This is a genomic window from Parapedobacter indicus (assembly GCF_900113765.1).
In the GTDB taxonomy this organism is placed as follows: domain Bacteria; phylum Bacteroidota; class Bacteroidia; order Sphingobacteriales; family Sphingobacteriaceae; genus Parapedobacter; species Parapedobacter indicus.
In genome coordinates this window covers 115,343-173,013 of sequence record NZ_FOQO01000004.1, presented here as the reverse complement: position 1 = coordinate 173,013, position 57,671 = coordinate 115,343, and the positions used below count along the sequence as shown (strand labels likewise).

The window sequence follows — 57,671 nt, the reverse complement described above, 5'->3', positions numbered from 1 at the left end:
TGTCATTATGCTCGACCGATGGGGCAGGCGTAAACTTTTTCTGATCGGTATCAGCGGCATGATACCGTCATTGGCGGTACTGGGTGTAAGCTTCCATTTCGGTGAGCAGCTGGGTGATATGCTGCCTTATTATGCTGCAGGAAGCATCATTGCGTTTATCATCTTCATCGCCATCAGCCTAGCGCCACTCGGCTGGTTATTAATTTCCGAAATCTTCCCACTCCGCACCAGAAGCTTGGGCATGAGCGTGGGCTCGCTGGCCCATTGGGGATTTAACGCCATTGTTGCCTTTACATTCTTAAAACTGGTTAATACGCTCGGTGTGGCTTATACCTTTTGGAGCTACGCGCTTATTTGTGTCCTTGGCCTATTGTGGGGCTACTTTTACATCCCGGAAACCAAAGGAAAGTCGTTAGAAGAAATAGAGGACCATTGGCGGCAAGGCAAATCGGCGCGGTCGTTGTAATAGGTGAAAATGCCCTTGTTCCGTTACAATCTACACTTGGCATATAGACTCCATTTGGTTTTACTCAATATATTGAGTAATTTTACTCATTGTATTGAGTAAAATTTTAATCATGTTTGAAAGGCCTTATTTACAAGTTCTTAAGTCTCGGATTAGCGAGCCTAGAAATTTTATCCAGGTGGTAATGGGGCCTCGACAAGTGGGAAAAACTACACTTGTGACCCAATTGACGGCCGGCTATCAGCATGCTTTCCATTTCGTTACGGCCGACGCGATATCGGCAGCGGGGACCGTTTGGTTGGAGCAACAATGGGAAACAGCAAGGCTGATAATGAAGCAACAGCAAGCTTCCGAATTTTTGCTCGTAATCGACGAAATCCAAAAGATTGCAAATTGGAGCGAAACGGTCAAATTGTTGTGGGATACCGATACCCGTGAGGGGCGCACGTTGAAAGTTATCCTATTAGGTTCTTCCCGGCTTTTGTTGCAGCAAGGGCTTACGGAATCGTTGGCCGGTAGATTTGAGACATCCTATTTGGGGCATTGGTCTTTTAGCGAAATGCGCGACGCGTTTGGGTGGGATGTGGCAACATATGTATGGTTTGGGGGATATCCGGGAGCTGCAACGCTTAAAGGCGATGAAGACCGTTGGAAAAGGTATGTACACGATTCGTTGATTGAGACGAGTATTTCGCGCGATATCCTAATGCTGACGCGTGTAGACAAACCGGCATTGATGAGGCGGTTATTTGAGATGGGGTGTGTCTATTCGGGAAAGATAATGGCCTATTCCAAAATGCTGGGCCAGCTCGTAGATGCCGGTAATACGACGACGTTAGCGCATTACCTGGATTTGCTGAACACGGCAGGTTTACTCGGCGGTTTGGAAAAGTATGACCCCAAATTAATCCGTAAACGCTCATCCAGTCCGAAATTCCAGGTACACAATACGGCGTTGATCAGCGCGCAGCGGGATGAGCAGTTTTCAGAAATCCGCCAAAAGCCGGATGAATGGGGACATATGGTGGAATCTGCCGTTGGCGCGCATTTAATCAATAGCGCTTATACCGGAGGATATCACATTCACTATTGGCGGGAAGGGGGACATGAAGTCGACTTTGTATTGGAACGGCGGGGCAAGGTGGTGGGACTGGAAGTGAAGAGCGGAAAAACGCACACCGGTGTTGGCATGCCTGCATTCCGCAAAGCTGTGGAGCCGGATAAAGTGTTGTTGATCGGGGCATCGGGGATTCCTTGGGAAACGTTTCTGGCGATGGATCCACTTGAGCTGTTTTGACGGAATATTAGGGCAGAAAAAACGAACGCGTGATCGATGAATGCCGTAAGTGAATTGTACAATCGGATTGAAAACCTCCATTTGTGGGAAAAGTCCATCGTCGTAGAGCGAAATCAATACCTCGCTGAATACGGTATGGTTGAGAAGAAGCTCTACTACGTGGTGTCGGGCAGCTTGAAAGTCTGTATGCTTGATGGGGAGGAAGAGCACATTGTGAGGTTTGGATACCAAGGTGACTTTATCACGTCGTTGGACAGTTTTATTAGCGGAAAACCGTCCGACTTTTACATTCAGGCCATCAAACGGACCGAGGTGAAAGTTATTTCCAAAGCGGCTTATCTGTCGTTCGTTGAGCTGAATCCGGCTAACAGACAATTGTGGCAGGATATGCTGGAACAATTGGTGCTTCAGCAACTGGAACGCGAGAAGGACATGCTCACCAGTTCACCGAAAGACCGGTACCAGCGTGTATTGAAACGAAGCCCGCAATTGTTTCAGCAAATTCCGCATAAACACATCGCATCGTATTTGCGGATGGCCCCCGAAACGTTGTCCCGCCTCAAAAAATCTTGACTTGAATCAATGATTATCTGTCGAAAATAGGACAGCTTTGCTTCTAAAATCGTGTATGATAAATGTGGAAGAGTTATTGACCGAATTGACCGGCCTCACACGGCAGCACATCCAGACGGTACAATCATTTAAGCAATTGCCGCAGGAGATACTGAACCGGAAGCCCGTCGCTGGTGGCTGGAGTATATTGGAATGTATGGAACATCTAAATCGGTATGGGGATTTTTACATTCCGGAAATTGAATTTCGCATCCAGAATTCAAAACATCGGCCATCGGCTGTTTTCAAGCCCGGGCTTTTGGGAGATTATTTTGCGAAAAGCATGTTGCCCAAAGAGCGGCTAAACAAAATGAAGACCTTTAAATCGATGGATCCAGCGGATAGCACACTGGACCCATCGGTGTTGGATAAATTCATCCATCAGCAGGAACAGATACTCCAACTCCTCGAAGCTTCCAGACAAACCAACTTGACCCGGGTCAAAACATCGATCTCGATATCAAAATGGATAAAATTGCGCCTTGGGGATACACTCAGGGTAGTGATTTACCATAACCTGCGGCATGTCGTGCAAGGACAAAAGTTGGTTCCGCAAAACATATGACGCTGGATGGCGTTTGTGACTACAGCGTAATACGGGTTAAAGCTATCCGCAGGCTAAGATAATTTACAGTTTGGCTAATTAGGCTGAACGATTAGGCCTGGCATATCGCGATATTAGTAAGCTGTAACCAATAGGAACGACAACCCGTGGTAAACCAAAATGTGCATGCATCCGGAAAAATCGGCTGTCCCAAAATCCAAATTGGTAATACCACAGTGGGAATGGCTCCTAGGGGCATCCCTTTATAAACCATACAAATGAAAGCGAATCAGAACGGACCTGTACATAACAGAAGAACCTTTTTAAAAACAACCGGAGTATTGTCTGCTTCGCTGATGGCATTGAAATTTCCCGCATGGGGAAAAAGTGTGTTTGCTGCGTTCTACCCGAAGCACAATATCCCCGAAACCAAAAACCTTGATCCCGATTGGATCAAGTCGATCATGGCCCCCGGTAACCCGGTGCGCTATACCAAAAGCCGGAATGAGCTGCGCTTTATCGGTATGCCAGTTGGTGGCTTTCATGCCGGCACACTCTACCTGAGTGGCGACGGACGGCTTTGGCTTTGGCAGCTGTATAACGAGACGATAGAAGGAACCCACGAGGGCATCGATCCAAAAACCGTGCAATGGAACGATGGAGTGACGTTGAGAAGCATCCGCCCGCGGGATGGATCGGCCTATGTCGATCCGGCTATCGCTGAGAACCGCCGTGTGCTGGAACAGGGATTTGCGGTGCGCATCCGATATGGTAATAAGACCGTAGTAAGAACGTTGGATGCTGACAGTTGGGATGAAGTGATCTTTGAATCGGCCTACCCGACTGCGAAGGTTCATTATCACAGTGCCGATGTGCCGGTCGATGTCGTTCTCACTGCCTATGCACCGTTTATTCCGTTGGATGCCGATGCGTCTTCCTTGCCCACTACCATTCTTCGCCTCCAGATCGATAACCGTACAGGGCAGGAGATTCAAGTAGCTGTATTGGGCTGGCTGGAAAATGGTGTCAACAAGTTGTCGAGCAATGTACGGCCTGGCAACCACGGTACGTATGAACGCCAGGAGGCGCTGGGAAAAGGTAATTTACGGAACGAGGCGGTGACACTGGCCGGAAACTGCGCGCTGAACTATACCTGCACTCCAGCAGATGAAACCTTGCGGCTGGCAACGGACGCGGGCAGCATGTACCTGATGTCGCATACATCCGGTGCGCGCCCCCTGGCTAGCATCCGGCCATGGCCGATCAGTGCAGCGCTTTTTGACAATCGGGTAAACGAACTGGCGGAGCAGGAGACGCCTTCGGTGTTGGTGGGTGGCATCGTCACGGAGGGGGTAGCCTCAGCGGAGGGGCAATTCAAAGCGGATTTTTCGATTGGTTGGCATTTCAATAATCCGCATCCGAAACTGAAGAAAATGGTTCCCGATGCGAATGACGGATATTACTATGCGAATCGCTTCTCGGACGCGCGTGCCGTGGGGCTGTACGTAGCCGAAAACTTCGAACGGCTGACCGGGTTGACCGAACGCTGGCGGGATACGTGGATCGACTCGACATTGCCACGATGGTTTTTGGATCGTGCCGTATTGAACATCGGTACGCTGGCAACGGCCAATACCTACCGGTTTGCGTCGGGCCGTTTCTGGGGCTGGGAAGGGGTAGGGGCGTGTGCCGGTACTTGTACCCATGTGTGGCAATATGCACAGGCTGTTGCACGGTTGTTTCCGGTACTTGAGCGCGACTTGCGTGAGCGGGTCGACCTGGGAGTTGCTTTCCGCGCGGATGGCGCGGTCATCTTCCGTGCAGAAAATGAGACGAGGCCGGCCATTGACGGACAGGCGGCTATCATCCTACGATGCTACCGCGAACATCAGACCAGTGCCAACGAGGCCTTTCTGCGGCGCAACTGGCCGAATATCCGGAAGGCAATGGAGTTTATTTTTGCGCAGGACCGAAACGGCGACGGCATGACCGATACGCCCATGGAAAATACACTGGATGCCGTTTGGGAAGGCGAGATCGCCTGGATTGTCGGCCTGTGCATCGCTGCCGCCCGCGCGGGTCAGGCCATGGCCGAAGAGGTGGGCGATACGGGGTTTGCTGCCCGTTGTGCAACGTATGTGACGGATGGACGAAAGAACATGGAAATGCAGCTTTTCAATGGCGAGTACTTTATCCACCGGCCGGATGCGGTGAGTGGCCGCACGAAGCTGGGTTCGTACAATACCTGCCATATCGACCAAGTATACGGGCAGGCGTGGACATTTCAGGTGGGGCTACCGCGGGTGCTGGACAGGGAACAGACGTTATCTGCGCTGCGTGCACTATGGAAATATAACTTCACTACCGACGTGGGTCCGTACATCAAGACGCACGTGGGGGGCAGGCCTTACGCCATCGCAGGCGATGGGGGAATGGTGATGAATACCAATCCGCACAACGAGGAGCAGCCGTATGGGGATAACGTAACCTGGCAGATGGGATACTTCCACGAGTGCATGAGCGGCTTTGAACACCAAGTGGCCGCGCACATGATGGGAGAGGGGATGGTCGAAGAGAGCATGGTGTTGACACGGATGATCCATGACCGCTATCATGCGGCGCAACGCAACCCCTTCAACGAAATCGAATGCAGCGATCACTATGCACGGGCCATGGCGAGCTATGGAACGTTTATCAATGCCTGTGGCTTTGTATACCATGGACCAAAAGGATATCTGGCATTTGCACCTAAAATACAACAGCGGGAATTTAAGGCGGCGTTTACAGCAGCCGAAGGTTGGGGCAGTTATCACCGGCAACCTTCAACTGGCGGTGAACAGCATATGCTGGCGCTACGGTACGGCCGTCTTAGGCTTTCCCAGCTCAGGTTGGCATCGGCCCAGGAATCGTTTACGCGACATGTCATCGTTACCTGTAATGATCGTGTGGTCGACGCCCGGACCACTGTTGTGGAAAACGACCTATTGGTGACATTTGAGCCGGAACTTTTACTGGAAGAGCATGATACATTAACAATTAAAAGGAGTTAACCATGGTACGTTTTTTTATAAGAATGCTCCTGATTGGGGCGCTCGGTGCGGGTGCTTGTCGCCAACACTCGCACACTTCACACGTGGCGGAAGTTCATGGCGGCCACGTAAGCTGGGAAAAGGAGCTCTCCGATCAGTTGCCGCTATTCGGGCACCGCAACTGGATTTTAGTGGTCGACAAGGCTTTTCCATTGCAAGCAGCAGCAGGTATGACCTATGTAAACAGTAAAGGGAATCTGCCGGAAGTGCTCTCGCTGGTGCTGGATTCCATTAATGCGACTACTCATGTAAGACCCGTCCTGTACCGGGATGCAGAAATGACCATGATTGACGAAACGCTGGTGCCAGGCATCGGATCCTTCAAACAGCATATCAATGCGATACTACAGGGCCAGGCAGTACAGGAATTGGCACATGAAGACATATTCGGAAAGATGGATGAGGCGGCGGCGCTGTTTCAGGTGTTGGTAATTAAAACGGAAACAAAAATTCCCTATTCATCGATCTTCATCGAACTGGATTGTGCATACTGGGATGCGGAACGCGAACAGCAATTGCGTAAAACCGAGCTACGGCATGCCGAATAATTGGCCGATCTGTTCAATGATTTCGGGCTTGTATCCCACCATCCGGAGAATTTCATCCTCTCCTTTGAAAACCAAAACAGTAGGCACGGATCGTACGCGATACTGTGCCGCCATATCGGGATGATCAAATGGATTGACGTCTCTGTAAGGGATATTATAGCGGTCTAAAGCATCGGCTACGGCTGCGCAGGTGGGGCAGCTGTCGGTACGGAATTTCAGGATGCGCAGGTTAGTTTCCATGGTTTCGGGTTCATTATTGATATAATCGACGAAGGTTTGTATTTCCGTGGGAGTGCCAGACAGTTCGAATTTGAGATTGATGGGTATGCCGTATTGCTGGTGTATGTGGTCTACGGCAGCCGCGAAATCACGCCCCCAATTCCGGTTGCCGCTTCCCGAGATCGATAGTATTTTGCGGTGATGGTGTATAAGGAAATTTTCAACCATAGGGGGAACAGCTCCCATGGGATCGGTATAGGTAACTAAGTGGGCGTGCTGAAAGGGGATGATCTCGGGGATTTCGCAGGTACTAAGGCGCAGCACAGAAAGCTCGACAGCCTTTTTTACAAAGCGTCTGACATTTCCGGTCCTGCTGGCAAATACGATGAGCATAATATGTCTTGTAGTAACCCCCGTTTTGCCGATTTGTTTAGAGGCAGTACGCTATCTTAATTGCTTGAAAACGATTTACTCCTGAGCATGATATGGATTGCCCCGTTGGTGCTTTGAGAAATGAGTTGTTTAGTTGCCTACTAAACGTCCATTTTTTGTCGTTTATGGCATGTCCAGTGTTCCTCATTGGTACGGTGTAGCTGAGGCAACTGTGATGCCGATTATTAGATGCTGTGAATGCCGGTCATTTTGATTATTTTTGCAAGGTAAGCAACATATGAAGTATTTACTAGCCATATTGGGTTTCGTGACGATCGCTTCCTGTCAGAACAGACAAGGGGAGCAGGCATTAACGAAACTTGACAAAAAATTGGCCCGCGAAGTGACCTTAAAAACGGTGACACAGGGCGATTCCGTACTGCACATCACCACCCAACATATTTGGTACCAGGGCGAGCAGATTGCGTCAGAGAGTGATACCATCAAGACCGCCGTGCAACCCAACACGTGGGACCGTGCCGATTCATCGGCCACCTTGAGCCAGGTGCCGATTTATGTAACCATACAGTAATGAGAAAAACAACCGCAAAAAGCATCCAATTGGTATTGATTACATCGGTATTGGCTTCCTGTGCACAGCACGATGGGCAACAAGAAGCCAAAAGCGGGCAGCGTGTATTTATGCGCGCGGATTCCACGGCAGCCTATACCGAGGTCACCAATAACTACGCCCAGGGGCAGTCCGGAATGGGAATGGGCAACGCGTTCCTTTGGTATATGGCGTTTAGACACTTGGGTGGTGGCTTTGGGTATGCTAATAACAGTTTGCACCCGCAGTCTGTGGCGGGAACGAATGCCGCCAAAGCCGCTGCCTTCCAAGCACAGCGCGGCGGATTCGGCCGCACAGCAGCTTCGGCACCTCGGTCGTCTTACGGTTCCTGATGCAGATCAAAAAGGTACGTATCGATCCGCAGTGGCAATCTCGTTTGGAATCCATCGGGTATGGATATCATACCACAGATGGTATCCCATACTGGATCGACGATTATTACTATGAAATAAACAATCGGGAAGCAGACCTGATTTACAAGGCCACCAATGAGCTGTGGCAGCGGTGTCTGGATGCCGTGGAATACATCATCAAAAACAGGCTGTACGCCCATTTTCACATCCCTCCCTTCGTGATTCCGCACATCGAGCGTAGCTGGGAGCAAGACGACCCCGCAATATATGGGCGATTCGATTTTGCATACGATGCAGACCGTGGCGAGTTGAAGATGCTAGAGTTCAATGCCGATACACCGACTTCTCTCTTTGAAACCGGAATCGTGCAATGGTATTGGAAAAATCATTATTTCCCGGAACTCACCGACCAATTCAACAGCGTCCACGAGCAGTTGATCCAAAGCTGGACTGCTCTCAAACCCTATTTAAAAGGAAGCACATTGCATTTTTCGTGCGCTAAAGAATCCCTCGAAGACCTCACCAATGTCGAATACCTCCGGGATACCGCGCTTCAGGCTGGCATCCAGACCAAGCTCATCTACATCGACGATATCGGTTGGACCGGCAACGGCTTTGTCGACCTGGAAGATAGGCCCATCCGGTCAATTTTCAAGTTGTATCCCTGGGAATGGCTGGTACGTGAAGCGTTTGGCATGCATATCACAAATGATCCCAACCGGGCCCAGTGGATCGAGCCGTCGTGGAAAATGTTGCTGTCCAATAAAGCGATACTGCCTGTACTTTGGGAATTATTTCCGAATCACCCTTACCTGCTGGCTTCTTATTTTAATAGACCGGCGCATTTGAAGCATTTTGTAAAGAAGCCCATCCTGGCGCGCGAAGGGGCCAATGTCGCCATGTATTATGATGGCCAGATGATTTACCATACCGAAGGCGAATACGGGGAAGAAGGCTACATCTATCAAGAGCTGGCCAAGCTACATCGGGAAGAGACCGGCTTTTCCATTATCGGTAGCTGGATTATCGGCCAGGAATCCTGCGGGATATCCTTCCGCGAGTCGGATATGCCGATCACGACCGACAAAAGCCGTTTCATACCGCATATTATTCGGCATTGACGTATACTACATAGTGAGATGGGGTAAAAACATAAACGCTTGCCGATTGTTTATATCGAAAACCCCAAGGCTATGGCTTACGTAAAAAACATTTCGCTGGCAGTCGTATTTCTGCTTTGCATGTCGTTTACCTATTTCCACCACGGATGGGCCAATTACGACCAGAAGAAAGTATTGGATTTCAAAACCACCATTGAGCAATCCGTCTATGAAAATCCGCATGCGCTTGCTGAGGTAAAATATAAGGGGGAAACATGGACAGTCTACCTGGCACCGGCCAGCCGCATGACAGCCAGAGGATTATCCGCGGATATGATTAAAGCAGGAACGGCCGTACGGATTGTTGCCTATCCGCATAAAACGAAGAAGACCGAGATGCGTGCGGAACGCATATTCGTAGACGGTGAGAAATACGAATTGCGGTAATTGCCGTATACCAAGCCGATGACCGACTTCCTCGACTGGCTGGAAAACACACCATGGGCTGATGAGATCCGCCAGTCGCTATGGTTATATCCCGCATTGGAGATTGTACACATCGTGGGGATAGTGGTTCTCGTTGGCGCGGCGTTCATGTTCGATTTGCGGCTATTGGGTGTTTCCAAAAGCATGTCACTATCAGGGTTGTCCAGCTATTTGCTGCCGTGGTCGGCAAGGGGATTGTTGCTGATCATCCCTTCTGGTATTCTACTATTCATCACCAATGCCCAAGCGCTGGGTAACGATCCGACCTTTTTGTTAAAGTTGGGGCTATTGGGCATTGCGGCATTGAACGTGCTGGTATTCCACCGGTTTATGGGCAAGCGGCACGTTACCCGTGCAGGCCATGCGGCAGTCCCTGCTGCGGCAAAGGTATCCGCTATGGTTTCCATTGGGGTCTGGATTGCTGTCATTGCCTGTGGCCGATTGCTGGCTTATTGATCGCTTTGGTAGTATGTACAGATGGATTGATACACCTTCTGCGGGTTCTGCTAATTCATATTCCGGAATTCGTTCGGTGTATACGTTTTCTGTCAAATTCCAGTAAAGGCTCGTAAATACTCCCTGGTTTTCCTCCATGGTGCCGGGCAGTCGAAAAAGACGTGGGAAACAACACCGGATGGAAGGGAGGGTTTTCAGAAATTTGATTGAAGCGGATAGCCTTAATCAGAATGCGGTAGGCTTAAATCGCTTCTGCCAAACGTTTGATATCCCCATCAAGTGCGTCAGGTTGACTGGCTGATGGATAAAATTTCGATATAATCTTCTGAACCAAGGAAAAACTTTGGGGAGACTGGATTTCAGGAGAGACCAGTTCATCAATCAACTGCCCCATTAACTTCGTTTTTCTCGCTTCGTATTGGTCAATCAGCAATGAGTCCTGTGCGGTTCCCTTATGTAGCAGAATCATTGCATCCACCTTCCTGATGTCCTCAATAAGATCCATTAATCTGTATAGCTGCCCACCTTTCATCGCTATCCGTATTAAAATAAAACCTCCAGAAAACCTTTTGGATATTTTATCCCATTCCTATTTCTTCTTGTTTTATCGAAAACATCCATCCAATAAGCCCTGTCGCCAATATACAGTGGATAATTGGCATGATCCGTGGATATTCCAAGACGATATACCCATCAATGCCAAAAATACTCAAAGAATTTGGATATTTAAAATCCTTTAGGTCCTTGTTATGACGCTTAGCCGTGTCATAGTCAATAAATGTTACAAGATCAAAATCACGGGGTTCCGGCTTTTTTGTCGCGAATGATCCATCAATCCATTGCAGCAACCTAACGTTTCCTAACCCCGATTTTAGTTGTTCAGAATAGGAGATATACTTTTGGAAAAGCTCCTCTCGATTGCCAGATTTTAGGTTTTGTACAAACGCTTGTTCTATTGTTTCCAGATCGACCTGCATGTTTAAATTTGGAACGAGATGCCCTTTGGAATTGAAGATAATCATTTTTTGGTATAGCTGTCAAGGTTAATTGCTAACAAATATAGCGAAATATATTGAAGATTCCAGTATTTAAATTCGAAATGTTGAAATTTAGCCTCCTATATGGGGTGGCTAGGTCGATTGCTGATGCCATCTTATGAGCCGCTCAGCAACGTAAAATGAGCCGCACAACAATGGTAACGTTTGATCGAATGACTACCTTTGTGAGGCGTTAATTTAGCTGACAGAACGTTATCATGGAACAAACGGATAAATTACGAACCACAAACTATTCAGGTATATTTCTTTCGTGCTTTTCCGATTATAGTGAAAAATGTGTTCACGCAACTCCTGAACATGTACTGCTCTATCTATATTCCGGCGAACAGGTCATTGAGGACAGGAATAGGAAAATAACCATACGCGCGGGCGAATGTGCATTCATTCGGCGGAATCACCGGCTGATGATGTATAAGAACAGCAAGGGTGAGGAATTATATAAAGGGATATCATTGACGTTCAACCGGAATGTCCTACGGGAATTTTATAAGAAGCTGGACAAGGTTGATTTGCCTGAAAGAGCGGCGCTTTCAGATAGGAATGTTTTTAAGATCGAGCCACGTGCGGACATCACTAGCTTGTTCCAATCGCTGACGCCCTATTTTGATGAAAACGTGAAACCAACTGACGGGGTGGCGCACCTGAAACTGCAGGAAGGGATCTATGCCTTGCTGAACTATTCAGCTATTTTCTTTCCCATCCTGTTTGATTTTACAGAACCATGGAAGATCGACATGTTGGGGTTCCTGAACGACAACTACATGGATGACCTGACCATGGAACAGATTGCCGCGTATACCGGGCGTAGCCTGGCGACGTTCAAACGGGACTTTAAGAAGATCAGCGGTCTAAGTCCGCAAAAATGGCTGATAAAAAGGCGCTTGGAAGCGGCCTATGTTAAGCTGAAAGAGGAACGCAAAAAGGTGCAGGAGGTCTATGTAGAGGTGGGGTTTAAAAACCCTTCGCATTTCTCCACGGCATTTAAAAAACAATACGGAATACCGCCTACGGAAGTATAAAATTGAGCTTTTCAGCAAAGCAATCTGAGCCGCACAGCAACGTCGCTGTGCGGCTTTCCTTTTAATTTTGTGCCATGAATAATAACCGAATGGAGAATGCTACGCTAGGTGTTTTTGAACGGCTGAGAAATGGCGAAACGATTCAGCCTAACGACCCGGAAGCCTATAAAATGCGGGAGGCCTCCTATGCTACGAAGGAATTGCTTATACGGATGAATAACACCTCTGATCCTGCGGAAATCAGAGACCTATTGGGCCGGATTACCGAATCGGAAATCGATGAGCGCACCACGGTCTTTACCCCCTTATATATCAACTACGGTAAAAACACCCGGATCGGCAGGAACGTATTTATCAACTTCGACTGCACCTTCCTTGATCTGGGAGGCATTACCATCGAAGACAACGTGCTGATCGCGCCGAAAGTGAGTTTGCTGTCTGAAGGGCATCCCGTATCGCCGGAAAACCGACAATCACTTGTTCCGGGACCTATTTACATCAAGAGGAACGCCTGGATTGGAGCCCATGCAACGATTCTTCCGGGAGTAACTGTCGGTGAAAACGCGGTGGTAGCCGCAGGGGCGGTTGTTTCCAGAGACGTTCCCGATAACACCGTTGTGGGCGGTATTCCGGCAAAAATTATCAAAACAATTTAATACAGAAACAATGAAAGAACGATCCATTTTAGCAGGTATGTCACTGCTGTTTTTAGGACCATCCTATGCACAACATACGGAAAATCAAGATGCAGAAAACATGAATAATACAGCGAAAACAGCACATTACACATTTGAATTAAGTGATCAGGTTACCCGTAAAAAAGTAACCTTCAAAAACCGCTACGGCATTACGCTGACGGGCGATTTGTATGGCCCGAAAAATTACCACAACCAACCGCTGCCCGCGCTGGCAATCAGCGGACCCTTTGGAGCGGTAAAAGAACAATCATCGGGACTGTATGCGAATCAAATGGCAGCGCGGGGCTTTATGGCACTGGCATTCGACCCATCGTATACAGGCGAGAGTGGGGGCGAGCCACGTAACGTGGCATCACCTGATATCAACACCGAGGATTTCAGTGCTGCTGTTGATTTCCTTGGCCTACAAGAAAATGTGAACAGAAACCGGATCGGTATCATTGGAATTTGTGGCTTCGGGGGATTTGCCCTGAACGCTACGGCGATCGACAAACGGGTGAAAGCCGTGGCAACGACGAGTATGTATGATATGTCGAGGGTAATGGCGAACGGGTATAATGACGCTACGACATTGGAGCAACGCACGCAACTATTAACACAATTGGGCGAGCAACGCTGGAAAGATGCAGAAGCGGGAACATTCCAACCCGGACCGCGGTTAAATGCGGAGAAACTGGAAGGTACCGAGCCGCAATTTGTAAAGGATTATTTTGACTATTACCGGACACCAAGGGGCTTTCATGACCGTTCGTTGAATTCTACAGGTTCTTGGAATGCCACCAATGCGTTGTCCTTTATGAATATGCCGTTGCTGACTTATATCAAAGAGATTGCTCCAAGACCGGTCTTAATCATCGCGGGAGAAAACGCGCACTCCCGCTATTTCAGCGAAGACGCATTTGAAAGGGCTTCCGAGCCGAAGGAGTTATTCATCATTCCCGATGCCGTCCACGTGGATTTGTACGACAAGGTGGACGTCATTCCGTTTGATAAACTGGAATCATTTTTTCAGGAACAGTTGAAATAGAAGCAAAGTTAAACAGTAAGTAGGCCATAAATTGTAGCGAAGAAAAGCAGGAATTCGTCTCCTGATGAAACGAATGTTATGAAAAGTATCGCATACATACTGTTGACCTTTATAGCGGCGGCGCTATCGTGCGACAAAACCGAATCAACGCGGGATTGTGGATCGGTGGCTTGTACGGAGGTATTTATGTCGGTCGGCGTAAAGGTGACCGACACGGAAGGGAATCCGGTCGCATTGGATCGCATCCAGATCACCCGTTTGCCAGACAATGAAGATTTTACCCGGGAATATGACGACGAAACGTGGGACATATTCACCCAACAAGGATCGTACCCCATTGCTGATGATTCGGATGGCAATCGGTTGCCACTCCATACCGATATCAAGCTGAATTTCCGGGGATATATCGGAAGCCGTGAAGTGGTCAATGCCGATTACGTCGTTGCCTTTGACTGTTGCCACATCAGTCTGGTATCCGGGAATACCGAACTCGTGGTCGAATAGAGAAAGCATTTCGGGAAGGGAACCGTTATTGTCAACGATACAACTCGTGTAGCAATCTCGATTCCTATCACGTTAGTTAAATAAAGACTAAGTTATGAATGGGAAATTTACCTTATTATTCCTCCTGATCGCAACGGCTTTTCCGGCCTGCGAAAAAGCGGATTTAGCGTATGAAGACGAGTTTAACCGGAGCTATGAAACGTGGCTCGACTTCAAGGCATCCAGCGACGACAGTTATCGATACGTCGTAACGGGTGCATCCTGGGCAGGGTCGGCTTGGGAAACCACGATTACCGTCGAAAAGGGCATGGTGACCAAACGCGATTTCCTATATACCCGCTTCAACGACGTATGGATGCCAGAAAGCGGATGGACGTTAACAGAGGTAGATGAAATACTCGTAGCGTTTGAAAAGATGGCTCATGAACTCAGCGAGCAGGAGAAAATATCCATTCTTGACGACTTGCAATGGTCCGAAACGGAAGAAGAGCTGGATGCGGAGGCGCATGCGAGTTCGCCCGCGGGCGCCCCGATCACGTTGGACGACATTTATGACACAGCCCGCAATGTATGGTTGAAAAGCCGTTCAGACGCTAGTGTATCGTTCAAGGCAGACAACAACGGTATACTATCTTCCGCAGGATTTGTTCCGAAAAACTGCATGGATGATTGTTTTTCAGGTATTTATATCCGATCAATTGAAGCACTTTAACCGCAATACCTCAACGATGAAAAATATAATAGTTTCGGTTGTTTTTATGTTTGTTGTCTTGGCTGCTAATGCCCAGCAACGCAAGGAGAAAATCGGTTTTGGTATACAGGCCGGGTGGAGTATGTCCAGAATATCAGGCGATACGTTTGACGGTAAGGCAGGTTTCGTCGGAGGCGTGCACGCCAATTTTCCGGTGGTTGGCAACTTTTATGTGCAACCGGAGGCCAATTTTCAGCAATTAGGGGGCAAATATAAAAGTGACGCATTTGCAATTGGAGACATCCGTTACCGGGACGCCGAACTGAACATGAATTACCTGAGTGTGCCGGTACTGATAAAATACCGCCTCCAACCCATCGATTTGGACATCTTTGTCGGTCCGCAGGTGGCATTTAAACTAAGTGCGAAAAACAAAGTGGGCGAAGGGGAGACCTATGATGCGTACAATGTAAAGAACACCGACATAGCGGGGGTATATGGGCTGGAATATTGCCTACGGTTACCAGAAAGCCGAGTGGACCCGGTACTGAACGCCCGTTACCTAACTGGGTTTACGAATTTTGCCAATGGCGAAGATCCCAATATGCCCAATGAAAGCTACCGGAATAATGCGCTTGTTTTTATGCTGGGTATCCGATTTTAGATGAAAATTGGCGTCCGTTTCAGTCTAAGTCTAAATCGCCTTCACGGCCGATGTCCATCTGCTTGCCGGACACGGCGCTTACGGCTACTTTCAGAAAGGTGACCAATTTATTGGATTTATTGTCCCAATAATGAGCGTCCTTCGGCGTTACTTTCAGCACGCGGATATGCGGATCTTCCCGGCCTTGTTCGAACCAGGCAGCCACGATGTTGCTCCAGTATTTTTCAATGCGGGCGCTGTCTTGTGAGATTTCGCCTGTTCCATTAATGCTCAGGAAATTATAGTTGCTCACATCCGCATACAACAGACTTAATTTAGTGTTCCGTTGAAGGTTTTGATGCGTGTCACTTTCTGAAGAAAGCAAAAACCAAATATTGCCATGTTCGTCAACCTCCTGTCGGCTCATTGGGATGGCATGTGGGTAATCGCTTTCCGGAATGAAGGTGCACAGCATGCCGATATCGATTTTGTCGACTAGTTCCCTTAATTTTTCGATGGCCTCCTGGCGCTGTAAGTGTTCTGTGCTCATGATGTTGTTTTGATAGGACGATATTTACGTTTTAAACCCCGAGCAGTGCGTTTTGTTTGTCACTCCGAATGTTGGCTTTCTTCCCAATATTTTTCGTTGATGGCATCCCACGCCGCTATCATGATTACGTCGTCATGCTCGCCGGCTATCACCTGGCCGATCCACACACCCCCTAGATCGTCATAAAGCAATACGCTGTCTGGGTCCAAGCCTTCCGGCTCGGTGTCCGTCGGCGTAAACCTGAATCTGATCCCGGTAGGGAGATGAGTAACGATTCTTTCCAGTTCGTCTGTGTCGATTTTGAAATCTTTCATACGTCTTGTTTATTAATACGCTTATTAATAAACCTATGCCGCAACAGATTGTTTTAGGACGGGGCAGGATTCGGCCTTATGCCTTTGAGGGGAACGAAATCTACTAGCTCAAACAGCATGCTATCCGCACTGTGGACACGATTAAGAAGAGTTAACCTTACCGCACGACACGTACTTTATACGCCCGCATATCGGGTATTTCAATGCGAAAATCGGGATTTACCCCATACACATGGTGTGTCCACCAACTTTCCTCGGCAACGGTATATACGAGCGCCCCGGTTGTGGCGTCGTAGTTGGCCGACTTGATGTTTTCGTGGTCTTTCAGTGGTTCGAATAGCGTGAAAGTGCCGGTTTTCATATCTGCCAGCCATACGTGGTGATGAGTACTGACGAGCAGCTGTCCCGATGAGGTGGGCGACAATTCATGGCCGCCTCCGTCGGGCAAGGGGTAGGCGTGTACCTTTTCCAATCGTGGGTTGTTGGTGTGCCAGTCCTCCTGCCGGTATACGAGCAAACTGTCGAAACCCAGCGCAAAAAGTTCTTGTCGTTCGGCTACCCATACGGCTCCGTGTCCGGAATACAGTGTGTCTTTGTAAAGTACCTTTTCAGATTCACGCTCGTCGTAAAGCTCCAGACTGTTGCCTGCTGCATGCGTAGAATTGGCTACGGCGATGCGCCCCTTTGGAAGTAGATCGGCCGAATGGGCCATTGGTGTTTGGGCATAGAACAGTACCCGCTTAGTGGCTACATCCAGCAGCAATGTGGCGCCGGATGATGAAGTGATGAGCAGTTGGGTGTTATTCTGCACAGGCTTGCAATCATCCAGCGAACGGAGCATGCCGAAATATTCCTCGGGCAACTGGCCCTTGGCCTCGCTGGCCTGCCATGACCATACGAGCGTTGCGTCTCCGCTCCGTGCCGCTTCACCGTCGTAAATACGGATTTTGTCGTCGCCACAAACCACAAGGTCACCGGAACGAAAAGGGGACGCTTCGTTCGCAGCAATCAACAGCGGTGCTAGCGCGAGCAGCAAGAAACCAGTTATGATCGTGAATCGTATTTTCATTTTAGATAAACTATTGTATAGCAAACTTAGATAAATTCGCTTTTATATTCAATATAATCGCGTTGAATATAAAAGCGAATTATCGATCTCTCCGGCTGCCACTGAAAGACAACTTTTATAAGAGGAAATATAACGTTACAAAGTTAAATCGTAACTATCACCAGCATGTTAACGTAATGCTAAGTTAAGTAACCCGGGGTTTAGCTGCCCATAAGTTTGAGGTTAAATTTAACGACGTTTTCTATCTTTGGCGACGATGTTAATCCAACGAATAACGTTAACCGTATTAAATAGCTTGCTATGGTGCGTGGCAATGTGTGGAGTGGCCGTTGCTCAATACAGCATCGCAGAAATACCGAACCCGAAGCAGCAGGGACAGGATTTTTTCATTAGCAATCCCGATGGCATATTGAGTGGCTACGCAGTGGATTCGCTGAATGCATTGGCGCGCGAAATCGAAGGACACTCGACAGCGGAGGTAGCCATTGTGGCGGTAACAGATTTTGCCGGAGACGATGATTTTGAATTTGCGCTCAAACTTTTCCAAACTTGGGGAATCGGTAAAAAGGAAAATGACAATGGGTTGCTTTTATTTATTGCGACGGAACGCAGGGCATATCGGTTCATTACCGGCTACGGTATGGAAGCCGTGTTGCCTGACGCCTTGTTGAAGCGTGTGGGCGAGCAATATTTAGTGCCCGAATTCAGGCAGGGCAACTACGACGGGGGGATGCTGGCAACAGCATCGGCCCTCCGCGATATACTTTTAAACCCTGAAAGGGCGGAAGAATTGAAGGCGGAAATGCGCCAACAGTCGTTTTTTTACCGTTATCAGGATGTGGGAATCTATTCATTGGTAATCATCGTATTAACATTTGCGGTGATGAAATGGATCGGATATGTTGCAGAAAAAAAGATTGTAACGGATAAACGGCGCAAATCTGTCGGGCAGAATGGGCTAGCTGCAGTCGGTGGTTGCGGATGCATGGTGATGATCTTGTTTATCGGGGTATTTGCGCTATGGTTTACGGGGATGGATCCGAAGGCTATTTTTCAGGTGAAGTTAATCCCCTGGTACCTCGCCTTGGGTGGCAGCTTGGCGATCTCGATCAAATATTCCAAGGGGGAGGAATATATCCGAAAAGCCTACCGGGATGAGAAAAACCGCCTTTCCGCATTGACAAGCTACCACCGCTGGATGGTCGTTCCGCTTGTACTTTCGCCTTTGTCATTGATTGGCCTTTTTATATTTCTAGGACGTAGAAACGCGATGCGGATACGGTTTGTGCCGCCAGATGATTCGGGTAACTGGAAACGATTGGACCGCGACCAATTGAAGGCGAAAACCGACTTGTTGGACGAAGGGCAACTAAGCGAAGAAAAAAACCTGTCGCGTAGCTACCAGATATGGGAACATGCACTAACCGGCGAAATTAAGACAGTGGGGTGGGACGGATTACGAAAGAAAAACTTCTCCGAATGCCCCTCCTGCCACTATCGTACCTTGAAAAAGCCAGTTGTCAAAACCATCAAAGCGGCAACCTACAGCGCATCGGGTGAAGGCGAGCGCACAGCGGAATGTGCATTTTGTGACTACCGCGTTTCGCTGGGCACGGTCGTGATCCCAAAGAAAGTACGCAGTTCATCGTCATCTTCGGGTGGCGGTTCGTCCTCCGGTGGAAGCAGCAGTAGCGGCAGCTTCGGTGGCGGAAGCAGCGGCGGAGGTGGGGCCGGAGGCCGATGGTGAGGAAGCCAGGGTTGGCTATGGCTCCCGGTCAAGGCTGGGCACGTTTTTCGGGTATTTATCCCGATGAGCCCTGAAATCGCGGTAGCTTTCCTGGATATACAGGAGTAGATCGTATTCGTTAAAATCCATTAATTGATCGTAAGTGGGTCTGAAATACCAGTGGAAAACGTCAAGTTCGTCATCCCGAATTTCCGTTTGGGTCTGGATGGTGGCTTTGGTAAACCGGCGATCTACGTAATCTTCCCGCTCGTCGCGGATTAACGCGCTTTTCAATCGTTTGGCTTGCTTCTGCTCGCGTGAAAACGAAGCAAAAAGCACATTGAGATTCACGCCGATCCCTACCGGGCTGAGGGTTAGCGACTCCCATGGTTTCACGGGTTTGAAATTGAACTGGTCGTTAAATTCCCGACGCATCCACAGTGAATCCTGTACGGAGTTACGTTTGCCAAGTACCGTGACTTCATCAAGGTCGAATGTCTTTCCCGATAGGAAGATGCGCAGCAACGTATCGGGCAATGCATACAGCTTGATAGTCACCGAATCATAACCGATGTGTGAAGCGGTAAGCATTACAGGAAAACGGGTGGAATTAGGTAGCCTGAACCGGCCTGCTATATCGGAGACGGTACGCATCGTACCCCATGTGATGCTCACTCCCCGAACAGCCTCTCCGGTATGTTGGTCGTAGACTATGCCTTCCAGATTTTGTGACCATCCTTTTTGAAAGGGGAATGCACAACAAAGTAGTAGAGGCAGATAGCGGAATATGGGGAAACATCGGTGATACATGCCGTAAAAGTAGTCGGGAGCGGATTTACGGTCAAGGAGTTTAACATTTGTTAACGATGGTACAAATAGATTGATGGCTCTGGTTTGCGATCTTCATATAAAATGCCAAACTTAGCACCGGAATCTGATATGTCTGTAAGCCATAATGATATCGATGAACAGGAAATGTTAGCCCGGTTGCAGCTGGGTGAGGAAATGGCGTTCCGGTGGGTTTATGATCGATACAGCCGAGCCATTTACGGCAACATACTTCGGCTGGTACACGACGAAACAGTGGCAGATGACCTGCTTCAGGATGTGTTTGTAAAGATATGGGAACACCGGGAACACATCGATCCCAATCAATCTTTCAGAGCCTATTTATTTACCTGTTCACGCCACTTTGCATTCAATTTCAGGCGTCGGCTACAACTGGAAATCGAAGCAGCAATTCAAATGGCGCGCGGGTATGTAGATAGCGATGACACAGTGGTCGACTCCCTGAATGCGAAAGAAACGGAAGCGCTGCTGCACGGGGCGATCAGTGAATTACCGACGCAGCGACAGCGGATTTTCCGCATGTGCAAAGTCGATGGACTGAGTTATCGACAAGTGGCCGAACAATTGGGGATATCGGAGGCTACCGTGCGCGATCATATCGTCAAAGCCAATAAGTTTATCAAAGACCGGTTAATACAGGGAGGGGGGTATTCTGCACTTTTGCTGACCCTGTGGCTGTTAACCACTTCCTAAAAAAGTTGTGCGCAGAGCAGACCTTGTGATCTTTTCAGGTGTATTCCTATTATAAACACATGCCGTGGCATCAGAAAAGACCAATATTGTATACCTATTGCAGCGCTATAAAAAGGGCAAATGTACAGAAGCTGAACTCAGGCAATTACAACGTTATGTCTCCACAGAACGTTATGCAAACGAGCTTGACGATGCGCTAGGCATGTCCCTGCTTGATTCGGGGTACGATGTGGGACTAGCGGAAGAAAAGTTGGAACGCCTCTACCAGTCGATTGCCGCCAAAACAACTCGGGTAAAAGTCCAGAACGGGAGGCGATTCACGTGGGCGTATGCCGCAGCGGCATCGGTGTTGTTGGTTGCAGCAATATCGCTTTATTTCTACAACGGTTATTCAGGTCGCATTGAGCCGTCATTGGAGCGGGTTGCCAACGTAGATGTAGCCCCCGGCGGCAACCGGGCCACATTGACACTAGCGGATGGCCGCGTGGTGAAGCTTAGTGAACAACAGAAAGGCATCGTTATGGACGGTCAAATCCGGTACGACGATGGCGCCATGTTGCTAGACAATCAGCGAGAGGGCGATATACCTGCCGATCCGTCGAAAACTGTTTTTTATACGCTTGCCACACCACGAGGAGGCACCTATCAAATCACGTTACCCGACAGCACCAAAGTCTGGCTAAATGCCGAGTCGTCGTTGACGTATCCCGCACAATTCACCGGAGATGAGCGAGTCGTAACACTTGACGGAGAAGGATACTTTGCCGTTGCGCACGATGAGCGCAAGGTATTTAAGGTGATCAGCAATGGCCAGGAAGTGGACGTATTGGGCACAGAATTCAACGTTTCCGCCTACCCGGATGCTGCCGAGACCCAAACGACATTGGTACAAGGACGGATTAAGGTGGCACTCACAGGCAACGATGCTACGAATCTGACGTCGGTGGTGCTTGATCCCGGCCAACAAGCAGCAAACTCCAGAGGGACGCAGATCGATGTCCGCAATGTTAAGGTAGCGAGTTACGTTGGCTGGAAAAAAGGAGTCTTTTATTTTGATGAAACCCGGCTAGCGGTTGCGATAGACCAATTGAGCCGGTGGTATGATTTGGAAGTGCATTATCAGGGCCAGATACCCGACACCCATTTTTACGGCGAAATCAACCGGGATAAATCATTACAAGAGGTGCTGGAGATCCTGCAAGAGGGAGGAGTCCGATTCAGCATAGAAAAAGAAGGTGGACAAAATAAGCTCATCGTGCTGGCTCGTTAATAAACGATTTAGTACAAACAAGATACTTGTGTATAAACCAGATTATTAACCATTAATTAAGGAGTGAATGACAAATGAATAGACAACCAACGTAACCAATTCTTCTTTTTGAACGGCATGAAAAAAGCCGGATAGTGCCGCCAGCACTACCCGGAAGTATTTTGCATGCTGTAATGAATGCTCCCTTTGGAGCATGTATTAACCTTTTTTATAAACATACAAAACAGTACAAACATATGATTTTTAACGCATGTGTTAAAGGCCTTTGTAGGCCTCTGACTTATAGATTGCTATTGACGATGAAGTTGATAATCGTGATTTCGTTGGCGGCTGTCTTCCAGGTGACGGCTGGAGGCTATGCGCAAACCATTACATTAAAAGCAAAAAATGTAACGCTTGCCGAAGCGATGCGTAGCATACAGAAACAAAGTGGCTATCCATTTTTCCTGAACGGTAAAGCGGTGGCTACGTCACGGGTGGATGCAGAAATAAAAAATGCAACACTTGAGGAGGCGATGGCTGAGTTGTTGGCGCCTTTGGGACTGGAGTGGGTGCTCAAAGACGAAACCATCGTGGTGAAGCCGCGTAATACAATACATCCGCGTAAACCGACGGAACCTACGAGTCCGCAGCACACTGTCTCGGGACGGGTGAACAATGCGAAAGGGCAACCATTGGTGGGGGCCACGGTAGCAGTGAGGGGCACGGCTGCCATGGTGAGTACCAACGAGCAGGGCAATTATCGGCTGACGATTCCGGACGGCGACGCCGTATTGGTGTTTTCCATGATCGGATATGCCACACAGGAGCGGGCGGTTGGTTCGCTTGCGGTGATCGATATTGTTTTAGAGGAAACGGTGAGTGACTTAGAAGAGGTGGTGGTAGTGGGTTATGGTACCCAGAAAAAAGTAAATGTCATTGGTTCCGTTGCAACTATCGGTTCTACAGCGATCGAAAATCGCTCGGTTTCAACCTTATCAACTTCGCTAGCTGGCTTGGCTGCCGGAGTAAATGTGCAGACGACCACCGGAAAACCGGGTGCAGATGGTGCCAACATACTTATACGGGGTACCGGTACATTGAATAGCACATCACCGTTAGTTGTCATTGATGGGATCGTAGGCTCAATGGATGCTGTAAATCCCAATGATGTCGAGAGCATCTCCGTACTGAAAGACGCGGCCACTGCGGCAATCTACGGTTCGCTGGCTTCAAACGGAGTTATCCTCATTACTACAAAAAAGGGAAACAGCGGCAAAACCAACGTAAGCTATACCGGAATGACTTCCTTGCTTCGTCCCAATAATGTGCCCGAATTCGTGACCGACTACGCACGCCATATGCGCCTGGTAAACGAAGGGTTTACTAACCTCGGGCAGGCCGCCATTTATACCAATGCGACCATCGAAAAGTGGGAGTCAGCTAAAATAGATCCGAATGGTCTGACAGCGCATGGGTATCCGAACCACGTAGCCTATCCAAATACCGATTGGGGAAACGTGTTGTTCGGTGAACGAAAACTATTACAAAACCATAATTTGACACTCAATGGTGGCATAGAAAACACCCATTACTTATTTTCGGTAGGGTATTTTGATAACCCCGGAACAATGCCCGAAACGGGGGCCGACAAAATTCGGATGCGGATAAACCTGCAATCAAAAGTAGCCAAATTCCTCACCGTAGGTACACAGACTTTCGGCGATCTTCAGCATACCAGTGTTGCTGATGTGGCGACAGCCTATTCTTATCTCACTCAAACGGTACCGGGGGTTTACCCCGTTTATAACGGTATGTTCGGGTTTCCGGCTGCGGCGGAAGAATCGGCAACGGCTAATAATGCAATCGCCTGGTTATACGGGCAGGGCGGGCGTAATCAAGTGAGCCGGATCAATACGACGTTGTTTGCGAAACTTGACCTGTATAAGGGGCTGGAATTTGAATCGAAGGTACACTACAATCAATCCCATACCGAGAATAACACGCACCCCATTCCCTACGAAAAATGGAACTTTGCAACCCATACGTTGAGCACAGCAGCACAGCCGGCCGCTCAATTGTCAACCCGATATTCGCTGTACAAAAGCTATAACGTGATCCTGGATAACGTGTTGCGGTACAACGGTTCGTTTGCTGACCATGATCTGGGTGCCATCGTGGGATATAACCAGCAGTATTTTAATCAGTACTACTTCGATGCCTCGAAACAGGGGCTTACTCATCCTGACCTGACCACATTGAATTCAGCTACGACGATGACCGGGATTAACGGCGACGAAATAGATAACGGATTGAAGTCCGTGTTCGGACGGATTAACTATGCCTATAAAGAGCGGTACCTGGCTGAGGCTGTCTTCCGGAATGACGGATCATCTCGTTTCGGAGAAGCTACCCGATGGGGGTTCTTTCCCGCATTCTCCGCTGGGTGGCGTATTTCGGAAGAGCCTTTTATGCAACCTGTTAAAACCATATTTGACGATTTACGGATCCGTGCATCCTGGGGGCGTACCGGTAGCATCCCAAGTGGAAATTACGATCACCTGCCAGCCTACGGTACCGTCAATTACTCCTTCAACAATACAGCGGTGAAGGGCCTCGCTCAAACGAAGACCGGCAACCGCAACCTAAGATGGGAAACTACCACAACTACGAATATAGGTTTAAGTGGTTTGGCACTCAATGGTAAACTGAATTTCGATATAGATGCGTATCAAGGATTTACCGATGGTATCCTGTTTGTTCCCAATATTCCGCTTATCGTTGGAACGGCTAGCCCGGCAACAATGAATATCGCCGAGGTGACCAAGCGGGGGATTGAATTGAGCCTTGGGTATCAAAACCATATCAACGATTTTCGTTATTCCGTCGCCGGGAATTTTGCCTACAACACCAACCGGGTGGATCTCTATAAAGGCAGATTGAATGAAGGTTACATAGCGGATGCCGACGGAAACCAAGTATATCAATCCAATATCGGTACGGTATCTTCGGGTGGCACGGAGCGCATTCTGGAAGGTCATGCGATTAAAGAACTATACCTGTATCCGACGTATCAAGGATCTGGCAATTATGTTCTCCCGGATGGTTCACTGGATGTCAACGGCGGCCCACAGGATGGGATGATCCGGACACCGGACGATATGGAATGGTTGCGGCAGATGGTGGCTGCCGGATACCGGTTCCAGCCGGCAGATGGGATTGACCCCACCAAAATTTGGTACGGTGATTTAATCTATGCAGATAGGAACGGGGATGGGATTTATGGCAACGTATACGACCAGCAGTTTACCGGAAAGCGGGCTACACCCGCAATAAACTATGGGTTGACAATCAATCTGTCGTACCGTGGGGTTGATGCTTCCATGGTATGGTCGGGCGCGGCTGGTATGTATTATTACTGGAACACCCTGTACCTGAACCAGTCGATTGTTGCGCAGGGAAAATCGGTACCCATATTGGTGGCCGACAATCATTTTTATTACAATGAAGCGAATCCGGGCGATCCCACGAATAGCGTGACAGGGCATTATCCACGGCTGAAGGGGGTAGCTGATGCACAAAATGGTCGAACCAGCGATTACTTTCTCTACAATGCTTCCTTTGCAAAACTTCGTAACCTGCAGCTGGGATACACGATTCCTGAACGGTTAACGAGCAGACTGTCAATAAGCAGATTGCGGGTTTATTTAGCGGGTGAAAATTTACTGACGTTGACAAAATTTCCAGGTTTAGATCCCGAGATCGGCCCCAATCCGAATTATCCCACCATGCGCCAATTTTCACTGGGATTGAATGTCACATTTTAAAGGAGAACAATCATGAAGAAAATCATTGCCATCATCATAACATTAAGTGTTTGCGCTTGCAAAGACAACTTACTGGACACCGCCCCTCATTCGTCGGTTTCCACCACAACCATGTGGACCACAGATAATCTGACGGACCTGGGGGTAGCAGGGGTATATAACGCACTTCGGCTTGATTTGGGCCATAGTGGAATGACCACCGTTCATGAGCTTTACCAAACGGATCGTTTTGGCTTTACCGGACAAGGGCGGTGGGATGAACCCCTGCTACGCGGTACCATCACCGCTGGCGATGGGATGTTTGCGAAGGTATGGCAACACATGTATGAGGGCATTCAGCGAGCGAATGACGCTTTATTGAATATCCCAGGCAAATCGCCTTCAAACGAAGAAAAGAAAGCACGCTACCTGGCAGAATGTAAGTTTCTTCGCGCGTATTTTTACTTCCGGTTAAACCAATTGTATAAAGGAGTGCCTATTTACCTCGAACCCTTCACGCCTGCGGAAGCCATCAAGTCGAGGGCTTCTGAAACCGAAGTGTGGGATCAGGTGATCGCTGATCTAACCGACTGCATCAATGAACCGAACCTGCCCGATCGATATGCCACCGGGGATGGCAACTATGGCCATGCCACCAAAAGCGCAGCGTATGCCTTACGCGGAAAAGTGTACATCTATCGGGAAGATTGGGAAAAAGCAATAGCAGATTTCCAACAGGTGAAAGATGCCGGCCATACATTGTTTGCGGATTATAAAACCTTGTTTACAGAAGCGAATGAACAGTGTCCAGAAATGATTTTTTCGCTCCAACACCGGGGCGAGCAGGGATATGGCAACAACTTCCAACTGTTTATTGGATGGCCTTCGGCATTCCGACGCGGCTGGAATTACTACATGCCTTCACCGAACCTGGTAGATCTCCATGAAAATATCGACGGAACCAAGTTCAACTGGGACGACGTCATTCCGGGCTATTCCTCGCTTACCGAATCAGCGCGCGAAGTGTATTTTCTGAGAGACAACCTCACCGCAGAAGAATATGCTGCGGCAGAGGAGCGGGGAGCCAAAATGAGCCTGTATTTGCCAGAGGGCAACGAAGCGCGGATAAAAAAGGCTTATGAAAACCGGGATCCTCGTCTACAGGCCAATGTACTAACGCCGTATGCTACCTTCCGCGGGGCATTCAATTTTACCGATGTTGAAAGCGTACAGACCATGAGGTGGCCTTTCCGCGGACAAGCAGCCGTGGGCGGCGACATCCAAAGTGACACGCAGATCAACTTTTACTATTTTTATCGAAAGTTTGTGATTGAGGGAGTTTCGGGTCTGATCGATCGCAACTATGGCCCTACAGACTTTCCGATATTACGGTATGCAGATGTGCTCCTGATGTGGGCCGAGGCATTGAATGAATTGGGGCTTGAGGCGGAGGCGGTAGAGAAAGTCAATGAAGTACGAGGCAGAGCAGGGGTAGCTTTATTGAATTCAAATGCGGCAACGGCGGTGACCGGACAAGACAATTTACGCGAACGGATCCGGAATGAACGGAGGGTTGAATTCCCCGGCGAGGGCATCAATTATTTTGATGAACTACGGTGGAAGACCTGGAAGGAAAAAGTCTTTTATCCCGGAAATGGCAAAAAGCAAATCTGGGGAGGTAATGTAAGCGATTATTCTTACAAAGGAGATTTCTTGTATACCTGGCCCATTCCCACCGGAGAAATACAAATGAACCCCAACCTTGTTCAAAATCCCGGATGGATTGATTGAGTGGATACAAGCCCGTGTTAGCAACGCTTAATGCGGGCTTTCTTTATTTATTTTTTGCAAATTAAGATCGGATCCTTACTTTTGTAGTGTACTATTTAACTAATACACTTAAGTATGGTCCGATTGTCTGATTTGACCTTTGGTTACAAGAACCAACCCACACTGTTCAACGGCCTTGATTTACAGTTGGAGGCGGGGCATATCTATGGACTGCTCGGCAAAAATGGCGTGGGGAAGACCACGTTGTTAAAAAATATGATCGGATTGTGCTATCCAACCTCCGGACAGGCAACCCTAGGTGGCGTGGATGTGACCAAACGGCGTCCGGATTTGTTAAGTCAAGTGTTTTTTCTGCCCGAGGAACCCTTCATTCCCGATATGACCGCAAAAACTTTCTTGAAAACAATCAGTCCTTTTTATCCCAATTTTGATCGGTTGCAATTCCAGCGATACCAGGACGATTTCGAGGTACCCCTCGAGCGTGTGCTCACTAAGCTATCGTTGGGCCAGCAGAAGAAATTCATGGTGGCATTCGGGCTGGCCTGTCGAACGGCGTTGCTGGTGATGGACGAACCGACCAACGGATTGGATATTCCCTCCAAGGTGCAATTCCGTAAGGTGCTCGCCGCCGCTGTTGACGACGAACGTTGCGTCGTACTTTCTACACATCAGGTAAGAGACCTGGACAGCCTGATCGATTCGGTAGTCGTATTGCACGATGGGCAGATTAAACTGCACATTTCGTTGGATAGATTGACGGAACGAATCCGCTTTGGAAAGATTTTGGGAACTTCCAATGAGACCCTATTATATGGTGAAGAAGCATTTGATGGCGTTCATGCGATCCTATCGAACCCGGAGGGGATAGCCAGTAGGCCTGATCTGGAGCTGCTGTTCAACGCGGTGATCAGCAATTCGGCGGTGATAAGCGATTACTTAACAACGGAGGCGAAACAATGAACAATGTATTCAGTTTGAACCGGTTTTTATTGCTTGCCCGTGGTCATTTCAAAAAAAACCTGAAGACGTATGTGGTGAGTTGCCTCGTGTTTGCGGGGGTTACCTTTGGTTTATTCTATTTGCTGATTTCGTCAAAACGGGCGGAAGTGGTGACTGCCGGCGATCAATTTGCGATTTATGTCATCGTGATTTATGGCGGCTTATTCATTTTTTCAGCTTCCATTTTTCAACCGTTTCAACATGCTAGGGAGAGAATCTTTCAATTGCTGCTTCCTGCATCCCGCTTTGAAAAATTTCTGCTAGCCTGGTTGGTATCCTTGGTAGGTTATACGGCGTGTGCCAATGGAATTTTCTTTGTAGCGCGCTATGGCGTCCTTCAATACTACATGCTAAAAGGCTATGAAGTATCGGCTTTTCCGGGCTACAGTTGGCTTTTGCATCAGAAAGATGGAGAGACTTTGGCAGCGATGTTTGGGATGATCTATGTCTTTATCCATGCCTTTGCGCTGGTCGGTTCGATGATATTCAGAAAAATAGCAGTATTGAAAGCTTCATTTTTGCTGCTGTTGGTGTTAGCCGGATACTGGATATTCATTGGCACGCTATTCAAAACGTTATTTCCACAGGTGGCCACAACGGCATCGCTGTTACCATTTACACCGCTTCATATCACAAACGAAGGAACTTCTTATACGGTAGCCATTTCGGGTTGGCTTTATTGGCTGTTGGCACTTTCATTGGTCATCATCGGTTTGCTCTGGCTTGCGGCGTACCACAAATTGCGTGAAAAAGAGGCTTGATATGGATTTTAAAAGTAAAGACGCTATTTACCTACAGATTGCTGACTATGTAAATGAGCACATCTTACTGGCGCGCTGGGCCATCAATGAGAAGATACCTTCGGTAAGGGAACTGGCGGCCCACTTGCAGGTAAATCCCAATACAGTCATGCGGACGTATGAACACCTTCAGCAATCGGGTATTATTTACAACAAGCGGGGTATCGGCTTTTTCGTAGCTGAACAGGCCAGACGTCACATAAAAAAGCAGCAGCGCGAGCGTTTTCTCGAAAGGGACCTGCCTGAGTTCTTCAGGAACATTTACCTGTTGGGAATAAACATGGATGAAATTACGGAAAAATATCAGTTGTATCTCAACGATAACTACGCGGACCATGAAAACAAGTAACAAATTGTTAGCGGTTGCTTCGCTGCTGTTAGTGACGGCTGCGATTGTAAATGCATTAACCTTAAAAAGCCGATTTAATGCAATGTTGACTGAAGCACCTGCCACACTTCGAGCGTTTCATGCGGAAGCCTTCAATGCCGTGGAGTTGTTGGGTACCGCACCGAAAGGGATGAAGTTACGTGTTGCCATGAAACGTGCCGATCGCCTAGCCGTACGTTATGCCGATTTGGATTTTATCCATATCCAGCAGACGGGCACCACCCTGAAGATCACCATCGACCATCCGAAGGACTACACAACCGACATCCGGAAACAGCCGGAAATCAGTATTGAATGCCCTAATTTAATCGCCTTAACGGCGGTCGGAACACCCCTGGATAGTCTGGACCTGCCGGGGGATGCACATGCGCTCACGCGCCGGGCTTACAGCGTCAGCACAGTGAATATCCAGGGTTTTCAGGACAATGGGCTGCAGGTGATGGCTTCAAACGGTATGGAAGTAACGATGCATAATACCAAGATCGATTCCTTGTCGGCAGTAGTGGGCCGGGCAGCTAAGCTAGAAATCCGCCAAGATACACTGACATATGCCCGGTTAAACGTGGGCAACGAAGGAACGGTCATGCTTGATCAAACATCGATCGGCACCCTGTCTACGCGTGTAGCAAAAAAGGGGCAAGTGATCGTAAAGGGGGAGCAATTGATAACAGTCTACGGAAATGGCGAGCATCGTAACCCATAAACTGAACTGCCGTAGGGGTCGGAATCAGATTCTCAAGGATATAAGTTTAAGCGTTCCAAAAGGTAGTATTTACGGCTACCTGGGGAGAAATGGTGCGGGAAAATCAACCACCATAAAATTGCTTCTTGGATTACTGAAGGAAAAGGGAGATAATATCTTTATCCAAAACTTAAGTCTGAAAAATGATAGCACAAAAATACATTTCATTACCGGTAGTTTAATTGAATCGCCTTGTTTTTATACAAGACTGACGGTAAGTGAAAATTTGAAATACCTCGATATCATCTATGGCGGTGGAAAAAAGAGGATTGCGGAAGTGCTGGAACTCGTCGACTTAGAACAACAGCGAAACAAACGAGCGTCCGCCTTATCCATGGGCATGAAACAGCGTCTTGGAATCGCAATTGCTATTTACCACGACCCGGAAATCCTGATTCTGGATGAACCGCTGAATGGCCTGGATCCTCAGGGGATATTTGAAATGCGAAAGCTCTTTAAAAACCTCAATGAACGGGGAAAGACCATCTTTCTGTCCAGCCACATCCTGGGTGAACTCGACAAGACGGCAACGCATATCGGAATCATCGACAAAGGGCATATGGTTTTTCAGGGAACTAAAAATGAATTATTGGAAGGCGTCCGGCGAACCATCCACATTACCCCAGGCCGACCTGAACGTGTCGTAGAACTACTCATTGAAAATGGGTTTTCAATCGCCGAAAAAGATGAAAAGTCTATTACAGTGGTTGTCGGCAAAGACCGTGAATTTAATGCGATGGTACAGGTACTTGTCCATAATGACGTTGAGATCCATGACATCAGTTCTCGTACCGTAGATTTAGAGCAGATTTTCATGAACTTAATTTCAAAAAACGATGAGTGATACCTTTCGTGCGGCTTATGCGTCCGAATTCTATAAACTTTCAAAGAACAAGGAAATAGTTGTACTCCTGTTAATCCCAGTTGCTTTGACGATATTCGTTGCCGGATACCTGTATTACGATGTTTCACAGAATCCAGTCGGGGAGATTGATGGGAGTATTAATCCTTGGCAAGGTATGTTTGGAAAAGACGTCTTTCAGTTCTTCTATCTTTTGTATCCGATATTGGTTGCCATATTTGTACATGCTTGCTGCGATATAGAATACAAAAACAACAACTATAAAGTCTTATTTACGCTACCTATTTCCAAACATAAAATATTTATTGCTAAGGTTTTATTTATTTTTATAACCGTTTTGCTATCTGTGTCACTGTCCTATTTTGCCTTTTTATTGTGCGGGTATTTACTCGGTGTCGTTTTGCCGGAAATCGGTTTTCAGAACTACGATTTTAGGAGTGTGTCGTTCTTTGTATTTCTGAAACTATATGTTGCACTTGCAGCGATATCATCCATCCAACTTTGCTTAAGTTTGCAATTTAAGAATTTCATTTATCCCATCGGATTGGGTATGTTCTTGTTGGTGTTTTCCACGATCGTTTGGCAAAAGGACTTTTCTGACTTTATTCCCTATACCGGATCGTTCAAATCGTACCTCAATATGTTGAGTGAAAATACGCGGTTTGAACGGTTAGATTATTTAAATCTTTGTTCGGTTTTGGTATTTCTCGTTGGAAGTTTCTATCTTTTTAAGCGGAAAATTTACGATTGAAATCGCAACCCATGCAAATCCATATTGATACGATCCATCCGCAAAAGCAACCCCACCCGGAAGACTACCCGCTGTATCAAATTTTTCTTCTTCCCGGGCCGATGGAGGTCGCGGTCGATTTTATTTCCTACCACACTACATCCGCTTCGCTGCTTTTTTTAAGCCCGTATCAACATCTTGAATGGAAAACGCCGACAATACAGCCGGTTGTCCAGATTTTATTTCACGGGGACTTCTATTGCATTGAATACCATAAAAAGGAAGTGGCCTGCAATGGGCTGCTGTTTAATAACATCTATCTCCGGCCTTTCGTCAATGTATCGGCATCCGTATATGACGAGATTGTGCACTTGGTCAATAACATGAAGAGGGAGCTAACGACCCATTCCTCATTTTCGACTTCGGTACTAAAGGCTTATTTGCAGCTTATTCTAGCCTTGTCCAGCAAGGCAAAAAAACAGCAAGTGGATATGGATTTGCTCACGGATAACATGGAGATGCAGGAAGGGGAGAGCTTTCAGCAACTGCTGGAAGAACATTTTGCAACGACCAGATCGGTAAGTTTCTATGCCGGGATACTGAACCTAAGCATCGATACGTTCAGCAGGAAAATAAAACGGCAATTGGGCAAACTACCTTCTACACTTATTCAGGAGCGCGTGATCCTGGAAGCTAAAAAATTACTGCACCTTACTTATTTATCTATAAAGGAAATCGCACTGAAACTGCATTTTGAAGACGAGCATTATTTCAGCAGGTACTTCAAAAAGTATGTGGGTATTTCACCGTCCGAATTCAGGTTACAGGTCGGAATTTCCATCGTCGCAGCGAAATAGTTCACGGCAAATCCGTTTTTGTCCATTTTCTTGCACATCATTGTCCTATACTTTTGTCCGTAAAATGAGAACAATGAATAACCTGTTACATTTCTTGGCAAGCACACAGCGCGGTTTTATACACCTTTTGCGGATTTCCATTTTTATTGTCATGGCTTGGATCGGCGGCCTGAAGGCATTTCAATACGAAGCGGACGGCATTGTGCCTTTCGTGGCAAACAGTCCACTGATGGGGTTTTTCTATGCGAAAGAGGCACCCGAATACCAGGCGTATAAGAATCCAGAAGGGAAGACGGTAACCAAAAATATCGACTGGCATAAGGCAAACGGAACCTACATCTTTTCGTACGGTTTGGGAGCGGCTATTGTCGCAATCGGCCTACTGACTTTGGCCGGAATCTGGTCGGCAAAACTGGGAGTGGTCGGTGGGCTTCTGACATTTCTGATGTCGATTGTGACCTTATCTTTTCTGATCACGACACCGGAGGTATACGTGCCTAACCTAGGCGGCGACTTTCCTACTCCCAACCATGGATTTCCATATCTCTCAGGTGCGGGCCGGTTGGTGCTGAAAGATGTGATTATGCTGGCCGCAGGCCTCGTTGTGGCGTCCGATGCGGCCCAGCGCATGTTGAAAAAACAAAATTAAACCTAACTTATTTTCATACTTTTGGGGCAGGTTTATCAAAGGGGGGTGCCCCAGAATGGACCGGAAGGAATCGAATTGTATGGAAGATCACTTGCTTAACCCCATCGTGAGCATCACGATGACCGATCAAGCTGAACAGCGTCTGCGCGAATATTTCGCCAACAAAGGGTTCAAAATCGGTGATACACTGCCCAAGGAAATGGAACTGGCCGAAGCACTGGGTGTGAGCCGAAGCGTGATCCGGGAAGCAATGAGTCGCCTGCGCATGCTAGGGCTGGTTGATGTGCGGAAACGGAGAGGAACCATCCTCACCGAACCGGATGTGTTGGGCGGTATGGAGCGGATTCTTCACCCTAAACTCCTCGGTAAAGGTACGTTGAAGCGCTTGTTTGAAGTACGATTGATGCTGGAAATGGGCCTTGGTGATTTTTTATACAGTCGGATTAAACCTGCGGATTTTAAGAAACTGGAGCAGCTATTGAAAGAGGAACGCGCAACTACTGACAAAGCCGAACTGATCCGGTTGGACATTCTGTTTCACGCTACACTGTATGGAATTACAGACAATCCTGTATTGACTCGGTTTCAAAGCATGTTACAGCCAATCTTTCAATATGTGCTCGATTACCGCGAGCAAATACACCAACCCGGGGCCGCACCCAGCGTTACACATGCGGACCTTGTAGAAACACTACGCCATGGAAATCCTGCTTCTTTTCGTGAGGCAATGCGAATTCATTTTGAGCTTCATTTTCAGTTAATTAGCTGAATTTTTCTAAAAAATTAATTGAAAAATTTGTATTTCTGAAAAGGAGTATAGTATATTTGTCAAGCATAATACGTCAGACATATATGATTTAAATAAAAAGGATAAGTTCCGTGTTTATTTCTCAATAATATGTTTGACATATAAACATGTAATGTAAAACCAATTATGACGAAACAAGTGATGAAATCGTATTTTTCAGTTTGTATTGTTCTTGTATTCATCGGATTATCCGTTGCCTGTCAAGAAACGAGGGACAGGAATAACAACGAAACGACAAACGGCATTCAGACAATCGATCTGTCAAACGATTCGGCGCGGCAGGTGATTGTGGCACAGGGTACTCCCGAGGTGTACCAAGGTCATCCCACGACGGTTCTTTTGCCCGACGGCAAAACGATGTACTGCGTTTGGACGTATAACCATGGCGGCGTATGCGGCCCGCTGAAACGCAGCGACGATGGGGGGCGTACATGGAGCGAGCTGCTTGATGTCCCGGAAAATTGGTCGACAGTTTACAACTGTCCCACGATATACCGGTTGCCTGACCCACAAGGTAATTACAGCCTCTTTGTGTTTGCTGGAGAAGGGCCGGATGGAAGCATGTACCAGTCGCGCTCCGATGACGACGGTAAAACTTGGTCGCCGATGGTTTCCAACCATGTAGGGGCGAGCGTGATGCCGTTCTGTACTATTATGCCTATCGAAGGGGGAAAGAGGTTGCTCGGCCTATCGAACATTCGGCGACCGGGCGAGCAGAAGGAAGAGCGGTCCAATGTCCTGGCGCGGAGTTATTCCGACGATGGAGGGGCCACCTGGACACCCTGGGAAGTGGTCCTCGATTTACCGGGTTTGAAGCCCTGCGAACCCGAACTGGTACGTTCACCCGACGGCAAGCAATTGCTCTGTCTCATCCGTGAAAATGCAAAACGCATAGCCTTGTTTATGACGAGTGACGATGAAGGAGCTTCTTGGTCGGAACCAAAGCCCCTTCCGGGCCCATTGCACGGCGATCGGCACAAGGCTAACTATGCGGCGGATGGCCGCCTCGTCGTGGTATTCCGTGATACGGGACACGATAATCCCACGCGTACGCATTTTGTGGCGTGGGTAGGTACGTATGACGATATTTTACAGGGTAACGAAGGTCAATACCGCGTAAAGCTGCTGCATAGTCACAAAGGGATGGATTGCGGCTATCCTGGCCTTGAGCGGTTGCCCGATGGCACGTTCGTAGCCACCACCTACGTGAAATATAGAGAAGGGTCGGAACAAAATTCGGTAGTAAGTACGCGGTTTACCCTCGACGAACTCGATAACCAAGAGTAATTACAACATATCCAATTAAACGTTCATTATGATGAAAACGATGATGTACCTCTGGTGCCTGGCCGGGCTATGCTTAGCTCCGTTTGCCCGGGCACAGCAAACCCTGACGGTTGTATCGGGTCAGGTAACGGATGCCGTCACCGGCGAACCGCTCACAGGAGCTACCGTTGCACTTAAAGCTTCGGTCGGAAGCACACAGACCGGTGCAGATGGGAAATTTCAACTCAGTCAGGTACCGGCGAATGCCATACTGGTAGCCTCATTTGTGGGGTATGGTATGGAAGAAGTGGCAGTAAAGGGACAGACGAACGTGCAAATTGCCCTACAGCCACAGAGCGCCCTTGATGAAGTGGTCGTGGTAGGGTATGGTACCCAACAGCGCAAAGACGTGACCGGAGCCGTGGCTTCGGTATCGGCCGCGCAGCTTGAGAAACAACCGGCGGCCAGCATGGACATGCTGCTGCAAGGCAAGGCATCCGGTGTGCAGATCAGCCAGTCGAGCGGTGCTCCCGGAGGGCGTGCAACCATCCGCATACGGGGGGCAAGCTCCGTGAATGCAGGTAATGAACCGCTGTTGGTTGTCGATGGCATTCCCATGTATAACAGCAGTAAAGATCCGGGAGGTACGTCATATGGCACGTTCAGCGCTACCAACGCACTGGCGTCTATCAACCCCAATGACATCCAGTCGGTCGAAGTGCTCAAAGATGCATCTGCAACGGCCATTTACGGCTCCCGTGGATCCAACGGCGTACTGATCATCACTACCAAACGTGGCAAATCGGGTAGTGCTCAGGTAAATTACAATGGGTACTACGGTTGGCAGCGCCCCCATACCAAGCTGGACCTGATGAATGGCGAGGAACACGCGGAATTTCTCAACGACTGGGCCGGGGCAAGCGATCTTCCTGCTCCGTTTGACAATCCCCAGGCCATCGGGCAGGGGACAGACTGGCAGGATCTCATCTTCCGCCAGGCGGGAATGACGGACCATCAGGTATCGATCTCCGGCGGTACGGAAAATACCCGGTATTTTATTTCGGGCAATTATTTTAATCAGGACGGTATTGTGATCAATTCAGGTATGGAGCGCTATGCCTTGCGGTTCAATATCGATCAACAGATTAACCAACGCCTGAAGTTCATTCAGTCACTCACGTTCAATCGGACCATTAATCGGTCGGTACCCATTGCCAACGCAGGATCTGACAATGTACGCTCGGCTGGCGAACGCGCTTATACGGCCTCACCAACGGCCACGCTTTTTGACGAGGACGACGCGTATACAACCAATTGGTACGGCATCAGTAAGCCCGAAAGTCCGGTGAATTCGCTGCTCACCACGCGCAACCGGCTGGAAGGCGACAACCTGCTTGGCAACATGGGGCTGGAATATACCATCGCCGAAGGGCTCACGGCGAAATCATCCATTGGTGTAAACCTGATGAACCGGGCCAACGAGGAGTTTTATCCGGGCGAGACCACGTACATCGGCGGCCTGTTTGGCGGCTTGGGTATTTTGGCCAACCGGCGAATTACCAATATACTCAACGAAAATGTGGTTACCTATCGAACTTCCTTTGCTGACCGGCACCGCCTGGAGGCGACAGGCGGGTTCACCTGGCAAACGGAAACTAATCGTAGCTCGTCTACGCAGCCCACTGGCTTTCCAAATGATCTGCTGGGTACCGATGCCATCGGAGGTACCACAGGCACACCGGTAATCGATTCCGACCTCAGCGATTGGTCCATTGCTTCGTTCCTTGCCCGCGTAAACTATCAATTCAATGACCGCCTGCTGGCCACGGCCACCATCCGCGCCGATGGCTCCTCCAAATTTGCCAAGGGCAATCAATGGGGATACTTTCCTTCCGTGGCATTAGGCTACCGACTCTCCGAAGAAGATTTCATCAAGAATACCGGGGTCTGGGACGACCTGAAAATTCGTGGCAGCTATGGGGTAACCGGGAATCAGGAAATCGGTAACTATCAGTCATTGGCACGTCTGGTAACCGACCTATTGTATATCTTCGATAACCAGCTAATAAATGGTGCGCGTCAAACGAGCCTCGCCAACCAGACGCTTACCTGGGAGAAATCCGCCCAATGGGATGTCGGCTTCGACATGGGCTTCTGGAACAACAGGCTGCGCCTGGTATTCGATTATTACAAGAAAAATACGCACGATCTGTTGTTCACCATCAACCTGCCGGCCTATTCGGGGTACAGGACCGCGCTTTATAATACCGGTCAACTCGAAAATCGGGGCGTAGAGATCGAGCTGAGTGCCGACCTCTTCCAAAATGATTTTACATGGTCTGTACAGGGAAATTACGCATATAATCGGGCTAAAATGGTATCGCTCGGCCGCTCGGGCTCTACCTCGTTATTTCTGGGGTATGCACCCGGTGTAAATCTTAGCTATATCTACGAGGGTATCTTTCATAACGATGCGGAGATCGCGGCACAAAGCTACCAAACCGGAGTTCAACCTGGAGACATCCGTTACAAGGATGTAAATAACGATGGACAGTTCAATGCTGATGACCGCGGTATTGTGGGCAATCCGCAGCCGAAGCACATTTTTGGACTCAATAACCAATTGGCTTATAAAGGGCTGTCGCTGGGCATCTTTCTGCAGGGGGAATTGGGACGCGAAGGCAATCGCATTTCCCGACTATTCGACCCCTCGGAAGTGGCTAGCAATAAGGCGCATGAACTGGTAAATCGGTGGTCACCCGATAATCCCAACGGCACATTGCCGCGCGCTGGAGTAGGCAATTGGCTCAGCTCCACGTATCTGTTACAGGATATGTCGTACATTAAGTTGCGCAACGTGCAACTGGGGTATCAGGTGCCTGGCCGCATCGTAGGTATCCGCAGTTTGCAGGTATACTTGTCGGGTCAAAATCTGGTGACTTTCACCCGTGACGGTTTCTTCGGGTATGATCCCGACGGTGGCAACGGTTATCCCACCGCCAGCACCGTATTATTGGGATTGAACATTGGCTTTTAATTACATGGTTATGAAAAAGACACGCAACACATTACTAAAAGGACTCTGCTGCTTCGGCTTGATCCTTGGACTGACTTCTTGCGAGAAATTCCTCGAAGAAACGCCGCATAGCTTTCTGGCTCCTGAAAATTATTACCAAAATGCAGACGACGCACTTTCTGCACTCGTAGGCGCATACGTAGGTTTAGGCGACGGTGCCAACACCTTCTTGGCGCGGCGGGTGCATTACCTGACGTGGTTTCCGGCCGACGAGGCTTATACACCTACATTGGCCGCGCAGCGCCAACTTGATAATTTTTCCTTTAATGCAGACCACGAGGATGTACGCAATGTGTGGACCCATATGTACGACGCGATTAACCGCGCCAACATTGTCGTTGGCCGCTTGGCGACTATCAATATGGACGAGAATCTCAAACAGCAATACATTGCCGAAGCACGATTTATCCGCGGATTGTGTTATTTCTACGGGGTAAGGCTCTACGGTGGCATACCGTTGATTACCCAAGAAGTAACTTCGGTAGATGAGGTGGCAGACGTTACACGGGCGTCCGTGGCCGACATATACACCCAAGTTATCGATGACCTTACAGCGGCGGCAGATGTGTTGCCTTCCACCAACCAACAAGGAAGGGCCACCAAGGGGGCTGCCAAAGGACTGCTCGCAAAAGCTTACCTGACACGGGCAAGCAGCGATGTTTCAGAAAGCACAGATTACCAGCGATGTGCCGACCTGGCCGCTGAGGTGATTGCCATGCCCGAACATCACCTCACGCCAAATTATCAGGATGCCATCGGCGCAGCCAATAAATTTAATCCCGAATCACTCTTCGAATGGCAAGCCGACCGTATTCTTACTCCAGTGGGCAAGCAGAGCATTTTTGGTCAGTTCACACTTCCGCGCGACATCGTCGGCCTGGTGCCTGAAGCGGGGCAGACCGGCGAAAGCCAGATTGTGAGTGAGATTGCCTTCTTCAACCGGTACGATGACCGCGACTATCGCAAAGAATCCACGTTCATCACCTCGGGCATCAATCGTCAAGGGGAAGAGGTTACCTGGCAGCAGTTTACCTTCCCTTTTCCGGCACCGGCATGGAAATATGTAGACCGGACGGCGACTACCCGTAATGCCTATGCATTTAACGCCAACTATGTGGTGTTACGCCTAGCGGATGTGTATCTGATGCGTGCCGAGGCACTTAATGAGATCAACGGACCTACCGAAGAGGCCTATGCGATGATCAATGCGATCCGTGAGCGGGCACGCAATCGCGATGGAAATAACGTAAATGGTTTTCCCGAAAATCTCTCGGGTCTGACGAAGGAAGAGTTCCGCGATGCCGTGCTCAACGAACGGGCCGTCGAATTGGGCTTTGAAGGACACCGCTGGTTTGACCTGGTGCGTACCAAGCGCCTTGTTGAGATTATCAAGGCGGTTCATCCCGATTACCCGGTCGCTGAAAAGCATTACCTCTTCCCAATACCGGCAGATGAATTGATTATCAATCCCAATCTTGAACAAAATCCAGGATGGTAACCATGGATACCTCACGCATAGCAGCCGGCATCCAACCAAGGATATTAACGTATGATACATACTTGCTAAATTGATGAATAGAATGCTAGATTACCGACTGGACAAGTTCCAACCTTTGAAGCACATCCTTTGTTTCGACGACTTTGACAATGGGTTGTGCGGATGGACAAACCTGATGCCTAATTATACGCTAGATAACTTCGGTGTACGTGACAGTATAGTGGAAAAAACCCAATGGGGGCCAATTATGCTAAGCTCCGGTACGTTTCGTTTTTCGGGTACACACGGATCGATGGATGGAATCTACTCGCTGAAATTGGCCACGCGGCCAGTAGCGAACCCCTACCAGGAACCGCCGGCGCCGGGGAGTATCAGCCATGCCATCAAGCGGTTGACCATGCATCGGAAACCCAATCGCTTACAATTTGAAATGTGGTACGCGTATACAACCGAACAGGACCGGTCTGGCCTGAGCGAAAACGACATTCGGGCTTTCGGCGTGAGTTTCGATATGCAAGATGCTAAGGCCCGAAATTTCGTAGGCGTGCGTTACGTCAACTCGGTAAATGGAGAATTGAAGAAGGAATGGCAGGTGATGCAAGCCAATGATGTATCGGACAATGATTGGGCATACGGTACCGATGGCGACTGGTGCAAGCGTGGGGTGGACCCGATGTGGTACGGTCGCCGTTATCCGGATGGCCGCGCCGACGGTTATCAGTTCGTGCCCGATAGCCGACAGGAGCTTTGCTATAACGAAAGCGATGACAAAATCAACTGGCTTTACCTGCGTCTTACCTATGACCTGCATGAGCGGCGTTACGTAGAACTGCAATCGCGCGACAAAGTGTTTGATCTGGGGCAGTTCCAGCCTACGGACGTACCCCCATATGCACGCATCGAAGGGTTGTTAAATCCGGTAATATGGATTGAAAATGACAGTGACCGCCGCATATTTCTTTTTGTAGATTCGGTAGTGATTTCTGTAGATTAACGAGAGGGAAAGACAATGAGACAATTCCAAACGAGCACGCTCGAACAACGTAAAACATTCGACACGGATTTTGAAACACACCCGTTGGAGGTGGCCTGGGCTTCGGAAGCTATCTTCTTCGTTGATGTGGAACAATTGGACGAAGGTAGCGGAAGCCTGCACCTGAAGGTGCAAATCAGCGTAGACGGCGTAAATTGGCTGGATGAAGGTACAATTTTCGAACCGATAAGGGTCAAGGAACGGGCTTTTCGGCGGGTGAGTCACTTTGGTGGTTGGCTGCGCCTGAAAGGGGAGTTGTTGGAAAGTGGAAGCTTATATAAAGCGACTATACACTTGGTAATCAAAGAATAATATGCATGTCGTCGATGTGATTTTAGTAATTGCCTATTTTGTGGCAGTTGTATGGGTGGCCAGCTTTTTCAGCAAGTCGCAGAAGTCGCTCAAAGACTTTCTCATGGGGGGAGGCGAAATACCCTGGTGGGCAGCAGCCATGGCGGGTATCGCCACTGTAACCAGTGCTATTTCCTACATCGGGGCGGTGGGTCTGGGTTTCTCTACTGATTTTTCTTTCTTGCAATACCGGTTGGCAGTGCCTATTGCGGTAGCCATTATCTGCATCGTCGTATTGCCTTTTTTCTTCCGATTACGCCTCTATTCCATTTACGAATATCTCGAAAAGCGTTTCAGTCCGGTGTTGCGTCTGTTAGCCAGTGGGCTTTTCATCGGATTTAAATGTGCATTTCTCGCCGTAGGCATCTATGCTCCCGCGCTCGTGTTAAGTGTGTTAACCGGTGTCGATCCATTGTGGATCGTATTGGTAACGGGTGTAGTGACCACCTGTTACACGCTGATGGGCGGTCTGAAAGCAGTGATTTGGACGGACGTGCCCCAGCTACTGATTATGATGGGCGGCATTTTTGTGGTGATTTTTATTGCGGTTTCCAAGATTGAAGGTGGATTTGAACAGGTGTTTGACGTAGCTCGTCAGCACGGGAAATTTAATTACTTTAATTTTTCTACAGACGTAACAGATACCTATACCATTTGGAGTGGTATTATTGGCGGTACGTTTCTGATCATTTCGCAGTTTGGTACTGATCAGTCGGAAATGCAGCGGTTCTTGTCGGTTAGTTCGTTGCGGAAAGCTAACTACGCATTTGTAACCTCTTTGCTTGTCGCTTCCGTGATTGGATTTCTTATTTTCTTCGAGGGCGCGGTCCTGTTTGCGTTTTATGCCCAGGAAAATAATGTAAACATCCCCACTAACGAAGTGTTCATCCATTTTGTTATCCACGAATTGCCCGTTGGCCTAAAAGGGCTGATCGTATCGGCGCTGTTCGCCGCCTCAATGTCTACGATCAGCTCTGTTCTCAACTCGATGACCACGGTTTTCATGGCCGATTTCTACCGGCGGTTCAAAAAGCGCGACGGCTCGGTGCGACTGGCGCGCAGAATGACCTTAGTATTTGGTTTAGTTGCAACCCTATTGGCATGTATGGGGGGGCTGCTGGGTAACCTGCTGGAAGCTTCTACCTCGATCATTAATTTTTTCGGTGGTGCATTGGTGGGAGTTTTCTTATTGGGGATGCTCAGCAAACGGGCAGAAAGTCGGGGCGCCATCTTTGGGTTTTTAGGGGGCTTCTCTGCGGTATTGGTAACTGCGCTGGTAACAGAAGTATCGTTTATGTGGTATAGCGCCATCGGTGGCCTCACCACCCTGATTGTTGGAGAACTGGTCAGCCGGCTTTCCGGTCGCAGGCCGAATGAGGATCAACTTCGATTGGTGTTTAGCAGAAAGAAAATCACAGGAGATAATGCGTACAGTAATCGTCGTTAACTTGTTGTGGATGAGTATGATTTACATAACCGGAAAAGCACATCCCGTACGGCTTCCCGACTTCCCGAATAGCTTGGGAATAGCAGGCGCTTATCTGGGTGTGAGCAACAACGTGGTAATCGTTGCGGGTGGATCTCATTTCAATAAACCCCAATGGAGCGGTGGGACCAAGCAACTGCTTGACGACATCTGGGTGCTCCGCGGGAACGCCGATGGCGGATATGAATGGATAGCTATGGGAAAGTTGCCTTTCCGCGTATCGAACGGCGCTTCGGCGACTACGCCTCAAGGCGTTATCTGCGTCGGCGGAGCCACGGATACCGGGGAATCCGATGCTGTTTTTTTACTTACCTGGGATACGGTAAGGCAGACCGTTCGGCTCAAAGAATTGCCACGGCTGCCACAGCCATGCGCCTATCTGAGTGCGATTGTCTCAGCAGGCCGCGTGATAGTGGCCGGCGGAAAGAACACGGATTGTCCCAACGGGATGGACAACTGGTGGATGCTCGACTTTCAACGAAAGCCATCGGCAAACTGGCAACGCCTTGGACCGTTGCCTTCATCACGCCATGGTGTAGTCTTAGCTTCCTTAGCGAAAGATGGTAAGCATTATCTTTTGTTAGGATCTGGCAAATCTGGGACTGATTACCTGACCGATTTATACCGGTGTCCAATCGATGAAAAGACCGGCGCCTGGGAACGATTGGACGATATGCCGCGGGCAGCTTTGGTGGCACCAACGGTGTCAACAGACGGCCAGGTGATGTGGGTCCTCGGGGGATCAGATGGTGTCAATATTACCAACCGTCTCACCATGCGCGACGAATATCACCTGAACCGTACCATACTCCGGTATGATGTATCTACAGATACATGGACTGTTGTGGGAACATTACCCGAAGGAGTTGTGTCGACGCAAGCATTGCCATGGAAGGGCGGTGTACTGCTAGTGGGAGGTGAACTGGGTAACGCCATGCGTAGCCGGAAAGTGTGGTTGTACAATGAATTAATTACAAAAAAATGAAGAAAATAGAAGGATTAATAGCTGCGGCGTTTTCGACGCTGAATAATGATCATTCAGTTAATCTGGATGTCATACCAGCCTTGGTGGGAAAATTTGTGAAGGATGGTCTGAAAGGCGTTTTTGTGTGTGGAACGAACGGCGAAGGCCCCAACCTGACCCTTGACGAACGCATGCAGGTGGCCGAAGCATACGTGAAGGCCGCAAAAGGAAGATTGCTGGTCATGGTCCACGTAGGGCACACTACGATCAGTGAAGCCCGCAAGCTGGCAGTACATGCCCAAACCATCGGAGCCGATGCAATTTCGGCCGTAGCGGCGTTTTATTTCAAACCGGCGTCTACGGAGTTACTGGTTGATAGCCTCGCGGAAATTGCTTCCGCGGCACCCCAGCTTCCGTTTTACTATTATCACATACCGGCGGTAACCGGGGTTTCGGTAGACATGATTAACTTTCTCCATCTCGCTGAACCACGGATACCAACGCTGGCTGGTATTAAGTATACAGCCGCAACCCTCCACGAATACCAGGCTTGCTTGAACTACAAGGAAGGTAAATTCGATATACTCTATGGCTACGACGAGTTGCTGCTCAGTGCACTGGCTGTGGGTGCTAGGGGAGCGATCGGCAGTACCTACAATTTCGCGGCACCGCATTATTATGAGGTAATGCGCCTCTTTCACGCCGGTAGGTTGGAAGCCGCACAGCAGAAACAGCTCCAACTGGTGGAAATGATCCGCGCCTTTTTGAAATTTTCTCCCATACCAGCGCAAAAAGAAATCATGAACCTATGTGGCCTTAACCTCGGACCTTGCCGGCTTCCGTTGGGCCAACTGTCTGCGTCCGACCAGGTGACGCTGCGCGAATCACTGGATGCCATCGCATTCCGTTAGAAAAAAATCCGATCCCTATAAATGGGATCGGATCCAATCATACTAACTATTAAAAACTAAAAATCAATTTTTATAACGAAGCCATTTCACCAACTCCTTGTAACTTGCTTTCTTGCCATACATCAGGATACCGACACGGTAAATGCGCGCTGCTACCCAGGTAGTGAAGATAAACCCACCAATCAGCAGTAGCAATGACAAACCGATCTGCCACCCCGGAACTCCAAAAGGTATGCGGACCAACATGGCAATGGGAGATGTAAACGGTATCATACTCAGCCAAAAAGCTAACGGGCCATTCGGGTCGTTGACTAATACGCCAAACGAAAGTATATAGGTAAAGAGCAAGGGTATCGTAATCGGAAACATAAACTGCTGCGTTTCCGTTTCACTATCCACTGCCGAGCCGACGGCCGCAAACAGTGCACTGTAAAGCAGATAACCACCGAAGAAATACAACAGAAAGGTAGTAATGATCGCTTGGAAATCCACCTTATTCAGCTCCTGCTTAACGGTACCGAACATGCCCATTTGGGGCTTTGCAAGTTGCGTCTCGCCATTTGATAGTGCCTGCTGCTGCTCGATCTGCGTCTTAATGTCCTCGCCGTCTACTAAACCGGCGCTCGCTACGCCCACCAATGTCGTAGAGAGGATAATCCAGAGAATGAACTGGGTGAGCCCTACCAATCCGATGCCCACAATCTTGCCCATCATCAGTTGGAAAGGTTTAACCGACGAGATAATCACTTCCACAATGCGGCTGTTTTTCTCCTCGATGACGCCCCGCATCACTTGCGACCCATATAAAAACAAACAGATATATACCACAATGGAAAGCGACATGGCAATGCCCATCGCCGCGCCTGCGCTGCTGTCTTTTTCACCCTCATCCGTGATTTCTTTGGCAGAAATCGTCACCTCGGGACGGATATTTTCCACCGTGGCGCGATCAATGCCGGCATTCGCAAACGCAATATCGCGTAATACGTTTTCCAGTTGACGGCTAATATCGCCCTGGATGGTTAGACTAGCGGTCTCTTTAGCGATCAATTCGGCATGGGAAGAAGTGGTAATGTCCGGAGGAATGATCAGCAGAAAATTCTTGCCTTCTCCATCCAGCATGTGTGCTCGTTCGTCTGCTGTATTTTCCGCCGTTTTTACCGGGATAAAAGTGATGTTTTTCGTGCTTTCAATCTTTCCGGCGAACAAGCCACTTTGGTCGACCACGTGAACTGTAGCCTTGTTATTTTCAAAGCTCCGCGCCGTTAGATAGATGGTGAGGGCATAAATGCCAATGATAACCAGAGGTACGAGAAAGGTAACCAATAGAAAAGACCGTTTCTTTACCCGGCTGAGGTATTCACGCTTAATGATGAGTAATATCTTGTTCATTCGTGTGTTTCAATAAGGGATATGACGCCTGGACGGTTACCTGCTGTACAAAAATATCGTGTATACTGGGAATAATTTCCTTTAATTCGTGGATTTGGACCCGGGGAATAAGGTACATCAATACGTCGTTGATCGTCTTTCCCTGCGCAATTTTAACGGTAAGTGTGGTGCTTTCCTCCGGTGTGCCTACCTGATCTTCGATTGTAAAAAGCCCGTCCACGGCCAACAAGGGCTCAGGGGAAGGCAGGTGTGCTATCCGGTACGTGTTGGTTCGATAAACATTTTTGATATCGCTTAGCTTGCCGTCCAATATCTTTTTGGATTTATTGATGAGGACAATACTATCACAAAGTTCCTCCACGGATTCCATCCGGTGCGTCGAAAAAATCAGGGTGGCACCGCTGCGATTGAGCGAAAGTATTTCCTCTTTGATGATATTAACGTTTACGGGGTCAAAGCCCGAAAAGGGTTCGTCCAGTATGATCAGGTCCGGCCGGTGCACCACGGTAGCCACAAATTGCACTTTCTGTTGCATGCCTTTGCTCAGATCCTCAACCTTTTTGTGCCACCAGCTTTGCATTTCCATCTTTTCAAACCAATGCTTGATGCGTTCGGTGGCCTCTTTCCGGGAAAGGCCCTTTAGTTGGGCCAGATAGAGCATTTGCTCGCCAATTTCCATCTTTTTGTACAGTCCCCGTTCTTCAGGAAGATAGCCGATGCGGCCAATATGGGATGGATTGAGCCGTTCACCGTCAAAGTAAATTTCGCCGCTGTCGGGAGCCGTGATCTGGTTGATGATGCGGATGAGTGATGTTTTGCCTGCCCCATTAGGACCGAGCAGTCCGAAGATGCTGCCTTTTTCTACCTGGATGGAGACATCATCCAACGCGCGGTGATTGGCATATTGTTTTACGATGTTTCTGATTTCCAGCATATGTGTGTTCTGTGGTTCATTTGTCCTTTTTGACGGCCAATGGGGGGATTTGTTACAGCAGGGTTGTCGGATATTAATTTAGCGGCATCGAAAAGAACAACGGCTGGAAGAGAAAGAACAGATGCCGCAGATTCCGCTTGATCCGCGGCATCATTCAAAAATTGATTGCGATACCTTACACTATTTCGTGATTAATTCAGTAACTCGTCAAACAGAATGGATACGTAATATAATCCTCCAACGGACGGATTGCCCCAACCGGTTGTATACAATTTACTGCCTATATTGGTGCCACCTAATTTCACAATGGATTTGATACCGGGAATTTTCTTACTTATTTGTGCATCAAACGTGGAAAATGCCGGTATGATGGATTGCCTGGCCACATTGATAGCCGGTGTACCAATCGTTCCATTCCACAGAAATTCGGTTTGATGACGGAACGTAAGACCAAAGCCCCATCCGGTTCGTTTGATATCCCGATTGGAAAGTCCTACATTGAACCGATATTCCGGTGAGTTGAACGATGTAATAAATGAGGGATCCCGTTCACGGATTTTGTCGCCGTTGAGCAGTACATTCTGAGTGACATTGCCCGTGAGTGTAAACCCATTTCCGATGAGGTAATCCAATCCGATGCCCCATCCGGAATTTTTGATAGTTTGGGGAGCATTTAACGGCATGCTATATACGGTGCGGCGAGTAGGATCCGCCAGGTCTGCCAGCGAACCGCCCGGGTCTTTTAGTTGTACCAGCACGGCAGCTCCTTCGAATGTAAGGAACCGGTTGTAATAATAAAACAGATCAACGAACAGCCGGTTGTCAATAGCACTTTTATAGCCCACTTCGTAAGTTTCCACTTTCTCAGGCTCCCATTCTTTGAATTGGTAAGGCGTGGGGTTTCCATTTTGGACATCAGACAGGGCATATACCGGATTTTCGATCATGTTATATCGTTCGCGGAATAGGGGTAGGCCACCCACCAGGTGTGCTTGGGGAGTCACCAGGTCTATGTATTGATTTTGGGTGGTGGGGATGCGGAATCCGCGTTGAAAAGATGCCCGGAAGTTATGATGCTCGGCAACTGTAAGTACACCCGATACACGGGGGCTGAATTGTCCTTTAAAGTTTTCATTTTTGTCGTAACGCAGGGATGCCGTAAGTTTAAAAATATCGTTGAAATTGCGTCCTGCTTGTACATAGGCACCGTATTCGCGGATATTGAACTCTTCGCCATTGTCCTGCAGCGCAAACAAAGTGCCTTCCGAGTTGAGGTCGTAAACCCGGTAATTGGCACCCGCGATCAGTTCGACAACAGCCGGATCTATCTGCCGCTTGAAATTGTACATCGCTTCGGCGTGGTACATGTTGGATCGATCGAGGAAATTGGCTCCGGTAGGGATCGCGCGTGTTTTAATATCGGCTATCGAAGTTTCAAAGTCGGAGCCGCCGGGGAGGTACATGCCGTTTGCGGTCGCTAAAGCGGGGGTCATGGCGTTACGCATCCATTCTTCTCGATTCGCTCCAGCATAGGCGTTTGCTGCCCCGCGTGCCGCCTCTACAGCCATGCTGTGGCTGGCTCCGCCGCCCATTGCCTGTTGATAGGCTGTCAGGAAAGCGCCCGCATATTGGGTGTATGCATTTTGGACAAAGGCGGGTGCTCCTGTACCGATGGCTGTCTGCAGATAGCGTTGGCCCATTAGGCTGGCCAGTACACCCAGTGCGTGGGCATCACCGGAATTTTCACGTGTGGTATACCCCCTTACAAAGAAGTTGTCGCCCCGCAATTCAGTCTTATATTGCCCCAAAGTGAAATTTTGGATGTTGTATCGGTCGGCTGCCGTATAGACCGTAGATCCTTTTCCCCAATTGGCTTGGAGGATGGCTTCGATCTCGTCGTTGATCCGGTAATGCAGGGACGCATTCAGCTTGAGGCTCTTTGTCGGGTAGTCGGTCAGCCGCTGTTCGGAATAGCCCGGTGCAGGCTGATAATATTGGGGCACCATATTCTCGAAGATAGACCGCGTGACGCCGAGCTGGGCGATCGGATCTGAGCCTCCGATAAACTGCGGCAATGTCTGATTGCCGATCTGCGGAATCGGTGTTGCAAAGATGGCACCCATGGCTGCCGAGCTGCCATTGGACCCATCGCCCGGCTGTCCGTTGGCATATAGGATATCATACAGGTTGGCACCCACCTCACCATACCAGTTTACCCCATCGTAAGTAGGATTGCCTTGTACGTTGCCGGTATTGTTGGAGAGATTGGTTTCGTTGGTTAAACTTTGATCGCGGTAGTCAGTTGCCTGCCAATCGTCGGCCGTGAGATAAGCGACATTCGCCTTAATCGCAAACCGGTCGTTGAATGCCTTCGCAAATCGAACCGCCACATCGTAAAACCCTGTATTCCGTTGGGTACGGTTGGATGCACTCATCACACCCGTTTTTACATAGGCACTTACGCCTTGGTAAACAAACGGCGATTTGCTATTCATCAGCAGGAGGCCGTTGACCGCATTGGGACCATACAGCGCCGATGCCGCTCCGGGAAGAAGTTCAACGCTTTCGACGTCGAGTTCAGACATGCCGACCACATTACCAACCGGAAAGTTAAGGCCAGGGGCTTGGTTATCCATTCCGTCAACCAATTGCACCAAGCGGATGTTGCCATTGGACCCAAAACCCCTCGTATTAACAGAACGAAAGGTGAGCGACTGGGTACTCATTTCAACGCCTTTCAGATTTTGTAAGGCGTCGTAGAAGGTAGGCTGTGGACTCTCTCGAATACCCAATACATTCAGCTTTTCAATAGATACCGGTGATTTCATCACACTTTCCTCTACACGCGATGCCGAAACGACGACTTCAGAAGCCATAATGGACTGTTCTTCCAGCGTGATGGTTAAATCTTCTGTCGCTTGGCTTAGTACAATTTCCTGTGAGTTAAAGCCAAGGGATGATACGATGAGCGTAAAAGGAGGAGAATCGTTGATGCGCAAGGTAAACCTTCCTTCGGTGTTGGTGGTAGTTCCGACTACTTTTCCCTTTACTTGAATACTGACACCAATCAAGGGAGTTGCGGATGCATCGGTTACGGTGCCGGAAAGTATAGTCTGGGCGAAAGCCGGAGAAAAACTGAATTGAAGCGCGAACAGCCATATAAACCATCCGATGTGCTTTGAGGTAAATGGTCTTTTCATAATGGTAAATTATAAGGGGCGTATACAAGGATACGAAATATTCCCCGGGACGCGAAATGGACTGCCTATATTTTTTCCAGAGATTTTAACATTTTTTAACAGAGGGGCAGTTAAACTTTTCCCTGCAAACCCGCTCTTACAAATACAAACAATGGGAAATAGTTAACGGTTTTCCAAAAGTAACGAAAGGAGCATACGATGAGAAATGCAGCATTGATTACGCTATTGATTTCAGCCATCACATTCACGGCGTTTGGTCAGGAACATCGCGTTCACCGGCAGTCCAAGAGTGCCGAAGAGATTGCCAAGACGCGTACGGATCAATTGACGGAAAGCCTCGGCCTGAATGAAAAACAGCAAAAAGAAGTTTATGCCCTGAACCTGGAAAGGGCAGAGAAAATAAAAACAGCGCGCAAAGACCGGTTGGCCAGAGGGGAAGCGATGCGGGACGAGATGAAGGCCGACCGCGAGCGCCTGAATAGCATCCTTACCGAAGAGCAACGGGAGATGCTGAAACAACAGCAGGCCGATCGTGCGGCAAAATTCAAAGCGCGGCAGGAAGGTCGAAAGGATGGTCGGTTCAGAGACGGCAAAAGCCGCAATCGAATGAAGTAAGGTTAACGATTAATTGTTCTATAGTTTTTTGGTTAAGTTTGATGATGAGCGCCCACGCCGCCTCTTGGCGGGTGGGCGTTTTTTCGTTATGTTTGCCTTGTATCAATATCATACAGTATGCAGCATATCAGCGTTGTCGGATCGGGCACCATGGGAAACGGAATTGCCCATACATTTGCTCAATTTGGGTTTAATGTGGCGCTGATTGATACCCAATCGACCGCTTTACAGCGGGCCATTAAAACAATAAGCAACAACCTGGACCGTCAGGTCAAAAAAGAAATTTTGACGGCAGCAGATAAAGTGAGCACGTTGTCACGTATTGTGACCTACACCAATCTCAACGAAGGCGTAAAAAAGGCCGATCTCGTCGTGGAGGCCGCCACAGAAAACGAATCGATTAAGTTGGATATATTCAGAGAACTGGATCGGTTGTGCCCGGAACACACCTTATTAGCTAGTAATACGTCGTCGATTTCCATTACCGAAATAGCATCGGTCACGCAGCGGGCCGATCGGGTAATCGGTATGCATTTCATGAATCCGGTACCCGTCATGAAATTGGTTGAAGTAATCAAGGGATATACTACATCAGTTGAGACAACAAATACAATCATAACACTTTCCAGGAAGTTGGATAAAGTTCCAGTTGAGGTGAATGACTATCCAGGTTTCGTTGCCAACCGCATTTTAATGCCTATGATTAATGAAGCCATCTATACGCTATACGAGGGAGTGGCTGATGTGGAAGCGATCGATACGGTCATGAAGTTGGGTATGGCCCACCCGATGGGACCGTTGGAGCTGGCGGATTTTATCGGCTTGGATGTATGTCTGTCTATTTTGCGCGTGCTGTATGAGGGATTTGGCAATCCGAAATATGCGCCTTGTCCGCTGTTGGTAAAGATGGTGACGGCAGGCAAACTGGGAAAGAAGACAGGAGCCGGGTTTTATAAATATTAATTCTATTTAAACTTTCTTTAAAAGAAATCATGTCCTTTTTACTTGGTTTTCACTCCCTCTAAACGTGTGCTAAATTTACAGTTTACTTTGATTTAAATCGAGTTTCATTCGGAGTTTATTCGGATCTTATTCGGAAGCTAACCGAATAAACTAAAAGTGAAATGAGATTAATAACTATCGTGTTTTACAATTAATAGTAGTTTTGGTGTAAGTTTAGATAGGGTTTTGGGATAGGGCGATACCGGTATTGCGGAAAACTTGTATATGAGCACATTTTTATCGTAGTTTGTACCCATGAACCCGACATGATCAAAATAACCATTGCCTGTGTGCTGAATGGTTATTTTGATCATCAAAGGCTCCATCTGACAACTGAAAAATAAAAAATAAACAGATGAAAGTGCTTGATGGCCATGTAGCTAAAATTCCTCAGTTTGCCGACTTGATCGTTCACGAAGATGACAATCTCATTGTGATCAACAAACCGCCATTTTTGGCATCATTGGATGAACGTGAAGGAGGGGAGATGAGTGTTTTACGCTTGGCAAAGCGATATCACGCGGATGCGCAAGTATGCCATAGGCTTGACAAAGAGACTTCCGGTTTGTTATTAATCGCAAAGAACCCGGAGACCTATCGGTTGGTTTCCATCGAGTTTGAGCGGAGGCGGGTTGCTAAGATATACCATGCCGTTATTGAGGGTACCCATCAATTTGAAGACCTTTTGGTCGATCTGCCGATCCTTAATTTGGGCAACAAAAATGTCACCATTGATCGTGCTAATGGCAAGCGTGCCGAGACTTATTTTAAGTCCCTGCGCTATTTCAAACACTACACATTGGTAGAATGTCGTCCAGTAACCGGGCGTATGCACCAAATCCGTATCCACTTGGCTACCCAACATGCGGCTATTGTGGGGGATACACTTTATCGGGGTAAGCCGGTTTATCTCTCCCAAATCAAAAAACGTGGATTTACCATTGGAAAAGGGCAGGAGGAACAGCCAATCATGAAACGGTTCGCATTGCATGCCCATCAACTTGACTTTAGTATCGACGGTAAGGACTATCATTTTGAAGCGCCTTATCCTAAAGATTTTGCTACACTGCTCCGCCATCTGGAAAAGTTTGACGACTGAGAATCAAGAAGCTAGAAAAAAGCACTATCTTTGTCCCATGCGTTGGTTTCGCGTCATTTTGTTTCTGTATGTAGCTATATTGTCCTGGTGGCCCTGTGCAGACAGACATCCTGAAGAATATATAGCAGGAACAACCGTCGTCAAGCCGTTGGATCATGTACATGAGCACGGACTATGTAGCCCCTTTTGCACATGTGGCTGCTGCGGAGTGATTGTAGCGGTGCACTACGATTGGGGGTCACCCTATAAACCGATCGACTTTCCTTCCTTAACCGATGAAATCGTCGCCTACGCCTTTTCCATCCCTGATTCTTTCTTACATACCATCTGGCAACCGCCGAAGTTTATCGCTTGATTCATTTCTAAAAATGATTGCTGCTGCTTTTCATCCGTTAATGGAATGATCTGAAGCACAGCTTATACCCCTGGGGTATAAAGTAGTTGATTAAAAGAACGAGTTGATAAACGACAAACATGTTAGAAAAAATTATCAAGTTCAGCATTACCAATAAAATCATCGTTGGTATGTTGACCCTGGTGTTGATTATCTGGGGCGTTTGGAGCGCATCCAAGCTGCCGATTGATGCCGTACCCGATATCACGAATAACCAGGTGCAGATCATGACCATCTGTCCGACACTGGCCGGACAGGAGGTAGAGCAGTTGGTCACGTTTCCGATCGAGCAACGTATTGCCAATGTGCCCGATTTGGAAGAAATCCGGAGTATTTCCCGATTCGGGCTATCGGTAATTACCGTCGTATTTGCGGCGGATGTCGACATCTATTTTGCGCGGCAGGTTATTAACGAACGGTTGCAGGAAGCAGCGGATCAGATCCCCGCTGGCGTTGGCAGACCGGAACTCGCGCCTGTGAGTACGGGGCTAGGTGAAGTATATCAGTATATTTTGCATCCCAAAGCCGGAAGCGAAGGTAGCTATACGGCTGCCGATCTTCGGAGTATGCAGGATTGGATCGTCGCCCGGCAGCTGCGAGGTACACCCGGAATTGCCGAAATAAACAGTTTCGGCGGATTACTCAAGCAATATGAAGTGGCAGTCAATCCCGACCGGTTGAAAGCCATGGGGGTAAGTATTCCCGATATTTTCGATGCGCTCGAAGACAACAACCAGAATACGGGCGGTGCATACATCGATAAGAAGCCCAATGCGTATTTTATCCGGGGAATCGGCTTGGTGGGATCGTTGGCGGATATCGGCAACATCATGGTCAAACGACCGGCCAACAGTGTGCCGGTATTTGTCAAAGACGTGGCTGATGTGCGGTTTGGCAGTGCCATCCGCTATGGCGCACTTACCTACAACGGTGAAGTAGATGCTGTGGGCGGAGTGGTCATGATGCTGAAAGGAGAAAATAGCAACGAAGTCGTCAACCGGATCAAACAAAAAATTCCGACCATTCAGCAGTCATTGCCCGACGATGTGATTATCGAGCCCTATCTGGACCGCACGGAACTGGTAGGGCGGGCGATATCCACGGTGGAGAAAAACCTGATAGAAGGAGCACTCATCGTTATTTTCGTGTTGGTCATCTTCTTGGGGAATCTCCGTGCGGGACTTATTGTTGCTTCTGCGATTCCGTTGGCGATGCTGTTTGCATTGGGAATGATGCGCGTATTTGGAGTCAGTGCCAACCTGATGAGCCTGGGTGCGATCGATTTCGGCTTGATTGTGGATGGCTCGGTGATCGTAGTAGAGGCCACCCTGCATCATTTGGGGCTCCGCAAGTCGACTGAAAGACTGACTCAACCCGAAATGGATGGGGAAGTTTATGAATCGGCTTCGAAGATCCGGACCACGGCCGCGTTCGGGGAAATCATTATTCTCATTGTCTACATTCCCATATTGACATTGGTTGGCATCGAAGGAAAAATGTTCCGCCCCATGGCGATGACGGTGGGTTTTGCGATATTGGGGGCCCTGATTTTATCGCTCACCTATATCCCCATGATGTGCGCCTTACTATTACCCAAAAAATGGAACACCAAGGAAACATTTTCGGACCGCATGATGGCCTATCTCCACCGGATGTATGAGCCGCTGCTTGTCAAAGCCATCCGCTTCAAATATGTGCTGGTAGGAGGGACGATTGCCCTATTTACCGTTGCGGTTTTCGCGTTTTCCCGTATGGGAAGTGAGTTTATCCCGACGCTTGAGGAAGGAGATTTTGCGTTTCATTGTATTTTGCCACAAGGCACCTCCTTAAGCCAAAGTATCGAAACATCCACGCAGGCTTCGCGGATTATCAAGGAATTTGACGAGGTAAAAATGGTCGTCGGTAAAACGGGAGCGGCTGAGGTGCCCACCGACCCCATGCCACCTGAAGCTACCGACATGATGATTATCCTGAAACCCCGGGACGAGTGGCCATCCGTAAAAAGCTACAAAGCGCTGGCCGACGAAATGATGGAAGCTCTGGAAGTGATACCCGGTGTGTTCTTCGAAGCGAATCAGCCGATCCAGATGCGGTTTAACGAGTTAATGACAGGGATCCGTCAGGATGTGGCGGTAAAGATTTTCGGTGAAGACTTGGATACGCTGGCTGCCTATGCCGACCGCGTGGCGGCTGTTATCCAGCAGGTGCCGGGAACTACGGCTCCGCAAGTGGAGCGTATTGCCGGATTGCCCCAAATCAATGTGGTGTACAATCGGATGCGCATTGCCAATTATGGGCTGAATATATCGGATCTGAATGATATACTGAGTACGGCTTTTGCGGGAAAAAAGGCGGGGATGGTGTTTGAAAACGAACGACGGTTTGATTTGGTCGTTCGGCTGGACAGTAGCCATCGTACCTCAATCGATGACGTGGACAACCTTTGGGTACCGCTGCCGGATGGAGGCCAGGTGCCGCTTTCCCAACTGGCGGATATTTCGGTGAAGGTAGGTCCGGCGCAAATCAGCCGTGAAGATGGAAAGCGGCGGATTGTCATCGGTTTCAACCTGGATGGCCGGGATGTCGCCAGCGTCGTGTCCGAAATCCAGGGGAAGCTGGACCAGCAGGTGATGCTTCCTGCGGGATACTACTATACGTACGGCGGAATGTTCGAAAACCTGCAGGAAGCGTCACAGCGCCTGCTATTCGCGGTTCCGGTTTCCCTGTTGTTGATTTTTATGTTGCTATACCTCACGTTTCATTCCTTTTCGCAGGCGATTCTCATTTTTACGGCGATTCCGATGAGCGCCATCGGCGGGGTATTTGCGTTGTTACTTCGTGATATGCCTTTCAGTATTTCCGCTGGTATCGGGTTTATTGCCCTATTCGGCGTGGCGGTATTGAATGGTATCGTGTTGATCGGCACCTTCAACCAATTGCGCAAAGAGGGGATGGCAGATGTCCTCCAACGGGTTATGGAAGGGACCCGGATCCGGCTGCGACCGGTATTGATGACCGCAACCGTAGCCAGTTTGGGATTCCTTCCCATGGCGCTCAGTACTTCAGCCGGTGCGGAAGTACAGCGGCCGCTGGCAACGGTTGTCATTGGTGGGTTGGTAACCGCCACCTTCCTGACCCTGTTTGTGTTGCCACTTCTGTACGTGATTTTCAATACCCGGTCTATTCGGAAAATGAAAGGCTTGCGGATGGGCGTTTGGTTTTTGGTATTCGCGCTTCCGATGGCAACCTGGCCGGAAACGCTCGAAGCAAAAAATAGCCAAGATACGCTGCTGACTGAAGCAATGGCCGTGAAATTGGCGGCGGAAAATAATAATCAGTTATTGGCGTCGGAGCTTCGGCTTCATGCGGCTAATGCGCGTAAGGGAAGCGCTTTTGAACTACCGAAGACCCAAGTGACCGGCCAATATGGGAATTTCAACAGTCCTGAAAAAGACAATGCACTGGAGATTTCCCAATCCATTCCGTTTCCTACGGTGTTTGCTGCCCGGGCGAAAAGTTACGAGGCCGAACGGAAGGGGGCTGAAATCGAGCGCGATATTTCGGCGGCCGGTTTACAGAAAGAGGTGCGATCGGCCTACCACGAAGTCAGGTATCTGCAACAGCGGCAGAAACGGCTGCTGCGCCTCGACAGTTTGTATGCGCAGTTCGTTGCTGCCGCACAGCTCCGGTACCGGGCGGGCGAGCGCGGTCAGCTGGCGATCCCTGTTGCCGAAACGAAACGGGGTGAGGTCCAA

Annotated in this window: 55 protein-coding genes (2 of these 55 running past the window's edge); 44 read left to right on the top strand and 11 right to left on the bottom strand. The window is 48.6% G+C overall.

Going from position 1 to position 57,671, the window contains the following annotated elements; translation table 11 throughout:
- The 6 genes from BMZ56_RS09825 to BMZ56_RS09800 all read left to right on the top strand — a co-directional run.
- A protein-coding gene (locus BMZ56_RS09825) for a sugar porter family MFS transporter (protein ID WP_090626415.1) crosses the window boundary here: on the top strand, positions 1–466 show its 3' end. The gene continues 905 nt to the left of window position 1, outside the view; 466 of the gene's 1,371 nt are visible here — the last part of the coding sequence; the start codon falls outside the window, past its left edge; its stop codon occupies positions 464–466.
- A 184-nt stretch (positions 467–650) separates the two neighbouring features.
- Positions 651–1,763, top strand: a complete 1,113-nt coding sequence (locus BMZ56_RS09820; protein WP_245893154.1) for an ATP-binding protein — start codon at positions 651–653, stop codon at positions 1,761–1,763.
- A 36-nt stretch (positions 1,764–1,799) separates the two neighbouring features.
- Positions 1,800–2,336, top strand: a complete 537-nt coding sequence (locus BMZ56_RS09815) for a Crp/Fnr family transcriptional regulator (protein WP_090626413.1) — start codon at positions 1,800–1,802, stop codon at positions 2,334–2,336.
- A 55-nt stretch (positions 2,337–2,391) separates the two neighbouring features.
- On the top strand, positions 2,392–2,940 hold the full coding sequence (locus tag BMZ56_RS09810) for a DinB family protein (RefSeq protein WP_177195112.1): 549 nt from the start codon (positions 2,392–2,394) through the stop codon (positions 2,938–2,940).
- Between the two features lie 257 nt (positions 2,941–3,197).
- Positions 3,198–5,969 carry a GH116 family glycosyl hydrolase gene (locus tag BMZ56_RS09805; protein WP_090626412.1) on the top strand — a complete coding sequence of 924 codons (2,772 nt, stop codon included), beginning with the start codon at positions 3,198–3,200 and terminating at the stop codon, positions 5,967–5,969.
- 2 nt (positions 5,970–5,971) lie between these two features.
- On the top strand, positions 5,972–6,556 hold the full coding sequence (locus BMZ56_RS09800; protein ID WP_143072898.1) for an RbsD/FucU domain-containing protein: 585 nt from the start codon (positions 5,972–5,974) through the stop codon (positions 6,554–6,556).
- Here BMZ56_RS09800 and BMZ56_RS25850 read toward each other — a convergent pair.
- Positions 6,539–7,168 carry a class Ib ribonucleoside-diphosphate reductase assembly flavoprotein NrdI gene (locus tag BMZ56_RS25850; protein WP_218146532.1) on the bottom strand — a complete coding sequence of 210 codons (630 nt, stop codon included), beginning with the start codon at positions 7,166–7,168 and terminating at the stop codon, positions 6,539–6,541. The genes BMZ56_RS09800 and BMZ56_RS25850 overlap by 18 nt on opposite strands.
- Positions 7,169–7,445: 277 nt before the next feature.
- Here BMZ56_RS25850 and BMZ56_RS09785 point away from each other — a divergent pair, with 277 nt between their 5' ends.
- The 5 genes from BMZ56_RS09785 to BMZ56_RS09765 all read left to right on the top strand — a co-directional run bounded on the left by BMZ56_RS09785 (position 7,446) and on the right by BMZ56_RS09765 (position 10,173).
- Positions 7,446–7,739 (top strand): hypothetical protein, encoded by a 294-nt coding sequence (locus BMZ56_RS09785; RefSeq protein ID WP_090626410.1) that lies wholly within the window; start codon positions 7,446–7,448, stop codon positions 7,737–7,739.
- On the top strand, positions 7,739–8,110 hold the full coding sequence (locus tag BMZ56_RS09780) for a hypothetical protein (protein WP_090626409.1): 372 nt from the start codon (positions 7,739–7,741) through the stop codon (positions 8,108–8,110). The genes BMZ56_RS09785 and BMZ56_RS09780 overlap by 1 nt, the downstream gene beginning before the upstream one ends.
- Complete coding sequence (locus tag BMZ56_RS09775; protein ID WP_090626408.1) at positions 8,110–9,252, top strand: glutathionylspermidine synthase family protein; 1,143 nt, start codon at positions 8,110–8,112, stop codon at positions 9,250–9,252. Before BMZ56_RS09780 ends, BMZ56_RS09775 begins: the two co-directional genes overlap by 1 nt.
- Before the next feature lie 72 nt (positions 9,253–9,324).
- On the top strand, positions 9,325–9,678 hold the full coding sequence (locus tag BMZ56_RS09770; protein ID WP_090626407.1) for a DUF6152 family protein: 354 nt from the start codon (positions 9,325–9,327) through the stop codon (positions 9,676–9,678).
- Positions 9,679–9,696: 18 nt separating this feature from the next.
- Positions 9,697–10,173, top strand: coding sequence for a DUF6644 family protein (locus tag BMZ56_RS09765; protein ID WP_090626642.1), 477 nt, complete (start codon positions 9,697–9,699; stop codon positions 10,171–10,173).
- Positions 10,174–10,414: 241 nt separating this feature from the next.
- Here BMZ56_RS09765 and BMZ56_RS09760 read toward each other — a convergent pair whose 3' ends face one another.
- The gene (locus tag BMZ56_RS09760; protein ID WP_143072897.1) at positions 10,415–10,678 is read right to left on the bottom strand and encodes a hypothetical protein; all 264 of its coding nucleotides are present in this window, start codon (positions 10,676–10,678) and stop codon (positions 10,415–10,417) included.
- A gap of 73 nt (positions 10,679–10,751) precedes the next feature.
- The gene (locus BMZ56_RS09755) at positions 10,752–11,195 is read right to left on the bottom strand and encodes a DUF6932 family protein (RefSeq protein WP_090626405.1); all 444 of its coding nucleotides are present in this window, start codon (positions 11,193–11,195) and stop codon (positions 10,752–10,754) included.
- Positions 11,196–11,428: 233 nt separating this feature from the next.
- Between BMZ56_RS09755 and BMZ56_RS09750 the strand changes: the two genes are divergently transcribed.
- The 6 genes from BMZ56_RS09750 to BMZ56_RS09725 all read left to right on the top strand — a co-directional run bounded on the left by BMZ56_RS09750 (position 11,429) and on the right by BMZ56_RS09725 (position 15,834).
- Positions 11,429–12,250 (top strand): helix-turn-helix domain-containing protein, encoded by an 822-nt coding sequence (locus tag BMZ56_RS09750; protein WP_090626404.1) that lies wholly within the window; start codon positions 11,429–11,431, stop codon positions 12,248–12,250.
- A gap of 74 nt (positions 12,251–12,324) precedes the next feature.
- Positions 12,325–12,906 (top strand): DapH/DapD/GlmU-related protein, encoded by a 582-nt coding sequence (locus BMZ56_RS09745; RefSeq protein ID WP_305728238.1) that lies wholly within the window; start codon positions 12,325–12,327, stop codon positions 12,904–12,906.
- A 10-nt stretch (positions 12,907–12,916) separates the two neighbouring features.
- The gene (locus BMZ56_RS09740; protein WP_090626403.1) at positions 12,917–13,975 is read left to right on the top strand and encodes an alpha/beta hydrolase; all 1,059 of its coding nucleotides are present in this window, start codon (positions 12,917–12,919) and stop codon (positions 13,973–13,975) included.
- A 78-nt stretch (positions 13,976–14,053) separates the two neighbouring features.
- Entirely contained in the window at positions 14,054–14,479 is a 426-nt protein-coding gene (locus BMZ56_RS09735) for a hypothetical protein (RefSeq protein WP_090626402.1), read from the top strand.
- Between the two features lie 94 nt (positions 14,480–14,573).
- Positions 14,574–15,191: a hypothetical protein gene (locus BMZ56_RS09730; RefSeq protein WP_090626401.1), complete on the top strand. Its 618-nt coding sequence runs from the start codon at positions 14,574–14,576 to the stop codon at positions 15,189–15,191.
- A gap of 16 nt (positions 15,192–15,207) precedes the next feature.
- Complete coding sequence (locus BMZ56_RS09725; protein WP_177195111.1) at positions 15,208–15,834, top strand: porin family protein; 627 nt, start codon at positions 15,208–15,210, stop codon at positions 15,832–15,834.
- A 19-nt stretch (positions 15,835–15,853) separates the two neighbouring features.
- Here the strand turns inward: BMZ56_RS09725 and BMZ56_RS09720 are convergent, their stop codons facing one another.
- The 3 genes from BMZ56_RS09720 to BMZ56_RS09710 form a co-directional block, all read right to left on the bottom strand.
- The gene (locus BMZ56_RS09720; protein WP_090626399.1) at positions 15,854–16,363 is read right to left on the bottom strand and encodes a pyridoxamine 5'-phosphate oxidase family protein; all 510 of its coding nucleotides are present in this window, start codon (positions 16,361–16,363) and stop codon (positions 15,854–15,856) included.
- A gap of 59 nt (positions 16,364–16,422) precedes the next feature.
- On the bottom strand, positions 16,423–16,677 hold the full coding sequence (locus tag BMZ56_RS09715; protein ID WP_090626398.1) for a hypothetical protein: 255 nt from the start codon (positions 16,675–16,677) through the stop codon (positions 16,423–16,425).
- A gap of 157 nt (positions 16,678–16,834) precedes the next feature.
- Entirely contained in the window at positions 16,835–17,746 is a 912-nt protein-coding gene (locus BMZ56_RS09710; RefSeq protein WP_090626397.1) for a DUF6528 family protein, read from the bottom strand.
- Positions 17,747–18,002: 256 nt separating this feature from the next.
- Here BMZ56_RS09710 and BMZ56_RS09705 point away from each other — a divergent pair, with 256 nt between their 5' ends.
- The gene (locus BMZ56_RS09705) at positions 18,003–19,493 is read left to right on the top strand and encodes a TPM domain-containing protein (RefSeq protein ID WP_090626396.1); all 1,491 of its coding nucleotides are present in this window, start codon (positions 18,003–18,005) and stop codon (positions 19,491–19,493) included.
- A 15-nt stretch (positions 19,494–19,508) separates the two neighbouring features.
- On the opposite strand, the gene BMZ56_RS09700 is transcribed toward BMZ56_RS09705, so the two are convergent.
- Positions 19,509–20,282 (bottom strand): carboxypeptidase-like regulatory domain-containing protein, encoded by a 774-nt coding sequence (locus BMZ56_RS09700; protein WP_090626395.1) that lies wholly within the window; start codon positions 20,280–20,282, stop codon positions 19,509–19,511.
- A gap of 102 nt (positions 20,283–20,384) precedes the next feature.
- Here BMZ56_RS09700 and BMZ56_RS09695 point away from each other — a divergent pair, with 102 nt between their 5' ends.
- On the top strand, positions 20,385–21,014 hold the full coding sequence (locus BMZ56_RS09695) for an RNA polymerase sigma-70 factor (RefSeq protein WP_090626394.1): 630 nt from the start codon (positions 20,385–20,387) through the stop codon (positions 21,012–21,014).
- A gap of 64 nt (positions 21,015–21,078) precedes the next feature.
- Positions 21,079–22,284: a FecR family protein gene (locus BMZ56_RS09690; protein WP_090626393.1), complete on the top strand. Its 1,206-nt coding sequence runs from the start codon at positions 21,079–21,081 to the stop codon at positions 22,282–22,284.
- A 45-nt stretch (positions 22,285–22,329) separates the two neighbouring features.
- On the opposite strand, the gene BMZ56_RS25605 is transcribed toward BMZ56_RS09690, so the two are convergent.
- Positions 22,330–22,479, bottom strand: a complete 150-nt coding sequence (locus tag BMZ56_RS25605) for a hypothetical protein (RefSeq protein WP_177195110.1) — start codon at positions 22,477–22,479, stop codon at positions 22,330–22,332.
- A 104-nt stretch (positions 22,480–22,583) separates the two neighbouring features.
- On the opposite strand from BMZ56_RS25605, the gene BMZ56_RS09685 reads away from it, so the two are divergent.
- From BMZ56_RS09685 to BMZ56_RS09595, 19 genes are all read left to right on the top strand, one after another.
- Positions 22,584–26,090, top strand: coding sequence for a TonB-dependent receptor (locus BMZ56_RS09685; RefSeq protein ID WP_177195109.1), 3,507 nt, complete (start codon positions 22,584–22,586; stop codon positions 26,088–26,090).
- Positions 26,091–26,102: 12 nt separating this feature from the next.
- Entirely contained in the window at positions 26,103–27,860 is a 1,758-nt protein-coding gene (locus tag BMZ56_RS09680) for a RagB/SusD family nutrient uptake outer membrane protein (protein ID WP_090626391.1), read from the top strand.
- Between the two features lie 114 nt (positions 27,861–27,974).
- Positions 27,975–28,820: an ABC transporter ATP-binding protein gene (locus BMZ56_RS09675; protein ID WP_090626390.1), complete on the top strand. Its 846-nt coding sequence runs from the start codon at positions 27,975–27,977 to the stop codon at positions 28,818–28,820.
- Complete coding sequence (locus BMZ56_RS09670; RefSeq protein ID WP_090626389.1) at positions 28,817–29,620, top strand: hypothetical protein; 804 nt, start codon at positions 28,817–28,819, stop codon at positions 29,618–29,620. Before BMZ56_RS09675 ends, BMZ56_RS09670 begins: the two co-directional genes overlap by 4 nt.
- 1 nt (position 29,621) lies before the next feature.
- Positions 29,622–30,008, top strand: a complete 387-nt coding sequence (locus tag BMZ56_RS09665) for a GntR family transcriptional regulator (RefSeq protein ID WP_090626388.1) — start codon at positions 29,622–29,624, stop codon at positions 30,006–30,008.
- Positions 29,995–30,750 (top strand): hypothetical protein, encoded by a 756-nt coding sequence (locus BMZ56_RS09660; protein ID WP_090626387.1) that lies wholly within the window; start codon positions 29,995–29,997, stop codon positions 30,748–30,750. The genes BMZ56_RS09665 and BMZ56_RS09660 overlap by 14 nt, the downstream gene beginning before the upstream one ends.
- Complete coding sequence (locus tag BMZ56_RS09655) at positions 30,728–31,633, top strand: ABC transporter ATP-binding protein (protein WP_090626386.1); 906 nt, start codon at positions 30,728–30,730, stop codon at positions 31,631–31,633. The genes BMZ56_RS09660 and BMZ56_RS09655 overlap by 23 nt, the downstream gene beginning before the upstream one ends.
- Positions 31,626–32,402, top strand: coding sequence for an ABC transporter permease (locus BMZ56_RS09650; RefSeq protein WP_090626385.1), 777 nt, complete (start codon positions 31,626–31,628; stop codon positions 32,400–32,402). The genes BMZ56_RS09655 and BMZ56_RS09650 overlap by 8 nt, the downstream gene beginning before the upstream one ends.
- A gap of 11 nt (positions 32,403–32,413) precedes the next feature.
- On the top strand, positions 32,414–33,238 hold the full coding sequence (locus BMZ56_RS09645) for a helix-turn-helix domain-containing protein (RefSeq protein WP_090626384.1): 825 nt from the start codon (positions 32,414–32,416) through the stop codon (positions 33,236–33,238).
- Between the two features lie 73 nt (positions 33,239–33,311).
- Positions 33,312–33,887, top strand: coding sequence for a DUF417 family protein (locus BMZ56_RS09640; protein WP_090626383.1), 576 nt, complete (start codon positions 33,312–33,314; stop codon positions 33,885–33,887).
- A gap of 79 nt (positions 33,888–33,966) precedes the next feature.
- Complete coding sequence (locus BMZ56_RS09635) at positions 33,967–34,656, top strand: FadR/GntR family transcriptional regulator (RefSeq protein ID WP_177195108.1); 690 nt, start codon at positions 33,967–33,969, stop codon at positions 34,654–34,656.
- Between the two features lie 165 nt (positions 34,657–34,821).
- Positions 34,822–35,982, top strand: a complete 1,161-nt coding sequence (locus BMZ56_RS09630; RefSeq protein WP_218146531.1) for a sialidase family protein — start codon at positions 34,822–34,824, stop codon at positions 35,980–35,982.
- A gap of 28 nt (positions 35,983–36,010) precedes the next feature.
- Entirely contained in the window at positions 36,011–38,998 is a 2,988-nt protein-coding gene (locus BMZ56_RS09625; protein ID WP_090626381.1) for a SusC/RagA family TonB-linked outer membrane protein, read from the top strand.
- A 10-nt stretch (positions 38,999–39,008) separates the two neighbouring features.
- Positions 39,009–40,535 (top strand): RagB/SusD family nutrient uptake outer membrane protein, encoded by a 1,527-nt coding sequence (locus BMZ56_RS09620; RefSeq protein WP_177195107.1) that lies wholly within the window; start codon positions 39,009–39,011, stop codon positions 40,533–40,535.
- 73 nt (positions 40,536–40,608) lie between these two features.
- A complete protein-coding gene (locus BMZ56_RS09615) occupies positions 40,609–41,529 on the top strand; it encodes a DUF6772 family protein (protein WP_090626379.1) in 921 nt (306 codons plus the stop codon).
- 15 nt (positions 41,530–41,544) lie between these two features.
- Positions 41,545–41,880, top strand: coding sequence for a hypothetical protein (locus BMZ56_RS09610; RefSeq protein WP_090626378.1), 336 nt, complete (start codon positions 41,545–41,547; stop codon positions 41,878–41,880).
- A gap of 1 nt (position 41,881) precedes the next feature.
- Positions 41,882–43,366, top strand: a complete 1,485-nt coding sequence (locus BMZ56_RS09605; RefSeq protein WP_090626377.1) for a sodium:solute symporter family transporter — start codon at positions 41,882–41,884, stop codon at positions 43,364–43,366.
- 10 nt (positions 43,367–43,376) lie between these two features.
- The gene (locus BMZ56_RS09600; RefSeq protein ID WP_177195106.1) at positions 43,377–44,390 is read left to right on the top strand and encodes a hypothetical protein; all 1,014 of its coding nucleotides are present in this window, start codon (positions 43,377–43,379) and stop codon (positions 44,388–44,390) included.
- Positions 44,387–45,280: a dihydrodipicolinate synthase family protein gene (locus tag BMZ56_RS09595; RefSeq protein ID WP_090626375.1), complete on the top strand. Its 894-nt coding sequence runs from the start codon at positions 44,387–44,389 to the stop codon at positions 45,278–45,280. Before BMZ56_RS09600 ends, BMZ56_RS09595 begins: the two co-directional genes overlap by 4 nt.
- Before the next feature lie 63 nt (positions 45,281–45,343).
- Here the strand turns inward: BMZ56_RS09595 and BMZ56_RS09590 are convergent, their stop codons facing one another.
- From BMZ56_RS09590 to BMZ56_RS09580, 3 genes are all read right to left on the bottom strand, one after another.
- Positions 45,344–46,672: an ABC transporter permease gene (locus BMZ56_RS09590; RefSeq protein ID WP_090626374.1), complete on the bottom strand. Its 1,329-nt coding sequence runs from the start codon at positions 46,670–46,672 to the stop codon at positions 45,344–45,346.
- Positions 46,647–47,606 (bottom strand): ABC transporter ATP-binding protein, encoded by a 960-nt coding sequence (locus tag BMZ56_RS09585; protein ID WP_090626373.1) that lies wholly within the window; start codon positions 47,604–47,606, stop codon positions 46,647–46,649. The genes BMZ56_RS09590 and BMZ56_RS09585 overlap by 26 nt, the downstream gene beginning before the upstream one ends.
- 191 nt (positions 47,607–47,797) lie before the next feature.
- Positions 47,798–50,806, bottom strand: coding sequence for a TonB-dependent receptor domain-containing protein (locus tag BMZ56_RS09580; RefSeq protein ID WP_090626372.1), 3,009 nt, complete (start codon positions 50,804–50,806; stop codon positions 47,798–47,800).
- Positions 50,807–51,004: 198 nt separating this feature from the next.
- On the opposite strand from BMZ56_RS09580, the gene BMZ56_RS09575 reads away from it, so the two are divergent.
- The 5 genes from BMZ56_RS09575 to BMZ56_RS09555 all read left to right on the top strand — a co-directional run.
- Positions 51,005–51,421 (top strand): DUF4890 domain-containing protein, encoded by a 417-nt coding sequence (locus BMZ56_RS09575; RefSeq protein WP_090626371.1) that lies wholly within the window; start codon positions 51,005–51,007, stop codon positions 51,419–51,421.
- A gap of 117 nt (positions 51,422–51,538) precedes the next feature.
- On the top strand, positions 51,539–52,384 hold the full coding sequence (locus BMZ56_RS09570) for a 3-hydroxybutyryl-CoA dehydrogenase (RefSeq protein WP_090626370.1): 846 nt from the start codon (positions 51,539–51,541) through the stop codon (positions 52,382–52,384).
- Between the two features lie 394 nt (positions 52,385–52,778).
- Positions 52,779–53,522 (top strand): RluA family pseudouridine synthase, encoded by a 744-nt coding sequence (locus tag BMZ56_RS09560; protein ID WP_090626368.1) that lies wholly within the window; start codon positions 52,779–52,781, stop codon positions 53,520–53,522.
- A gap of 37 nt (positions 53,523–53,559) precedes the next feature.
- Entirely contained in the window at positions 53,560–53,877 is a 318-nt protein-coding gene (locus BMZ56_RS25430) for a DUF6660 family protein (protein ID WP_143072895.1), read from the top strand.
- Between the two features lie 119 nt (positions 53,878–53,996).
- A protein-coding gene (locus tag BMZ56_RS09555; protein WP_090626367.1) for a CusA/CzcA family heavy metal efflux RND transporter crosses the window boundary here: on the top strand, positions 53,997–57,671 show its 5' portion. 708 nt of this gene lie beyond the right edge of the window; only the first 3,675 of its 4,383 coding nucleotides appear in the window; its start codon is at positions 53,997–53,999; its stop codon lies off the right edge, out of view.

Excerpts from the sequence above, each read along its gene's own strand:
- BMZ56_RS09685 (WP_177195109.1), top strand. The coding sequence starts at position 22,584 with ATGAAGTTGATAATCGTGATTTCGTTGGCGGCTGTCTTCCAGGTGACG.
- BMZ56_RS09655 (WP_090626386.1), top strand. The coding sequence starts at position 30,728 with ATGGCGAGCATCGTAACCCATAAACTGAACTGCCGTAGGGGTCGGAAT.
- BMZ56_RS09715 (WP_090626398.1), bottom strand. The coding sequence starts at position 16,677 with ATGAAAGATTTCAAAATCGACACAGACGAACTGGAAAGAATCGTTACT.
- BMZ56_RS09670 (WP_090626389.1), top strand. The coding sequence starts at position 28,817 with ATGAACAATGTATTCAGTTTGAACCGGTTTTTATTGCTTGCCCGTGGT.
- BMZ56_RS09700 (WP_090626395.1), bottom strand. The coding sequence starts at position 20,282 with ATGTATCACCGATGTTTCCCCATATTCCGCTATCTGCCTCTACTACTT.
- BMZ56_RS09720 (WP_090626399.1), bottom strand. The coding sequence starts at position 16,363 with ATGAGCACAGAACACTTACAGCGCCAGGAGGCCATCGAAAAATTAAGG.
- BMZ56_RS09585 (WP_090626373.1), bottom strand. The coding sequence starts at position 47,606 with ATGCTGGAAATCAGAAACATCGTAAAACAATATGCCAATCACCGCGCG.
- BMZ56_RS09750 (WP_090626404.1), top strand. The coding sequence starts at position 11,429 with ATGGAACAAACGGATAAATTACGAACCACAAACTATTCAGGTATATTT.
- BMZ56_RS09760 (WP_143072897.1), bottom strand. The coding sequence starts at position 10,678 with ATGGATCTTATTGAGGACATCAGGAAGGTGGATGCAATGATTCTGCTA.
- BMZ56_RS09725 (WP_177195111.1), top strand. The coding sequence starts at position 15,208 with ATGAAAAATATAATAGTTTCGGTTGTTTTTATGTTTGTTGTCTTGGCT.
- BMZ56_RS09630 (WP_218146531.1), top strand. The coding sequence starts at position 34,822 with ATGACGAAACAAGTGATGAAATCGTATTTTTCAGTTTGTATTGTTCTT.
- BMZ56_RS09740 (WP_090626403.1), top strand. The coding sequence starts at position 12,917 with ATGAAAGAACGATCCATTTTAGCAGGTATGTCACTGCTGTTTTTAGGA.
- BMZ56_RS09635 (WP_177195108.1), top strand. The coding sequence starts at position 33,967 with ATGGAAGATCACTTGCTTAACCCCATCGTGAGCATCACGATGACCGAT.
- BMZ56_RS09595 (WP_090626375.1), top strand. The coding sequence starts at position 44,387 with ATGAAGAAAATAGAAGGATTAATAGCTGCGGCGTTTTCGACGCTGAAT.
- BMZ56_RS25850 (WP_218146532.1), bottom strand. The coding sequence starts at position 7,168 with ATGCTCATCGTATTTGCCAGCAGGACCGGAAATGTCAGACGCTTTGTA.
- BMZ56_RS09590 (WP_090626374.1), bottom strand. The coding sequence starts at position 46,672 with ATGAACAAGATATTACTCATCATTAAGCGTGAATACCTCAGCCGGGTA.
- BMZ56_RS25430 (WP_143072895.1), top strand. The coding sequence starts at position 53,560 with ATGCGTTGGTTTCGCGTCATTTTGTTTCTGTATGTAGCTATATTGTCC.
- BMZ56_RS09620 (WP_177195107.1), top strand. The coding sequence starts at position 39,009 with ATGAAAAAGACACGCAACACATTACTAAAAGGACTCTGCTGCTTCGGC.
- BMZ56_RS09745 (WP_305728238.1), top strand. The coding sequence starts at position 12,325 with ATGAATAATAACCGAATGGAGAATGCTACGCTAGGTGTTTTTGAACGG.
- BMZ56_RS09650 (WP_090626385.1), top strand. The coding sequence starts at position 31,626 with ATGAGTGATACCTTTCGTGCGGCTTATGCGTCCGAATTCTATAAACTT.
- BMZ56_RS09815 (WP_090626413.1), top strand. The coding sequence starts at position 1,800 with ATGAATGCCGTAAGTGAATTGTACAATCGGATTGAAAACCTCCATTTG.
- BMZ56_RS09695 (WP_090626394.1), top strand. The coding sequence starts at position 20,385 with ATGCCAAACTTAGCACCGGAATCTGATATGTCTGTAAGCCATAATGAT.
- BMZ56_RS09570 (WP_090626370.1), top strand. The coding sequence starts at position 51,539 with ATGCAGCATATCAGCGTTGTCGGATCGGGCACCATGGGAAACGGAATT.
- BMZ56_RS09675 (WP_090626390.1), top strand. The coding sequence starts at position 27,975 with ATGGTCCGATTGTCTGATTTGACCTTTGGTTACAAGAACCAACCCACA.
- BMZ56_RS09665 (WP_090626388.1), top strand. The coding sequence starts at position 29,622 with ATGGATTTTAAAAGTAAAGACGCTATTTACCTACAGATTGCTGACTAT.
- BMZ56_RS09805 (WP_090626412.1), top strand. The coding sequence starts at position 3,198 with ATGAAAGCGAATCAGAACGGACCTGTACATAACAGAAGAACCTTTTTA.
- BMZ56_RS09775 (WP_090626408.1), top strand. The coding sequence starts at position 8,110 with ATGCAGATCAAAAAGGTACGTATCGATCCGCAGTGGCAATCTCGTTTG.
- BMZ56_RS09705 (WP_090626396.1), top strand. The coding sequence starts at position 18,003 with ATGTTAATCCAACGAATAACGTTAACCGTATTAAATAGCTTGCTATGG.
- BMZ56_RS09560 (WP_090626368.1), top strand. The coding sequence starts at position 52,779 with ATGAAAGTGCTTGATGGCCATGTAGCTAAAATTCCTCAGTTTGCCGAC.
- BMZ56_RS09645 (WP_090626384.1), top strand. The coding sequence starts at position 32,414 with ATGCAAATCCATATTGATACGATCCATCCGCAAAAGCAACCCCACCCG.
- BMZ56_RS09625 (WP_090626381.1), top strand. The coding sequence starts at position 36,011 with ATGATGAAAACGATGATGTACCTCTGGTGCCTGGCCGGGCTATGCTTA.
- BMZ56_RS09820 (WP_245893154.1), top strand. The coding sequence starts at position 651 with ATGGGGCCTCGACAAGTGGGAAAAACTACACTTGTGACCCAATTGACG.
- BMZ56_RS09780 (WP_090626409.1), top strand. The coding sequence starts at position 7,739 with ATGAGAAAAACAACCGCAAAAAGCATCCAATTGGTATTGATTACATCG.
- BMZ56_RS09710 (WP_090626397.1), bottom strand. The coding sequence starts at position 17,746 with ATGAAAATACGATTCACGATCATAACTGGTTTCTTGCTGCTCGCGCTA.
- BMZ56_RS25605 (WP_177195110.1), bottom strand. The coding sequence starts at position 22,479 with ATGCTCCAAAGGGAGCATTCATTACAGCATGCAAAATACTTCCGGGTA.
- BMZ56_RS09765 (WP_090626642.1), top strand. The coding sequence starts at position 9,697 with ATGACCGACTTCCTCGACTGGCTGGAAAACACACCATGGGCTGATGAG.
- BMZ56_RS09615 (WP_090626379.1), top strand. The coding sequence starts at position 40,609 with ATGAATAGAATGCTAGATTACCGACTGGACAAGTTCCAACCTTTGAAG.
- BMZ56_RS09660 (WP_090626387.1), top strand. The coding sequence starts at position 29,995 with ATGAAAACAAGTAACAAATTGTTAGCGGTTGCTTCGCTGCTGTTAGTG.
- BMZ56_RS09755 (WP_090626405.1), bottom strand. The coding sequence starts at position 11,195 with ATGATTATCTTCAATTCCAAAGGGCATCTCGTTCCAAATTTAAACATG.
- BMZ56_RS09785 (WP_090626410.1), top strand. The coding sequence starts at position 7,446 with ATGAAGTATTTACTAGCCATATTGGGTTTCGTGACGATCGCTTCCTGT.
- BMZ56_RS09800 (WP_143072898.1), top strand. The coding sequence starts at position 5,972 with ATGGTACGTTTTTTTATAAGAATGCTCCTGATTGGGGCGCTCGGTGCG.
- BMZ56_RS09575 (WP_090626371.1), top strand. The coding sequence starts at position 51,005 with ATGAGAAATGCAGCATTGATTACGCTATTGATTTCAGCCATCACATTC.
- BMZ56_RS09680 (WP_090626391.1), top strand. The coding sequence starts at position 26,103 with ATGAAGAAAATCATTGCCATCATCATAACATTAAGTGTTTGCGCTTGC.
- BMZ56_RS09610 (WP_090626378.1), top strand. The coding sequence starts at position 41,545 with ATGAGACAATTCCAAACGAGCACGCTCGAACAACGTAAAACATTCGAC.
- BMZ56_RS09770 (WP_090626407.1), top strand. The coding sequence starts at position 9,325 with ATGGCTTACGTAAAAAACATTTCGCTGGCAGTCGTATTTCTGCTTTGC.
- BMZ56_RS09580 (WP_090626372.1), bottom strand. The coding sequence starts at position 50,806 with ATGAAAAGACCATTTACCTCAAAGCACATCGGATGGTTTATATGGCTG.
- BMZ56_RS09640 (WP_090626383.1), top strand. The coding sequence starts at position 33,312 with ATGAATAACCTGTTACATTTCTTGGCAAGCACACAGCGCGGTTTTATA.
- BMZ56_RS09735 (WP_090626402.1), top strand. The coding sequence starts at position 14,054 with ATGAAAAGTATCGCATACATACTGTTGACCTTTATAGCGGCGGCGCTA.
- BMZ56_RS09810 (WP_177195112.1), top strand. The coding sequence starts at position 2,392 with ATGATAAATGTGGAAGAGTTATTGACCGAATTGACCGGCCTCACACGG.
- BMZ56_RS09730 (WP_090626401.1), top strand. The coding sequence starts at position 14,574 with ATGAATGGGAAATTTACCTTATTATTCCTCCTGATCGCAACGGCTTTT.
- BMZ56_RS09605 (WP_090626377.1), top strand. The coding sequence starts at position 41,882 with ATGCATGTCGTCGATGTGATTTTAGTAATTGCCTATTTTGTGGCAGTT.
- BMZ56_RS09600 (WP_177195106.1), top strand. The coding sequence starts at position 43,377 with ATGAGTATGATTTACATAACCGGAAAAGCACATCCCGTACGGCTTCCC.